Source organism: Pseudoalteromonas sp. 2CM32C, from assembly GCF_023161925.1.
In the GTDB taxonomy this organism is placed as follows: Bacteria; Pseudomonadota; Gammaproteobacteria; order Enterobacterales; family Alteromonadaceae; genus Pseudoalteromonas; species Pseudoalteromonas marina.
Genome location: NZ_JALNTI010000004.1, coordinates 230685 through 288355, shown reverse-complemented (window position 1 = coordinate 288355; position 57671 = coordinate 230685). Strand labels below are relative to the sequence as shown.

Here is a 57671-nt window from a genome sequence, read left to right as displayed (position 1 = left end):
GTGCATGCTAGGTTTAAACGACGCTGACTACCCACGTAATGTGCAGCCTATTGGGTTTGATTTAGTACCACACTCTAAAAAACAAAAAGGCGACCGATCACGAAAATTAGATGACCGTTACCTATTTTTAGAGGCGCTACTTAGCGCCCGTGAAAATCTTTACATGAGCTATATTGGCCGTTCCTGTTTTGATAACCAACCTCGTATGCCATCAACCCTAGTGAGCGAGTTATTAGAATACATAGGGCGCAGTTTTACGCTGGGTGACGACTCATCTAAAGCATTACCGGCATGTTTGATTAGCCAGCAACACTTGCAACCGTTTAATAGCCACTACTACCAAGATAATAAAAATAGTACCGTGCTTAATGATCACAGTTATAACCCAATTTGGTTGCCAAATGAGCCCATATTACCAGAGCCAGTTAGCGCACTTGATGTAAAACCACCTGAACAGTTAGAGCTTGATGTATTTATACGCAGTGTTTGCAGCGCACAAGAAAGTTTTTACAATCAAACCTTGGGTTTACGCTTGCCGCAATTTAACGAAGTAGCAAAAGATGAAGAGCCATTTAGTATTGATGCGCTGCGCCGTTACTTTTATTTAGACGAAATATTAGAAGCCACAATTAACGATACGCCAATGAGTACTGAGCAAATTTTGCAACGCGGCGAGTTACCGCAAGCGAATGTGGGAAGTTTAGTTTTACAAAGTATGCAACACCGTGTTGACGCGCTTGCAGGGCAGGTGAAAGAGCAAATAAAAGCGGGTAAAAGTGAGCCTATAGAGGTGTCGTTTAATATTCAAGGAACACAAATTCAGGGCTGGCTTAACCATATTTTTATGCAAAAACAGGTGTTTTACCGTAGCGCCAGTATTAAAGCCAAAGACATGATTAGAGGCTTTATTTATCACCTTGTGGCACAAAGTTTGGGGCATAACCTCGAAACTTTATTACTTGGGCTTGATAAACAAATTAGCTTTGCGCCTATGGGCAAAGCCGACGCTGATTTAATTTTGGCGGATTGGTTTGAATTATACAAAGCACTGCGTAAAGAGCCTGTGGCGTTTTATCCGGTAAGTGGATACGAATACATAAAAACGGGTGGCGATATGGCAAAAGCGATGAATAAATTTAGTCCGCAATACATAGGCCGAGGTGAAGGTGAAAACCCCTACATTAGATTAACGGTGCAATCACTTACAGATTGCCAAGACGAGTTTATTAGCTGGAGCGAAAAGCTACTCGCGCCGTTATATGAGCATGCCAAGGAGAGCGACCATGCAAGCGCTTAATCCACTTTCTATGCCCCTTAAAGGGCAAAGTTTAATAGAAGCCAGTGCCGGAACGGGTAAAACGTATACCATTACCGGGTTATATTTACGCTATTTACTTGGCATGCAAATACCGGGTGAGCTTAATGCTCCTTTAAGCTTAGAACAGATTTTGGTAGTAACGTTTACCGAGGCTGCTACTCAAGAAATCAAAGATCGTGTGCGTAACCGTATTATTGCAGCCAGAGATGCATTACTTGGGCAAAACCCAAACGATGAGTTAATTGAAGGCGTAATTGCCGCAGTTGATGACAAACACAGCGCCTTTGATTTACTGGACGCTGCCGCAAAATCGATGGATGAAGCCGCTATATTTACGATTCATGGCTTTTGTCAGCGAATGTTAAAGCAACATGCGTTTGAATCAGGTGTAGCATTTAATTTAGAGTTTATTTTAGACGAGCGCGACATACTGCTCGAAACAATAAAAGACTTTTGGCGTTCGTTTGTTTATCCACTGAGTGAAGACAGAACCGATGCTATTTTAGAGGTATTTGCAGCACCCGAGTCTTTATTTTCACAAGTAGCCAGTATTTTAAATAAAGCCAATGCGCACATAACACCGCAAATAAACTTAGATGATGTATGGCAAGCTCGTGATGAATACTTAACTCTCATCCCACAGTTTAAAAAAGATTGCCAAGAACACGCATTTACTGATGCTATTAAAGGCTCAGGCCTAAGTGGTGCTAAAACACCCGCTCGCAAAGCAAGCCTTGCAGCGCTTGATGCATTTTGTGCAAGCGGTGACGTGTTTTTTGAGTTTGGTACCAATAAGTATTCGTTTGAAATATGGAGTACCGAGAACTTAAGTGACACCACTAACTATAAAAAAAATCAGCCTTTGTTTACTCATCCGTTATTAAGTCAGTTTGATACCTTATCAGCGCTTAACAACACCATGAACCAAGGTTTAAAAATAGCTTTGGTACAAGAAGCTGCACGCTGGGTAAAATCAGCCATTGTTAAGCGCAAGCAAGAGCAAAGTGTGATCACCCCCGACGACTTACTCACTAATTTATACACTGCACTTAATAATGAGCAAGGTGATGTGCTTGCGCAAAAGATTGCGCAGTTATTTCCGGTTGCTATGATAGATGAGTTTCAAGACACCGATCCGATTCAGTATGGTATTTTTAGTCAAATTTATGGCCAAGCCAATACTACACTTGCCATGATAGGCGATCCTAAACAAGCCATTTACGGTTTTAGAGGCGCAGATATATTTACGTATATAGGCGCAAAAAAGGCGGTAGACGAGCCTCAACAATTTACACTGGGCACAAATTTTCGCTCAAGCAGCGATATAGTAAACAGCGTAAATAGCTTATTTAGCAAACACGACAACAGTTTTATTTATAACGATGTTATTCCGTTTAACAAAGTGAGCGCTAAGGGTAAAAAAGCAGATGAATCGTTTTTAATTGATGGTAAACCGGCTAACGCCTTTGAATTTAACGTGTTTGTAGATGAAGCCGCCGATGAAAAAAATAAACCCACCAGTAAAGGATTAGGGCAAGCACACCTAGCCACTTACTTTGCGAATAAAATAGTCACTTTGTTAGAACGCGCTAAACAGGGCACGGCGTGCATTGGCAAAAAGCCAATAAGTGCGGCAGACATATGTATTTTGGTACGTGACCGCGTTGAAGCGCAAATAATGAAAAAGGCTTTGAGCGAGGCTAAAATTGCCAGTGTATATCTATCCCGCGACAGCGTGTTTAGCCAAGAGTTAAGCCATCATTTACTTAATTTTTTAACTGCACTACATGGTCAATATGACGAGTCATTACTTCGTGGTGTGCTCGCAGGACCGTTATTTTGTTTAAGCTATAACGATGTATACGCACTTGCGGATAACGAAAACGCTTGGCAAGAGCACTTAAACTTTTTTGCTCAGCTTAGCCACATTTGGCATAAGCAAGGGGCAATGGCCATGCTTGAGCGATTACTAAGCCATAATCAGTTAAGTGCTAAATGGCAAGGTTTAGGCTACAACGTAGAGCGGTGGCTTACCGACTTTAGACACCTTGGTGAAATATTACAGCAAAAACAAATTGAGCTTGAAGGCACATTACGCCTACTGCGCTGGTTTGCGCAAAAGGTGAGTCAACAAGATGGCGAAACTGTTCAAGTACGTTTAGAAAGTGATGCCAACTTAGTTAAGATTGTGACAATGCATGCTTCAAAAGGGCTCGAATATCCATTGGTATTTATGCCGTTTGCCAGTGGTTATCGTGAAACTAAAGAAGCGCTTTATCATAAAAATGGCAAACTTATTTATGATTTAAGTAAGGATGAAGACGCACTCCAGCAAGCTGAAAAAGAGCGCTTAGCCGAAGATTTACGTTTATTATATGTAGCGCTTACGCGCGCAGTGCATTTTTGTGCGCTGGGTGTTTATAACATAGGGCAAGGGCAAAGTAGTCGGTTAGCAATTCAAAGTAGTGCGCTTGGGCATGTGCTGTTCTCAGAGCTCGAAATTTCAAGCAGCCAAATATGGCGAACACATTTAAGTGAGTTTTGCGACAAGCACACATTTATGTGTTATCAACAATTTACCTCTGAAGAATTACGCCAACAGGGAACCTTACAGTTTGCTAATACCGAGGCTGCTCAGCAAATTCTGAGTGTAAAAAATAGTAAGGCGCACATAGAACGAGATTGGCGTGCAACCAGCTTTAGTGCATTGAGTTTTAAAAAGCACAGTGATGAACTAGCCCCAGGGCGAAGCGACGAAGATCACGAGAAAGACGAGTTTGCCGTTCAACAAGACGAACTCCCTTCACCTTTTAGTTTTCCTAAAGGGGCAAAGCCAGGAAGCTGTTTACACGAAATTTTTGAACAAATTGATTTTACAAGTCCCGTTGTTCACCCCACAAACAGCGAGCAAAATTTGTCACAGGTAATTAAACGGGCCTTTGAAAAATATCACATTAGCGACACATGGCAGCCAATTGCCCAGCAGTGGGTGCTCGATGTGCTAAATTGCCCATTGAATGCTCAAACTGATTTAAGTTTAAGTAAGCTAGCGCCCAGTGACTGCTTAGTCGAAATGGAGTTTAATTTACCGCTGGCGAGTTTAAGTGCCCCCAAGCTTAACGAAGTGCTAATTAAACACTTTGGCTTTGTACAAAGTAAGCTGGATTTTTCTCATGTTAAAGGGCTTTTAAAAGGCTTTGTGGATTTAATATTTTGCTACCAAGGGAAATATTATATTTTAGATTATAAATCTAATTACTTAGGTAATACGCCTAAAGATTATGAACCCGAGCAGCTAGAGCAAGCCATGAGCAGCCATCAATACCATTTACAGTATTTAATATATACCGTAGCGCTGCATAGGCTATTAAAGCAACGCATTAGTGACTACTCAATTGAGCGTCACTTAGGGGGCGTGTATTACACCTTTTTACGTGGCATGCCAGCAGGGCAAGGTGTTTTCTTTAATCAATTAACACTAGAGCAAGTAACTATCTTAGATGGCTTATTTAGCCAAGGAGCCATGTTATGAGTGAGTTAAATCAACAGCCGGGTTTATTTGACGCGCTAGAAGACAACGTTGAACAGGCGCCTTTAGCGCATGAGCAACAGGCAGTATCTAATAGCGTGGTTACTGAAGTGCCGTTACTGGATTATTTACTGGGCGAAAATAGAATACGCGTCGTTGATGTAAAACTTGCGCAGTTACTCTCAAATACGGATGAAAGAACACATAATGAGCTTTTTTATATTGTATTGTTGTTATGTATAGCTCAACAAAGCCAGCACAGTTGCTTAACATTAAACACCATAGATTGGGCCAATCCGTTTAATTTACGTCAAAGCGACTTTAATAAAGTTGAAGGGAATATTCCCATTACGTATAGCCCATTTGTGCAAGGGTTTAACCAACAAACCGCGTTAACCTACTTACAAAATCATCAAAGCGTTGGGGATGCCAAACCACTTCAGTTATTTGACCAACGCCTTTATTTTTCGCGTTTGGCAGCTTACGAGCACATACTTGCAGATCGGCTATTAGCCATGAGTGAGCGAGCGCTTAATATTGATAGTCAAACTCTTACTACTTTATTACAGCATTATTTCCCAGAGCCACCCGTGGCCGACGTTGACTGGCAAAAAGTGGCGTGCGCCATTGCAGCAACTAAAGGGTTTAGTGTAATAACCGGTGGGCCAGGAACAGGTAAAACAACCACAGTAACTAAGTTGCTGGCTATATTGCAATCGCTTTACAAAGCAGCGCCATTAAGCATAAAGCTGGTGGCACCGACGGGTAAAGCTGCGGCAAGGCTAAGTGAGTCTATTTTAGGGGCTAAAAATCAGCTAAGTAGTATACCTAATGATATAAAAGAGCTGATCCCTGATACTGCGCAAACTATTCATCGCTTATTGGGGGTAAAACCTTTTACTAATAAATTTAGACACAGTCAAAGCAACCCTCTGCACTTAGATGTGTTAATTATTGATGAAGCAAGCATGGTGGATTTATCGCTAATGGCGAAATTAATAGAAGCTTTGCCTGCTCATGCTCGATTAATACTGCTTGGTGATAAAGACCAACTTGCCTCGGTTGATACAGGCAGCGTTATGAGCGATTTGTGCCAAGGGCTTGCACTTGGGCGCACACCAAACTACTCAAAGCAGCGGTGTGATGAACTAAATGCGCTTTGTTTTGATGATCAGCCTACATTAATATCGCAGGGAAATAGCCTATTTAAACTAGCCGATTGCATTGCCTTTTTACAACGCAGTTACCGCTTTGACGCTAAAAGTGGCATAGGGCAACTAGCATTGGCAGTTAATACAAATAATAGTGGCTTATTAAATTATGTAGAACAGGAAAGTGTTGAAGGGCGTTTTAGTGATGTTATTTTGGATTACGACTTTATAGGTAAACCAATAGAAAACCTAGTAAATCGAGCAGCCAAACATTATGCACATTATTTAAATTTAATTGCCCAAGGTGAGAGTGTAGCCAAAGTGCATGCTGCGTTTGCAGGTTATCAATTACTGGCCGCAGTAAAAGAGGGAGATTACGGCGTTAATAGTTTGAACCAACGCATCGAACGGACCCTGCAGCAACAAGGGTTAATAAACGTAAACCCAAACCAGCGCCACTATAGTGGTATGCCCATAATGGTTAGCCAAAACGATTACCAATTAAAGCTCTTTAATGGCGATATTGGTATTTTAATGAATGATGAAGCTGGGCAGCTTAAGGCTATATTTATTGACGAGCAGGGCAGCACACGTGCATTTTCACCGGCCCGTTTACCCGCCCACGACAAGGTGTTTGCAATGACAATACATAAGTCTCAAGGGTCAGAATTTAGCTATACCGCAATGGTTTTACCGCCATTACAGCAGGCAAGTGTTGGGGTTAATCGCCAGCTTGTTTATACCGGAATTACCCGTGCTAAACATACTTTTGAGTTAGTTGCCGATAAAAAGGTACTGCAGTTAGCAATGAATAAAACTGTATCGCGCTCATCTGGTTTATATGAGCGGTTACAAGTGAAATAACCTTATGAAAACCTCATTTACAATAAATCGCATTACTACAAGTTTTGGCATATTTAGAGTAAAAGGGCTGTGGTGCACTCAATACGAAAACATCGATAGCGTAGAAATAACCTCGCTACAAATAATGGGAACAGACGGTTGGGTACGTATAAGTCACCAATATGAAGAAAACGCCCAGTGCATAGAAACGTTATTACCTGCACTATTACTGCATTTAAAAGCGTAAATGGGGCTTAAACAGTGATTTTAGTAAAATAGCCCATCGTAAAGTTTGACTTATATGGAGGCTATATTAAAGTAATAAATGGTCCCAAATGTGTGTTAAGTGTTTACTTTACCATGTAAAAGTCTTGGTTTTGGTTGAACTTTAAGCAAATTATTTAACGCTAGGGCAAATTTCATTTATCACGTAGATAAATTAGCCTCTGCATTTATAAATTTCATACCTCGAGTATTAGTAAGGATATTAATGTTTTTTTCTAATAGTAAACAAAACGAAATAGCATCTTTAAAAGCAGAGCTTTACCCACTACAACAAGTATGGGAAGGCCTTAATCGTGAAATGCTAGTAATTAATATTCTTTATGACGGACGAATTTCCCACGCAAACGAGCAGCTCCTTAATATGCTGGGCTATCGAGAAAATCATATTATTAATACTCCGCTTTTAGATATTATTTCTGAACATTCCCAGCACTCAGACGAGTACAAAAGCTTACAAAAAGCGATTAAAAAAGAGGGCCATTGGGGGGGCGCGTTACAATTTATTCGCCAAGACGGTCAAGTAGAGTGGTTACGTTTAATTGTTCACCCTGTAAAAGGAGAACAAGATCAGCTTTTATATTTTTCTATTTTTTGTACTGTATTAACCAAAACAATTTCAGCATCGCGTGAGCAAAGTGACACAATCAAGGCGATTTACCGATCAATGGCGGTTATTGAATTTGATTTAGAAGGACATGCATTAAAGGCTAATCAGCAATTTTTAGATGCAATGGGCTACAAAGAAAAAGAAATATTAGGCCAACATCACCGTATTTTTTGTGAGCGCGAAGAGTCAGAATCACAAGAGTATCAGGCTTTTTGGTCAAAACTCAGGCAAGGACAGTTTATAGCGTCTCGATTTAAACGTGTTGATAAGCATGGCAACATTGTCTGGTTAGAGGCCTCTTACAATCCTATTTCTAATGATGCCGGAAAGCTCTATAAAGTAATGAAGTTTGCGACTGTCATTACGGAGCAAGTAAACCGAGAAATTGCGATTTCTCAAGCTGCCGAAATTGCCTACAGCACCTCAACACAAACAGATAAAAAAGCAGAACAAGGCGCTGAAGTAATTAAAGACACAGTGGCTGTTATGACAGAGCTTGCCATAAATATGGAGCAAGCGGCCAGCGAAATCTCTGCATTGGATCAACAATCTCAACAAATAGCGAGTATTGTTCAAAGCATTAGTAGTATTGCAGAGCAAACTAATTTACTTGCACTCAATGCAGCTATTGAGGCCGCCCGTGCTGGTGAGCAGGGCCGGGGGTTTGCCGTTGTAGCAGACGAGGTTCGTTTACTCGCATCACGTACATCTAAAGCAACAGAAGAAATTGTTGAAGTTGTACAGCGTAACCAATCGCAAACCCAAAACACGGTTGATGTAATCGAAAAAGGGAAAGAAAAAGCAGAGCAAGGCTTAGCTTTATCTAAAGAGTCGGGCAATGTGATGAGTGAAATACAAAATGGTGCTCAAGAAGTTGTAAATGCTATAGGGCAATTTACAAGCGAGCTTAAAGGTCAATAAAGTCAGTTAAAAATTTTTGCCAAGGCTAAACCACGTTTAGACTTGGCAAAATAGATTGCACTCCTCAGCTATATTTTTTACAAACCCACCATATAATTCCAAAAAAGACAATTTTTAAGTTGTTGATAAAAAATAAATTTTGTTTTGATCCAGTATAAATGATAATAAATTGTTGCATTTTTGTTCTTTGTTCCTAATACTGGTCATTGTCTGGACTGATCAGTCATACTAATTTGCTTAACTAAGTACGTTACTAAAGGCAGGTAAAATATAGTTATAACTCGCTGATAGTAGAGTCAGGTTATTTTCTCTAATGCTTAATATTGCAGATAAGTAAAAAAAGACACTAATAATGAATACCTTAACAAATAATATTTAACACACACATTAAGGAATTTTATGAACAACACACACACACACAAGTGGATAAAACCTCAGCATATAGTGGGCGCATGCCTTGCTATGCTAATGAGTTTTTCTGCTGCAAGTAAAGATCACAAAATAATATTAATTCATGGTTTGCAGGTATCTCAAATAACCAATAAATCAGGTAGCGACGTTGTAAATGATGGCGAAACATATTGGCAGTCGTATTGGAATAACAGAGCAGATGAACGAATTGATTGGCCTGCCTACGAGCGTGTTGAAGGTAAAATAGCAACAGATTGGGTTTGGCCTAAATTAAAGCAGTTATCTCGCTCAAACTTATGTGCTGATGGCTGTGTATTAGTGACACACTCTACTGGGGATTTAATTGCACGCCATATTATTGATAACCAAGCAAACTGGTTAGAAAACGCAGGGCTTACTCCACTTAATATTGTTGCTACATTTGATTTAGCCGGTGCTGGTGGCGGTAGTGAACTTGCTGATGTTGCTGTAAGCGCACTTACAGGTGCATCGTGGAATTTTGCTATAGATGCAGCACTCAGATGGTGGCTAGGAAGCGATGTTACCGAAGCGGTTGGCGTGTTACACGATTTAAAAGTAAATAATGCGCGTAAAATATCTCCATTTCCAGATGCGCGTACACCTCGTTTACGTTTTGTTGCCGACGGTAATGAATACTTAGGGATCACAGGCGCATTTTTAAAAGGTAATGATGATTCGGTTGTTGCGTCGCACTCATCATGTGGTGCAAGCTCAGCACGATCATTTGGTAGCTGTAGCAGCAGTATTGATACTGATGGTCGATTAAAATCACAAAGTGATGCGGTAAATAGTTTTATGCCTAACCATTACCCTATGATGATGAGTGACAGCTACAGCCATAATGAAATTCATAATGCTCAGCGTAAAGGTAATGTAACCATTGCTATGAATAACATTAATGTCGACGGACAAAATGTTGGCTTTAATACATTTGATCAAACAACAGGGTCGTGGTTTTGGAAAAAGAACTACCGTTATATTAAAAACTCAAACACAACGAGTGCTTCTGCATTAATTTATAATGTGATCCCATAAACGTTAAATGTGCAGCTTAATTAAGCTGCACTTTTTATAAGGATTGAGCTATTAATGATAAAAAAAATCCTAGTAGTCGTTTCGGTAATGGCTTTACTGGCTTTATTAGTTTGGCCCTCTCAAGAAGAGGCTAAAGTTGAAGTCGCTGTTGTTAAGATAAAACAGCCTTTGCCCGCTGAGAGTAAATTAAACATACACGCAACTACTGCACACTTATCCGCTAAATCACCACCAAAACAAAAAGTAACAACAGATTACAATAGCAACTTAGCAAAAGCAGCAGAGCAGGTAGCTACTCAATACGAGCGTGCGCTTAAATATCCGCCATATTCACAACCATTGTCTGAATTTGATGAAGACCGTTTAAAACCTAATCAATTTTACCCTGTTGAAAGTCCAATAGACGACAAAGGAAATGCGGTTACAGTTAGCCTTAGTAAATATAGGTTTGTGTATCCAGAAGAAATAACATTAAAAGTCAGCGCAGGTGGCCTTAAAAATGTGAATGTAGAGCTTGCCAATACAGATACAAAAGAGACTGTAACAACCTATAAAAGTAATGCACAAGATGGCGAAGCCAATGTTATTTTTAAAGCTGAGGAAGACTATCCGCGAAATTTACAAATATTTGTTGAAGCAAATGTTGATGGAAAACAAATCCCTGTAGTGGCGCAAATTCAATATATGCCACCGAGTGCGACACTTATTGGTTTTGAGTCGGCATACCCACAAAGCGAAAACATGCTTATACCCGCCAATTTAAAAGTAGTAAAAAAGGGCTTGTACCGTATTCGGGCGAACCTTTTTACTGGCGACACACCACTTGCGCACTTGGTAAGTAAAAAACGTCTAAGTGAAGGAAGCCAAACTATTGATTTAAAAGCGCACTGGTCAATTTTGCCGCAAGGTATGGCTGATATGCGTTTGAGTGGATTTGTAATTGAAAGGATGTCGCCAAGTCCTGGCGAGCGAAACAGTTTTGGTAATAGTGAAATTAGCCACTTTGATATAAATGACTTTCCTTTTGACAGTTTACAACAGCTGCCATACCAACCTAATGAGCAAGAAAAATTAAGCTTGGAGTTTTTAAAAGGATTAGCCGACGGTTAAACTAGTTTTGGGTTTGCTTTAATGCAAACCCAAAAATACAACTTAGTTAGCTTAAGTTAATTGTAACAACGCCAGCGTTTTCTTCGTCTGTATCGCTGTTGACAGGTACTTTAGGAATATCTGGCTTGTCGAGTGCAATATCGCCGCCATCAATCACTTCACCCGTTTTTAGGTTTTCAAAATCAAATAATTCAGCATCGGCTAAATGAGATGGCACAACATTTTGCATGGCTGTAAAAATACTCTCAATGCGACCCGGATGATCTTTATTCCATTGCGCTAACATGTTTTTTGTATGTTTACGCTGCAAGTTTTCTTGAGAACCACACAAGTTACACGGAATGATAGGATAGCCTTGAGTAAACGCGTATTTGCTAATGTCTGCTTCTTTACAGTAGGCAAGCGGGCGGATAACCATATGCTCGCCGTTGTCGCTCATTAATTTAGCAGGCATACTTTTTAGTTTTCCACCATAAAACATGTTTAAAAACAGTGTTTCAATCATGTCGTCACGGTGATGACCAAGAGCAATTTTAGTTGCACCAAGCTCTTTAGCTGTGCGGTATAAAATACCACGGCGTAAGCGAGAACACAGCGAGCAGGTGGTTTTACCTTCAGGAATTATGTCGGTTACAATACTGTAGGTATCTTCTTCTACAATTTTGTACTCTACATCGAGTTTATCTAGGTACTCTGGCAATACATGTTCAGGGAAACCGGGCTGTTTTTGGTCTAAATTAACAACTACAAGATCAAATTTAATGGGGGCAACACGTTTAAGGTGCTGCAGCATTTCAAGCATTGTATAGCTATCTTTACCACCAGAGAGGCAAACCATTATACGGTCACCTTCTTCAATCATGTTAAAGTCCATAACTGCTTGACCAGTTAAACGGCGTAAACGCTTTTGTAACTTATTAAAGTTATATTGAGCTTTGGCTTGAGCTGAGTTAGACACTACGCCCCCTTAGTAAACAATGCAGCAAATTACTTGCTAGAAATAAAGGGGCGTATTATATGTTATTAGCATATCGGGAGCTACAGCAAAATTTATTAATCTTTTGCCAGTGGGCTAACGTAGCCGTCTGGTTTTAGTGCTAATACATCGCAGTCTAGGCTATCTATTACATGCTCTGCAGTATTGCCAACTAGCGCAGCACTTAACCCAGTACGTCCAACAGTTCCAATAACCACTAATTCACTATTCAAACGATTTGCAATATCAGGAATTACATCTTCTGGTAAGCCTTCTTCAATAAAGCATTGCTCAGTAGTTAATGTAAATTCAGTAGCCAGTGCATTAGTTGATTCTATATGGTGTTTTTTAACTGATTCGTTGTAAAGACTTGGATTAAACTCTGGTATTTCAATAGCTATATTAATAGGGGTGGCAGGATATGCATTGACTAAGTTAAGTTTTGCATTAGCAAGCTCACATAAAAATTGCGCGTCTTTAATTATTCGTTTGTTTAACGCTATATGCTGATCATTTTCGCTCACTGCGTTAACAGCAGCTAAAATATTGCCATTTTCAGGCCATGCCATTTCTTTTACAAATAATACTGGAGTAGGGCATTTACGTACCAAATGCCAATCTGTAGGGGTAAATATCACCGATTTTAGTGCACCATGTTGATGAGTGCTTTTAATGACTAAATCGTAATTTTGATCGATAACTGTTTCAATAATGGCTTCGTAAGGGCGGTTATGCCAAACAACTAATGTTTCAATATTTAAGTTATTGTAAGGTGAAACTAAATCGTTGAGCCAGAGTTCGCGGTCTTTTAAAACGGCTTCGCGCATCGCTTCACGCTCATCGCCTGAAAGCATCGTTGTCATTTCATAAGAGAAGTCATAGACCGTCATGAATGCTGTAATTGTTGCGCCAGATTTTTTTGCCAGTTCGACTGAGCGCGCTAAACCATGTTGATCGTCTTTGGTAGGGTCAATAACCGCGAGAATGCGTTTAATTGTGTTCATGTGCTACTCCATTTATCTAACTGGTGTACTTTTAGTGTAACTCAAATACAAAACAGTTAAAGGCTTAGCACATAAATTGTTGTTCTATATCAAGGTATACCTATTTAACAATGGCTGCTGCTTTAGCGAGTGCATCATTATCTAAAATAGTAATAAACTTGCCTTCTACTTTAATTAAATCGGCTTTTTGAAAGCGACTTAATAAACGGCTAATGGTTTCTACTGTAAGGCCTAAGTAATTACCTATTTCACCACGGGTCATAGTAAACCTAAACTCTTTACGCGAAAAACCACGCTCACCAAATCGCTCAGACAAGTTATAAATAAAACTAGCTAGGCGTTCTTCTGCCGATTTTTTGTTAAGCAGTAAAAGCATTTCTTGATCGTAGGTAATTTCACTGCTCATTAAACGCATTATTTGCTGGCGTAGTTTAGGTAATTTACCTGCAAGCTCGTCAAGAGTGTCGAAGGGAATTTCGCAAATCATTGAGGTTTCTAGGGCTTGAGAAAAGCTCTGATGTGCCATTTTACTAATGGCATCAAAACCAACTAAGTCACCTGCCAAATGAAAGCCTGTAATTTGCTCATCACCTTGCTCAGACAAGGTGTATGATTTAAATGAGCCAGAGCGTACAGCATAAATCGCTTTTAATGGTGCACCCGATTCAAATAAATAGTCACCTTTGTGTAATGGTTTTTTTCGCTCAATAATTTCGTCAAGCTTATCCATTTCTTGGCCATTTAACGAAAACGGTAAACACAATTGGCTTATGCTGCAGTTATTACAGCTAATAGCACAATTACCTTTAGCGCGACTTTGAGTGAAATCCATAATTTTATCCGTTTTAGCTTTTATATACAGGGGGAAATAAACCTGAAAAGGTTAATACATCTTAACATTAATGTACTAACTTGTCGGTTGCAATAATCAATAAGTAGATACCATACCAAATTATAACACTGCCTAATACTATTCGGGTCCAAGGATGATTTATAATGCTATTGAGTTTTTGCGCAGTGATCCCTACTGTGATCATGGCAGGAAATGTACCTAGTGCAAAACATAGCATAACCATTGCGCCATCAAATGCTGTGGGGCTCGTCATTGCCCAGGTTAGCGCTGAATAAACCAAACCGCACGGAAGCCAGCCCCATAAAGCCCCGTAGCCTATGGCTTTAACTGTTGAGTCAACCGGCATTAAATATTTGTTAAGCTTAATAATATGCTGCCAAATAAGTGTTTTACCCACTTTTTCAAGCCATTGAAGTGTAGGTCCTAAGCGCATTATGTAAACGCCTACTAACAGCATAAAAATTGCTGCAATAAATGAAAGCGTTACAGAGAATGATGTGTTTTGTTTAGCAAATTGGCTACTTATACCCGCAACGAGTGAGCCTGCAAGCATGTAACTTATTGCACGCCCTATATTATAAGCAAATGAATAGGTAAGTGTTTTACGTTTGTCGCTGGCTAATTGTAACGAGCTGGCAATCCCTCCACACATTGCTATGCAGTGGCCGCTGCCAATCAAACCCATTAAAAATGCGCTAATGTATAAAGGGTCAATCATTACTTTTGTTATGCTGCTCTTTGTCATCTTCAAACAAAATACTGTGGCCTTGTTTGTTCAAATCAGAAAACTGCTCGCTTCTTACCGCCCAAAAAAATACACCAATGGCAATAAGCACAAACAATATGGCAATGGGGATCAAAATATAAATTATGCTCATAACTTTAATAGCCTTAGTGAATTACAAATCACAATAATTGAGCTGGCAGACATACCAATGACGGCCATCCATGGAGCAACTAACCCAAGTGCTGCAAGCGGTAATATTGAACCATTATATAATAAAGACAATGTTAGGTTTTGTTTAATAATACGCCGAGTCTGTTTAGCTATATTGAGTAAGTGATCAATAGACGCTAAATCGCTATTTAGCAGTACAACATCGGCGCTGTTTTTTGATATATCAGCGCCAGTTTCCATTGCAATAGACAAATGGGCACTTGCAAATACAGGGCTATCGTTTATGCCATCACCCACCATAGCGACCACCTCATTTTGAGATGAAAATGCCTCTACGGCTGTTTGTTTATCCTGTGGTGAGCAACCAGATTGCACGCTGTCTAAGTTTAATTGTTTAGCTACTTTTTTGCCCGCATCTGACGCATCGCCAGTAAGCATGTGGCAAGTTAATTGCTGCGCATGTAACGATTTAATTAAACTTTGAGCATCGTGCTTTACTTTATCTACAAAATAAAAACGTGCCACAACGTGTTTGTTTATATACAAACTGGCTTGCGCGTTTGTTTTTTTACTGTCAAACCAACCACTTTTACCTATAGCGTAGTGGGTGGTTTCATCTTGTGCACTAATCCCTAAACCTGCGTGCACTTCAATGTTATGAAGGCTATGTTTTGCTGGAGTGTAGCCGTCAAATGCACTTGCAATCGGGTGCTCAGAAAAGCGCTCCAACATTGCTACAATAGCCATTACATCATCTTTTGAGTAGCTGTTGTCGATAATATCTACTTCATCAAGGCTAAATTTACCTTGTGTGAGTGTGCCTGTTTTATCAAACGCAAATAAAGTTAGTTTTGAGAGGGTTTCAAGTACATGGGCTTGTTTAATTAAAATCCCCTTTTTGGTTAGGCTGGCAATTGCACAGGTTAGGGCTGTCGGTATTGCTAGGCTTAAAGCGCAAGGGCAGGTTGCGACTAATACTGAAATAGTAATCCAAAAAGCATGCTCGGGATCAATTTGATACCAACCAATGGCGGTCAACGAGGCAAATACCAACAAGCAAGCTACAAACCCTTGTGCTACTTTATCGGTTATTTCGACCAGTTTAGGCCGCTTTGTAAGCGCATTGTGTTGCAGACGAATAATTTGATTTAAAAGGGTGTTTTGGCCTATTTTATTTATTTTAATTTCAATAACACCATCGTGGTTTACACAGCCGGCATACACATTATGGCCTATGAACTTGTTAACCGGTTGGTGCTCGCCGGTCATCATTGATTCATCAACGGTCGTTTTACCTTTAATGAGTTCGCCGTCGGCGGGAATGGTTTCACCTGCTTTAATTAGCACAACATCATTAAGTTTAAGCTTTTTAGCCGCAATAATGAGTTCTTCACCACTATCTGTAAGCGTGCGAGCCGTTAATGGTAGTAACTTCTGAAGGTTTGCTGTGTATTCACTCGCTTTTAAACGCGCTCTAAATTCTAAATATTTACCTAATAATAATAAAAAGGTAAACATGCAAATAGATTCAAAATATACCTCACCAACTTGCATAACGGTTGCATAACAACTGGCTCCGTAGGCGCCAAAAATTGCTAGAGAAACAGGTAAATCCATATTAAGCTGTTTAGCTTTTAAGCCGTTAATTGCGTTGGTTAAGAAGGGCAGCGCACTATATAAAATAACAGGAGAAGCTAATACAAGGCTTATCCATCTAAAGTACTGTTCAAAATTACTATCCATACCTGAAAACATGCCAAAATACATGGCAAATGCAAACATCATTACTTGCATTGTCATTAGGCCTGCCACACCTAAGCGGCGAATATACGCTTTTGCAGTTTGTTGTTTTTGTTGTGCTTCGGTATCGGCCTGAAATGGATATGCTTTGTAGCCTATTTTAGCTAAGGCGGTAATAATATCACTCAGTGGAGTCGCTGTTTTGTCCCATTGGATCATTGCACGGTTAGTTGAGGTATTTACATCTACCCGTTTAACAGTGTTTAAACTCAATAATTGCTTTTCTATAAGCCACGCACATGCGGCGCAAGTAATGCCTTCAACACTCAGTAATACCTCTGAAATATTGTTGCTTGTGGCTATAAATTCATCTTGAATATCTTCGTTGTCGTAACTTTTAATAAATGCCAATTGCTCAGGAACAAGTTGCTCTACTTTACCCGCACTGACTGTGCGGTATTTGTAGTAATCAGTCATTCCTTGCTCAACAATATTTTGCGCTACGGCCTGGCAGCCAATGCAACACATTGGCTGAGGGGTATCGTCTATTGTTACTGTGGCGCTAAATCCCTTTGGCACACTTTCAAGGCAATGAAAGCAAGAATTAGACATAATAATAACTACTTATAGTTAGGCGTAACTAAAACGGTTTCAACCGTAGGTAGGGTAATGTTTTCTTTTAGTTTCCATGTTTTATCGATAGGTTCAACAAAAATGGAATAGGCACCTTCAGTGTAATTTTCAAGAAGTGCGGTGAATTCTTTGTTTGCATTCGCTGTAAGTATCGCTTCAAAGTCGTGTGCTTTGATTGTGCGGTGATAAAACGATACTTTTAAAGCCGATACATTACTGCTATCGCCTTTGGTAAATTTAAAACTCACTCGGTCGTTAGTTACGGCTAATTCACCATGTAAGTAAAGTGCTTTTGCTTTCTCGAACTTACTGAGCTCTAAATTAATTGCTTTACCTTTTTTATAGTAATCATCAACGACCATATCTGGGCCATTGCCAATTGCCGTTATTAGTAAAGTAATACAGCCAACAATAGCTGCTAGCGGGAAAAAAATTAAAAACCAAGGCCAAAAGTTTTTATACCACGGAGTAGGTTGCATAGTGACTCTAATATTAGTTTCGAAGAGGTTATTTTATAGTAATTGTACGTAAAAGACTAAAAAAAAGCCTCCAAGTGGAGGCTTTTTTGATCTGGATTAATCTATTGAATTTAATAAATTAATTTATAAACATTCTATTAACAGCGTGCTTATTTATCTTGCGATAAGTTGTAAACGTACGCAGTTAAAAGGTGGATTTTATCTTCACCTAAAATGTCTTTCCACGCTGGCATTACACCGGCACGACCGTTAAGCAGTGTTTCTTCAACGGCACGTTGAGAACCACCGTATAACCATATGTTGTCGGTTAAGTTTGGTGCGCCAAACGGTAAGTTATGAGCAACCGACCCTTTACCGTCTGCACCGTGACATGCTGCACACATTGCAAACTTAGCTGCACCAGCGGCTGCATCTTTTTGGTTTACTGTACGACCAGAAAGGCTCAACACGTGTGCTGTCATTTCTTTTATACCTTGCTCACCTAATGCTGCACCCCAAGGAGGCATAGCTGCAACACGACCAATCAGAAGAGTTTCTCTAATTTTGTCTGGTGTGCCACCGTATAACCAATCTTTATCAGTTAGGTTAGGGAAGCCAATACCACCACGCGCGTCAGACCCGTGACATTGTGCACAGTTTTGAGAGAATAAACGCTGACCAATTTCTAGTGCTAATTGACCATCTGTTTGTTCATGCTCTGTGCCATTTTCAAGAGCTAGCTGCTGCGCTGCATCACCATCAATTTTAGATTGAACCAAATCTAAAACAGGTACTTTTGCAAGTCGGTTAAAAATAGGACCAAAACGCTCTTCTGCTGCTTCGTACTCTTTATCAAGCTTTACAAAACGGCCTTCTTCTTTAGCATCCGCAACTGCTTTTTTAGATTCCGCTAAAGATGTAATACCCTGATTAGAGCTTGTCCATTTACCTAACCCTTCCCAGTTACCTAAACCTGGATAAGCCGCTAAGTAGTAAACCGCCCATATAAATGTTGCGAAGAACATGTAAGTCCACCACTTAGGTAGTGGATTGTTCAGTTCGGTAATACCGTCATACTCATGCCCACAATCTTCACCTTCTTCAACACCAGCGTAGTTTTTTAAGTTCCACACTAATAGGCCAAAGATAATAAGTAAGCATGCTAGGGTTAAAACAATAACCCAAATACTCCAAAAGCTAGTCATTTTTCAGACTCCTTTTCCTCGTTAGAGAGTGTGTTGTTATGTTTTTTTTCATCTTCAAAAATGGCATTAGCAGCGTCGTCAAAACGATTTTTGGTACGCTTGCTGTATGCCCATACAACAATCACAATAAACAATACTAAAATTACCAGAGTTAAAATGCCTCTGTATGTTCCGTAATCCATAATAATTACTTCAAGTGCGTGCCAAGCTGTTGCAAATAAGCGATAAGGGCTTGCATTTCTGTTGCACCTTTACCGTCATTCATTGCATCAACTTTGGCAACGTCAGCTATTAGTTCTTCATCGCTACCGTAACCTAAACCCGGATGTTTTGGGTTTTCTGGGTTAATAGCGAATGTATCACGGAAAATTTGTAGTTTTTTCAGAGTTAAGCTGGTATCAACTGTGTTCTCTGCTAACCAAGGGAAACCTGGCATATTAGACTCAGGAACCACATCACGTGGGTTCACTAAGTGAGCATAATGCCAATCGTCCGAGTAACGTTTACCAACACGAGCAAGGTCAGGTCCAGTACGTTTAGAACCCCATTGGAAAGGGTGATCCCATACTGACTCGCCTGCTACAGAGTAGTGGCCGTAACGTTCAACTTCGTCACGAAAAGGACGGATCATTTGTGAATGACAGTTATAACAACCTTCACGCACGTATATATCGCGACCTTCCATTTCTAATGCATTTAGAGGACGTAAGCCATCTACTGGTTTTGTTGTGTCGTCTTGGAACATAAGTGGAGTAATTTCAACTAATGCACCAAAGCTGATAGCAAAAACAGTCAGTATGGCCATAAGGCCAACGTTTTTTTCTACTATTTCGTGTTTGTTTTGTGAATTTTTATTGCTCATCATCTCACTCCGTTATGCTAATTGTGCTTGCGCGTCTAACTTCAGTGATTCTTTTTCAGCTGAAATTGTACGGAAAACGTTATAAGCCATAACTAACATACCTGTTACGATGAATACACCGCCAACAAAACGCATTATGTAGAAAGGATGTGATGCTTCTAAAGACTGAACAAAGCTATACATTAATGTACCGTCAGCATTTACTGCACGCCACATAAGACCTTGCATTACACCTGAAATCCACATTGCAACAATGTATAAAACAACACCAACAGTGTGTAACCAGAAGTGTGTGTTAACAAGCTTAATGCTGTACATACGACCTTGTGCAAATAGTGCAGGGATAAGGTGATAAATAGCACCAATAGAAATCATAGCTACCCAACCAAGTGCACCTGAGTGAACGTGGCCTACAGTCCAATCTGTGTAATGAGATAATGCGTTCACAGATTTAATTGCCATCATTGGGCCTTCAAACGTAGACATACCGTAGAAAGAGAGTGATACAACTAAGAAACGAAGTACTGGGTCAGTACGCAGTTTGTGCCACGCACCCGATAAGGTCATTATACCGTTAATCATGCCACCCCAAGATGGAACAAATAAGATAATAGACATAACCATACCTAAACTTTGCGTCCAATCTGGAAGTGCAGTGTAGTGAAGGTGATGAGGACCAGCCCAAATGTATAGAGATACAAGTGCCCAAAAGTGAACGACCGATAAACGGTAAGAGTATACAGGGCGACCTGCTTGTTTAGGTACAAAGTAGTACATCATACCTAAGAAACCAGCGGTTAATAAGAAACCTACAGCGTTATGACCGTACCACCATTGAACCATCGCATCTACTGCACCTGCGTAGATAGAGTATGATTTAGTTAACGATACAGGCACTGCCATACTGTTCACAATGTGCAATACTGCAACAGTGATGATAAAGCCAGCATAGAACCAGTTAGCAACATAGATATGCGATACTTTACGTTTAATTAAAGTACCAAAAAATACAACTGCATAAATAATCCAAACAACAGCGATTAAAATATCGATTGGCCATTCTAGTTCAGCGTATTCTTTAGAGCTTGTAATACCTAATGGTAAGGTAATTACTGCTAATACAATAACTAGCTGCCAGCCCCAAAATGAAATTGCGGCAAGTTTGTCTGAGAAAAGGCGCGTTTGACAAGTACGTTGTACGACGTAATAAGACGTCGCAAAAAGTGCACTTGTACCAAATGCGAAAATTACTGCGTTCGTGTGTAACGGACGTAGTCGAGAGTAAGTTAACCATGGTGTATCAAAGTTAAGTGCTGGCCAAGCTAATTGGGCAGCAATCAGAACCCCAATACTCATGCCAACGATGCCCCAAATCACTGTCATAATAGCGAATTGGCGTACAACTTTATAGTTATACTCAGTTTGTGATGCTACTGTTTGGCTCATTTTCTGGCTTCCGCTGCAATAAATGCGTTTAGAAATGAATTACCCACTTAAAAAGTGGGGCCTACTATTACTTCACAAGCATGTTACCTAAAACGTTCAAAGCATGAATGCTTCAGAAAACAAACTCGAGAAACCCTAATTTTTGCGAGGGAAATAATAAATTTTTTGGCCTAAAAAAGATAGGTCAATTACGTAATATTATGACATCAATCAAACTTTGTGGCTTTGTTGTCTATTTTTTGATTAGCTGAGTGCCTAAATTTGATTATTTAGTGGGCCATGCTTGTCATTTATAAGCTTGATTATTAGTATCTGCTTTTATTCGGAGCGAATTTTTATGAAAGCAACCCAATTATGTTATGTGTTTTTGCTACTTTTATTGTTGACCGCCTGTGATTTTGATAATCAAAAAGACGCAAGCATACATAAAAATTCAAACTGCGAACCTAACCAAGAATGTACCTTCCCAAATAAAGTGAAAGTGTGGCTCAGTGATCAATCTCTTTCACCTGAAACACCTTTTACAATTTTCAGCAAATTACCCAACAATACAAAAATCACACAAGCAAAACTGAAAGGGATAACTATGTACATGGGATTTATCCCGCAGCAGTTTGTACAGCAAGGAGATTTGTGGCAAAGCGAAACCATGGTTGGCATTTGCTCAGAGAACAATATGCTTTGGACCCTTGAATTAACTGTTATAAATACAATCACTTCAACCGAAGATACCCTTAACTATTACTTTTATGTTACCTACTAACGAGCTTTAATAATATTACGAATTTACCAGTTAACCGATCACGTTTTATCCCAAATTTGTTGTTTACCTAAGCTTATAAACTTTTCTTTTTGATAGGCTCGAACTTGAACCGGTAATACCAATGCGAAGCAAAGCGTAATTAATTAAATGCACCAACCCTTTAGTCATTAGTGCTAAAATTTCAAAAATACATCTAAAACTAATTTTTTAATTAGCCCTGTCAAAAGTACGTAGTCACAAAGTTAAGCTTTCGCAAATGGCGCATTTATTCCAGCCAACTGATTTGATTTATACCCATAGTTAATATCAGTACCTCACATTCTTCATATAGTGTAGACCAAGTTTCAAGCAGACATGTTCAAGCAACATAAGCGAACTTATTATTCACTATGACCCAAAAGCTTTTCTTATGAGTTAGCAACTTTCAGGTGCTTTTACCTTTTTAATAATGGGGTGTGATTAAGTTGTTAATACCTGAATTATTGCTAAACAACAGGTGTAATTACATTTGATTACAAAGTAGAGATGTTTGATTTCATCTGTACTTTAATTGTATTAAAACTATTTTAACTTATTAATTTTAAATTGTATTTTTATATTAACAATGAAACAAGTAGTAACCTTTGTACCTTTTTTAGGTTTGCCTTTTTTGTCTTTGTCAAAAACCACTCAAGCGTTAAGTTTTCGTTCAGTTAAGTGCGCTTAAGTTGCCTGCCGACTCATTCTTCTTATAACAAATGAGTTTTACCAATCTTGGTAAATTCCAACAAGTAGGATTCTTTCATGACTAAATCGACTCTTGGTCTAGCTGTAATAGCAGCCATCCCAATGTTTTCAAGTGTACATGTACTAGCAGCAGACGAAGCTGCAAATTCAATCGAAAAAATTCAGGTCACGGGTTCACGTATCAACCGTACTGATATGGAAACAGCCAGTCCAATTACCGTTATTGGCGATGACTTTATTGCAAAAAGTGGTTTCACTTCTGTTGCCGATATTCTCTCAACTCAGCCATCTGCTGCGGGTATAAGCCTTGGTGCTTCAAGTAATAATGGTTCAGGTGGTTCTGCAACTGTTAACTTACGTGGCATGGGGTCACAACGTACCCTAGTGTTATTAAATGGTCGTCGTATGGTTTCTTCTGGTACCGGTGCAGACTCTTCAGTTGATTTAAATACCATTCCTGTTGCAATGATCAAATCAATTGAAATCTTAAAAGATGGTGCATCAGCGGTGTATGGATCTGATGCAATTGCTGGTGTTGTTAACATTATCACTAAAAAAGATTTTGAAGGTACTGAGCTTAATGTTGAAGGAAGTCGCACAACTAAGGGTGATGGTAACAACTACGGTACTAGCTTATTACACGGCATGCAGGTTGCCGATGGTAACTTAGTTGTTGGTGCACAGTTTTCAAGCCGTGGCGAGGTGATCCAATCAGATCGTAGCTTTGTGCCTGCAGGGCAGTCTTCGTTTATTCCACAAGGTACGCTAGGCGGTAAAACATACGAAGGTAATGGTGAGTTTGCAGATAGAACAACGTCGTACGACTTTACTACATCGAGTTATGCACAAACACCAAACGATCTGTACAGTTTATTTACAAGCTTTGATAAAGAGCTAGACGCTGATACCACATTCAATGTTGACCTTATGTATACACGCCGTGATTCATCACAGCAATTGGCACCTCAACCAGCCAGTGTAGATTTACTTACAGCAAACCTTGATAACGAATACACCAATGCGTTTATTGTCGACGGTGAGCTTACCGATTCGCTAGAGTATCGCAGAAGAATGGTTGATGCTGGGCCGCGAATATACGAGCAAACAACAGACACATACCGTGCATCAGTGGCATTACAAGGCGTCTTAGATAACGATGCAAGCTGGGATGTAAGTGCTACTTACGGCAGAAACGACTCTAAAGATAAAGTACAAAACTCGATCAATGCAAGCCAAGTAGAGCAAAGTATTTACGCAAACCAAGCAATTTGGTTTAGTGGTGATGCACTTAGCCGTGACTTTTTAACTGCTAACGATTCTATTTACACTGAAAGCAATGAAGGTGGAAATGAGCAATTTATCCTATCTGCAGGTTATAGCGCACTAACCGATAGCGATATTGGTTACGCTATAGGTATTGAGAACCGTTTTGAAAGTGGTTTTTACACACCTGATTTAATTACACAATTGGGCCAAAGTACAGCAGCACAGCAAGATCCTACTGAAGGTGACTATTCGGTACAGTCTATCTACTTTGAAACATCGATGCCGGTATTAGAAGTCGTGACACTTGAAGGGGCTGCACGTTACGATAATTACTCTACCTTTGGTGGTGAAACAACGTGGAAACTGGGTGCTACATGGGATGTAACAGATTCATTTATGGTTCGTTCTGTACTAGCTACCGGCTTTAGAGCGCCAAATGTTGCTGAACTATTTGGTGGCAACTCGGGCTCTTACGATTACCTAGCCGATCCATGGGGCAACGAGCAAGACGCACAAATTTTGGTAAATTACACCAGTGATGCAGACTTACAAGCAGAAGAAAGCCGTTCGTTTACATTTGGTATGGTGTGGGAAGTAGTTGACGGTTTATCTACAACACTTGACTACTGGAAGTTTGACATTACAAACGCCATTACGCGTTTAGATGTACAAAACGAAATGAACAACTGTTTTGCGGGCGACACGCAGTCGTGTGATTCGGTAAATATTACCCCAGCAGGTGATTTATCAAACTTAAGCTCAGCATTAACCAATGTTGGCTCTCAAAAAACGTCAGGTATTGATTGGAACATTGGTTATACCGCCGATAACTACCGTATTAACTTAGATACAACTTACTTGGTTGAATTTGAGCAAGATGATATTGATTATACGGGGACTATTGACGGTAACATTGGTGGCTACTCTAAAATCAAATCTAACTTATCTGTAAACTACGATTTGTCTGATGCGTTTAGTGTGCTTTATAACGCACGCTTTATTCGTGGCATGAGTGGCGACTACTACGGCGAGTCGTTCAGCACAGACAATGTTATTTATCACGATATTTCAATGACGTACAACCTAAATGAGTCACTAAAAGTGACAGGTGGTATGAATAATATTTTTGATAAAGAGCCAGAAGAAGTACTTGGCGGAAATGACATGGGCACCGTACCTGAGATTTACGACGTAATTGGTTCACGAGTATTCGCAAATATTAACTATAAGTTTTAACTGCAAACAAATACGTTAACCAGTGTTTAAGTTAAATATTTAAACGAGTAAGGCTCCGTGTTTACGGGGCCTTTTTTATTGAACAAATTACTGGAGGCAAGTAAACTAAAACGAATAGAAAAAGGAGAGTTGATTGTTAAAACAAGACGAAAATTTATCTTTTGTCATTGAGCCCGAGTTAAATGCGCGTTCAGAGCAGCGTATTGATCTGTACTTTTCTATTCCTAACGAAATGGGAATAAACCCCAAAACACTGAGCGAAGAGTCTTACTTCAACAATCAGTTCAAATCTCACTTAGCTTACAACGCTAACAATATTCACTTGCCATTAGTACGAAGCCGTTTTGTAAGTAAAAACAAAGGCGAACAGCAAGACTACAGGCAAAATCTAAACTTATTTTGTTACCAAGTGCGTTTAGCGCTTGATGCTGATATTAAGGATGCGCTTAAGTTAAGCGAGGCGGAAGAGTTTTATAATCGTGCAAATGAATTATTTGAGCAAAGTGAAGGCCTATTAAAAAAGTTACGCCGTTATACACCCGATGATGAAAAGTTACTGCCGTTTTATACAAACGCAGATAACTATCTGAGTTGGCACGTTGAGCAATCATTTTTAAAATTACTAGATGAAGGCCCGCGCAGTAGCGATTTTGCTAAAGAGCGGAACGACCTTTTGCAATTTTGTAAAAGCGAAAACGTGTACAGAGCAGATAAAAACTATAACTCTGAAACCACCCTTCAAGACGCCAATCGAATCACAAATAAAATGCGTTTATTGCAACGTTTAATTGAGCATGGAGTAATACTTCAGCGCAATACTCGCTTTTTAAATAGTTACCTAAAGCGCTTAGTAAAGGGAACAGTAACAGCGGTTATTATGGCGTTTGTGATGCTGGTAATTCTTAATGCGCGTTCCAGTTTTACAGAGGTAACAGCGACTCTCATTTTGATACTGGGTGTAATTTATGGTTTGCGTGAAATTTTTAAAGAAGATATCACCCGTGTAATTTGGCGCGCAATAGTTCAAGGGCGGCCAAAATGGCGATTTACCTTTAAAAATAGTATTACCAAAGACAAAATAGCCAGCCAGTTTATTTGGCTTGAGTACACGCGTTTTAAAAAAATACCGAAAGAAGTTCAAACCATTTTTTCAAAACGTCGCCAGCAAAACAAACAGGCTGCGCAATGGCTGCACTTTGCGAGTGAAACGCGCGTGTCGGCCAAAGAGTTTTTACCTGGATACGATACGTTACAGCAAACACTGCAATTTAACCTAGCGCCATTTGCCCGTTATTTAAAACGTGGTGAAGGTAAGCTTTACCATTTAGATAGCAATAAAATATCAAAACAAGCCGTTGAGCGACGTTATCAATTAAATATGGTATTGGTGCACACTGAAGGTGATAAAACACTTTATCAGCGTTATAAAATCACCTTAAATCGCAGTAAAATAGTCAACATTGAGCTCATTTATTCTAAAAAATAAAAAAGGGGGGATAGACCACAGTCTATCCCCCCTTTTTTATACACGACTTTATTGAGTTAAGCCGTGCTTGCTGTATAAAGTCACTTTGTCTGAAACGAGTGTAATCTCTATATTTTTAGACTCGTCGCCCCAAACACAGTTAGTATGAAGTGTTTTTTCTACGCAGTTGTCAGCGCTACCTAATACAGCCTCTACTTCAGCTTTATCCATACCAATCTTAATTTTTTCGTAGTTTTCTACTGTTACTTTAGAGCATGCAGCCAGGCTTAGTGTAGCTGCAATAATTAGGAGTTTTTTCATTGTTGTATCCTATTAAGTATTAATGTTTAAATTTTCTAATTTGGACAATCATGCCCATGCGAGGGTGGTCAAAGTAATGAATTTCACCACTTATTACACGTTTAAATTGTGAAAACCGTGATGACTCTACATCACCACTTTGTAGTTTTTGGCTAATATCAAAATCTGCAGTGATAAATAAATAGTGACGCAAGTGAATTTTAAATAACCCTTCTAATTCCCATTTACTAGTTGATTCATCGGGGTCGTTAAATAAGCTAGGCTGCGGCTCTAATAAACTAACAAAGTCTGGATTTGAATAGCGCGGCACATCAAAAACGCGTGTTTTGATAAGCTCACCGGCAAATAAGTGCATGCTTGGCGCACGTGATTTACTTTTTGCTTCAAAACGCCATCCAGTATGTAAAATAGGCGTTAAGCCTTTACGGTCTAGTTGCTCAAACTGCGTTTTAAATTGTAACTGTTCTGGGGCAAGTAAGTAGGGTTGCTCCATGGTATCAAGTGCCGGTGCCACAGGTGTAACAGGCAATGTATCGTAACTTTGAACATAGTCGGTGCTTGCATCGCAAACACCCGAGCGTGGATTGTCGTTAACGAGCGAATCCGTAAATGAGCGCTTTTGAAAGCGTGTATCGCCATCAATACAGGCTTGCATGGCTTGTTCGGTATAAAGTGGCGTTAATAAATCAAGCGTGTTTTTAGCTTCAATAGCCTCGTGTTTTAAACTAAAGTCTTCTTGTAAATAGGGGGCTGGGCGCTGTTTAAATATCAGCACCTCAGCTTCAAACCAACGCTCTGCAACTGCAGTGCTGCTAAATAAGCAACATAAAACTACCAGCGATTTTTTTAGCAACATTAATGGCTAACCTTTTTTTCGAAATCTGCAATCATAGCAGTGACCATTTTTAAGCGTTCGCGGGCATTTGCCTCACTAATAGCGAAGCGCAATTTATTTGCGCCTTCCATTTTATAAATATGCGGTGCACTTTGTATCAGCCCAATAATGAAGCTAGGATTAACCTTGGTATTTTGGCTAAATTCAAAGTAGCCGCCTTTAGGGTTTGCCTCTATTTTTGTTATCCCTAAATTACTGGCTTGCATTTTGAGTTGTTGCAAACTAAATAAGTTTTTAGCTGCATCAGGTAATAAACCAAATCGGTCTATTAGTTCTACCTGTAACTCATCAATGTCGCCTAGGTTAGCACAACTAGCTACACGCTTGTACATACCTAATCGTGCATTTACGTCATGTATATAATCATCAGGCAGTAATGCAGGCAGTTTTAAGTCAACTTCGGTTTGTTTTTGTAAGAGGTTTTCAAGAGTGGGTTCTTTACCTTCACGCAGTGCATTTACTGCTTGCTCAAGCATTTCCATATACAAGCTAAAGCCAATAGTTTGCATTTGCCCAGATTGATCGTCTCCCAATAACTCACCTGCACCACGAATTTCTAAATCGTGTGTAGCAAGTGCAAAACCAGCGCCTAAATCTTCCAATGATTCAATTGCTTGTAGACGTTTGCTGGCATCTTTTGATAATGCTTTAGGGTCGCCTGTAAGCAAATAGGCATATGCCTGATGGTGGCTTCGGCCTACACGCCCACGCAATTGGTGTAATTGTGCTAAGCCTAGTTTGTCGGCTCTATCCATAATAATGGTATTTGCAGTGGGTACGTCAATACCGGTTTCGATAATGGTTGTACACACAATTACATTGTATTTTTGGTGATAAAACTGGGTCATTATTTGCTCAAGCTCTTGCTCGCGCATTTGCCCATGAGCGGTAATTACATTTGCTTCAGGCACCCATTCACTTAATTCTTGAGCCACGCGTTCAATTGTTTCAACGTTATTGTGCAAAAAGTACACTTGGCCACCACGTTTAATTTCACGCAAAATGGCTTCGCGAATAAGCTCCACATCACGTTGGCGAACAAATGTTTTTACCGCCAAGCGTTTGGCCGGTGGGGTAGCAATAATAGATAAGTCGCGCATGCCACTCATTGCCATATTGAGCGTTCGAGGAATAGGCGTTGCGGTAAGCGTTAAAATATCGACATCTGCACGTAGCGCTTTAATTTTTTCTTTTTGGCGTACCCCAAATCGATGCTCTTCATCTACGATGAGTAGCCCTAAATCGTTAAATTTAATGTCTTGCTGAATAAGTTTATGGGTACCAATAACAATATCTAGCTTGCCATTCGCCATATTTTCTAGCGTGTCTTTTTGCTCTTTGGTTGAGTTAAAACGAGAAAGCACACCCACCTCGATAGGGAAGTCAGCAAAACGGTCTTTAAAATTCTCATAGTGTTGCTGCGCAAGCAGGGTAGTGGGCACTAAAATGGCAACTTGTTTACCATCGTTAACAGCAACAAAAGCTGCCCGCATAGCGACCTCGGTTTTACCAAAGCCTACATCACCACACACTAAACGATCCATCGCTTGTTTTGATTGCATGTCGCCTAAGACAGCTTCAATTGCATTACGCTGGTCGTCGGTTTCTTCAAACGGAAAGCTTTCACTAAACTGGCGATAGGCTTGTCCGTCTAGGGTAAATTTATTGCCTGGTTTAGCTTGGCGCTGTGCGTATATATCAAGTAACTCTGCGGCTACATCACGAACTTTTTCTGCAGCACGTTTCTTTGCCTTTTCCCACGCATCAGAGCCGAGCTTATGCAGTGGTGCACTGCTTTCTTCGCCGCCTGAATAACGGCTAAGCATATGTAGTGCCGACACAGGCACATACAATTTAGACTCACCGGCGTATATTATGGTCACAAATTCTGTAATTACACCTGCTGCATCAATAGTTTGTAAACCTTGATAGCGGCCAACACCGTGGTCAAGATGCACAACAGGCTGACCTTCTTTGAGCTCAGCTAAGTTACGAATTAGGGCGTCTTGGCTTGCTTCGTACTTATGTTTACGGCGTCTGCGCTGCGAGACTTTAATACCTAGCAGCTCTTGTTCTGTAATAATTGATAATGAAGGTTTAGAGCCAAGCACAACGCTTTGCTCAAGCGGACTTACAATTAAGCCTACATCACTATCGCTTTGGGTAAATTGTTCAAAGGTATCAAACTCTTTAAACTTTAAACCGCTGGGTTTCAAAATGTTGAGTAAAGACTCACGTCGACCATCCGACTCAACGCTCAGTAATATGCGACTTTTTTTCTTCTTTTGTGCTGTAACGTAGTCTATAAATGCCGCATAGGGCTCGTGTTGTTTATGATCTATTCTTATTGCAGGTAATTCACATACGGATAAATTTTTATTACCCGCTTTTGTGCCCAGCTTGGCAAGCGATAAACGAATACGCGCAAATTGCCCTAAGTTAGAAAACAGCTCTTCAATTGGCTGATATAAGGCATTTGGTTCAAGCAGTGGGCGCAGAGGGTCCACTTTACGGTTTTCGTAACGAACATTAACATCGTGCCAAAAATTATCCGCAGCGTGTTCTAAATCGCCTAACTGCATAACGGTTGTATCATCAGGCAGGTAGTCAAAAATAGTGGCTAGGCTTTCAAAAAATAACGGCATGTAGTATTCAATACCAGCTGGCCAGTTTCCTTTACTAACTTGCATGTAAACAGAGTCTTGCTCCGAACTTGCACCAAACTTTTCACGGTAACCAATCCTGAAACGCTCAATATCTGACTCATTTGTTGGAAATTCATGCGCTGGCAGCAGTTCAATTTTATCTACTTTTTCATCAGAGCGCTGCGTTTCCACATCAAATAGACGAATGGTGTCTAATTCGTCATCAAAAAAGTCGAGTCTAAATGGATGCGGACTACCCATAGGGTATAAATCGACGATTGAGCCACGAATTGCGTACTCACCATGTTCCATAACTTGTTGCACGTTTAGGTAACCGGCTTGCTCTAAGTTTTGCCTAAAATTATGTGTGTCGAGTTTATCGCCTACTTTAAAGTTTATTGTCGAACCATAAATAAACGAGGCCGGAGCGGTTCGCAGCATAAGCGTAGACACAGGCACAATTAATACGCTTTGCTGTTCTTTTTTTAGGGTATTTAATGTAGCTAAACGCGCAGAAATAATATCTTGATGAGGAGAAAAATGATCGTAAGGCAAGGTTTCCCAATCAGGAAATACCATTACCGGATTATTAGGTAATAAATATTCTAGCTCTGTTTCAAGGCGCAGCGCGCTGGGGGTGTCGGGTGTAATAATTAATACTAAGTTCTTTTGCTGTTTAACACCTTCGGCAATAGCAATACTTAAACCACTTCCGCTTAGCTGCCCCCACTGAATTTTATCTTTTTGAGATTTTACCCAAGGCAAGGCTGCCAATTGCTCAAACGCCATTTATTACTCCATTTGATTGGCCCTTAACAAGTAAGAGCCATTCTTTTAGTTAGTCGCGGTATATTTTTGTAAGGTCGCTGTAGTGATCAATTCGGCGATCACGCAAAAACGGCCAGATACGTCTTACGTTTTCTGAGCGTTTTTGATCAACTTCTACCACTAATATTTGTTCATCGATGTTGTTAGCTTGCGCTAAAAACTCACCCTGAGGACCCGCAATAAAAGAGTTACCCCAAAATTGAATGCCGCTGCTATGTCCGCTTGGGTCGCTCTCGTGGCCAACACGATTACAGCTAATCACCGGTACTCCATTTGCGACCGCATGGGCACGTTGACTAATAACCCATGCATCTTTTTGACGTGTTTGTTCATTTTGGTCGTCATTGGGATCCCAGCCAATAGCGGTTGGGTAAATTAATAGCTCAGCACCAGCCATAGCCATTAAACGCGCGGCTTCTGGAAACCACTGATCCCAGCATACCAACACACCTAATTTACCTACCGATGTTTGAATAGGCTCAAAGCCCAAGTCGCCTGGGGTAAAGTAAAACTTTTCGTAAAAACCAGGGTCATCAGGTATGTGCATTTTGCGATATTTACCTGCAATACTACCGTCTTTTTCAAGCACCACTGCAGTATTATGGTACAAGCCTGTTGCACGCTTCTCAAACAGTGACGCCACAATCACAATATTGAGCTCTTTAGCGAGTTCACCTAAGGTGTTACTGCTTGGCCCAGGTATGGTTTCTGCCAGGTCAAAGACATCAACGTCTTCGGTTTGGCAAAAATAAAGGCTACGATGAAGCTCTTGTAAAACAACAAGCTGAGCCCCTTTTTGAGCAGCTTCACGAATGGCTTTTATTGATTTAGCCATGTTTTCATCGGCGTTATGGTTGTTGCTTTGTTGCACTAAAGCAACGGTTAATTTTGCAGGGCTTGTCATTGTGCTGCTCCAGCTAAAAATCCACGCGGTAATTGCATTGTAATACAGTGAAGGCTACCAAATTGCTCAATTATAGGCTGGCAATTCACGCCAATAATAGTGTGCTGCGGATACGCTATTTGAACCTGTGCTAATGCACAGTCGTCGTTTACATCGTTGTATGTAGGCACAAGCACTGCATTGTTAATAATTAAGTAATTGGCATAGGTTGCAGGTAAGCGTGAATTTCCATCGTCATACGCTGCCTTAGGCCACGGTAGTTCAACTAAAGTATATGGGGTGTTACCTGCTTTTTTAAAGCTTTTCAGTTGGTTTTCCATTGCTTTTAGTGCGGTGAAATGCTCGTCATTTTCATCATCACATTGTACATATACAAGCGTATTGTTTGGTGCAAATCGTACTAGGGTATCAATGTGGCTGTCGGTATCGTCGCCAGCTAAATAACCGTGATCGACCCATAAAAAATCGGTGGCACCTAAATACGTTTTTAATAAGGTTTCTATGTCTTGGCTCGATAAGTCAGGGTTACGGTTTTTGTTAAGCAAACATTCGCTCGTTGTTAGCAATACGCCGTGCTCGTTTATTTCAATACCGCCACCTTCAAGCACCATATCTAGGGCTTGGTAATCATTGTTTGCATGGCTTAGCTGTTCAACAACCGCTTTATTAATTTGGTTGTCGAGTGCGCTTTCAAATTTGTTGCCCCAACCATTAAATGTAAAATCATAGACCTTTAATTTGGTCTCATCATTAATATTTGCACATGTTAGTGGGCCATGATCGCGCGCCCAGGTGTCATTAGTGGGTGTTACAACAAAATGAACACGCTCTAAATTAATATTTGCTTGGTTAAGTAGTGCAGTGATATGTGCTTTTAAGGCTTCGTCGTGAGCAACAACAACTAAAAATTGGTAGTGTGTTATATGCTTTGCAAGCTCAACATAGACTGGCTCAACACGGGCTAGATTATCGGCCCAATCGGTATGTTTATGTGGCCAAGTTAGCATTACAGCGTCTTGCTCAGCCCATTCAGGTAAAAGTCTAAAGTTCATGGCATTTTTATACAAATAGAGATACTGCTAGTTTAGCAGTTGTGCTACTTCCAAGTCACTTGAAAAATAGGTTTGCTTTGCCATATAAACTGTATTGTAAAACCAATTATTCAGAGCTTGAATCGTCTAATGGTTGCTCTAGTTCTTGGCGTTTTTTTAGTTGGCGCGTTTGCGCATGTAAACTTGCTCTTACTATTAATTCTTGATCAGTGTTTCTGATAGATGTAAAAAGCACTGTGTATTGGTAGTGGTCGTTATCTTGTTTTTCTATGGCAACCACTTCAGTGTAGCAGTAAACAGCTGATGCCTCATGATGCAAAAAAAGTTTTGTCCTAAACGATTGGCCAATAGAATACACATCTGACGACGTAAACTTAATACCTCCGCCGCCATAGCTATCGCAGTGTATTGCATTTTCTTGCGCTTGTTCTGAGGCCAAAATATGGCTCATAATTAAATCTATTTTTCGCGATTGTGCCTGCAAAAATGCAGCAAGCTCTTGGGCTACATCGCCTAAGTTTCGAAGTGGACGTAACGAGCTTTGTTCAAGCTCACTCACTTCATTAGCTAATCTAAAAAGAGGCGGGATATCATCGTCAAGTGCTAGCTGAGATTTAGGTACTTGTTCATTAGATACAGCAAACAAATTAACCCTAATGCTCTCGTTTATTTGAAAATACTCTTCAAACTCGCTTAATCTTTGACTATTCATAATTATCTCCACAACGTGTTATTTTAAATAGTAGCGTTGTGAGGGGTAAATTGCTAGCAGTTAAAAGGGCTAAATACATTGTTTACACGCGGTTTTTAGCAATAAAAAAGCGGTCAATCTCTTCCTGAGAATGGCCGCTTGGGTATTGATTTTATAATTTGCGCTCGTTATTTAAGTAGAGCGGCTAATTCATGTAAATCTTTCACAACGTGATCAGGTTTTTTCGCAAGCGGGTATAACGCTTTCCCTGGGCGTGCAATAAAAGTTGTTTGTAAGCCCGCTTGTTTAGCGCCCGCTACATCCCAACCATGTGCAGCAATCATCATAGCCTCGTTCGGTGCGACGTTTAGCTTTTTAAGTACCCATTCGTAGGCACGTAAATCAGGTTTATATATTTTTATATCTTCAATGCTGTAACGCGCGTCAAAATATGACAATAAACCTGCGTTTTCAAATTGAGTTTTAACGCCTTTATTTGACGAATTAGTTAAGCTTACTAACTTATAGCCCTGCGCTTTTAGTTTTGCCAGTCCGTCTTTCACATCGCTATGTGGAGGTAATGATAATAGCGGTGTAACAATGGCCGTTTTAGCTTGCTCGTTGGTAATTTTAATATTGTTATTATTTGCCACCATAGCAAGCGAAGCCACACCAATTTGGCCAAAATCGTGATAATCACCGGTCACTGTATCTACTAACGAATTATGTAACATGGTTGAAAACCAAAGAGGCAGTAAATCTTCTCTGCCACCCAACGCTTTACCAATCGAGGCGCGCATACTTGTTAGGTCAAGCAGGGTCTCGTTTACATCAAAAATAAGTACTTTTGGTTTTTCTTTACTTTCTTCAGCGTTCACTGAGCTACTCAGTAAGCTTGCGCCAAGGGCAAGTGTAAGACTTATTAGCTTTAATGATTTTAATAAAGGCATTATTTATTTTCTCCATCAAGTGCGGTCATTACATCACTTGGCTCAGCGCGAAGTGTGTAGTCTTCGTTTAAAAATGCATAAGTGATTACACCTTCTTGGTTAATCACGTAAGTGGCAGGTAGGGGAAGTTGGTATGTTTTATCGCCGTAAGTGTGTTCAAAATCAATACCAAACCCGGTGTATAATTCTTGAATACGTTTATCGAGTGTAAATAATAAGCCAAATTGCTGTGCAACTTTATTACCAACATCTGAGAGCACATCAAACTCAAGCTCATTTTTTTGGGCAGTCGTTAAGGTTTGATCTGGTAGCTGAGGAGAAATTGCCACCAATTGGGCGCTCTTAGTTTTAAACTGAGGTAAAAAATCGTTCAGTGCTTTTAATTCTAAATTACAATAAGGGCACCATGCGCCTCGGTAAAAACTAACAACGACAGGGCCTTTATTTAATAAATCGGCCAATTCTATATTTTTGCCTAGGTGGTTTGCCAAAATAAAGTTTTCTATTTTATCGCCAACCTGTAAGGCTTTATTTCGTATGTGTTGAGCAATTAATTCTTCGTTTGTTGTATTCATTAATGCTAAAACGTCTGCGGGCAAATTAGCTTCTTTTTGAACATTAAATGCATCTATTTGTGCTTTTAAACTCATGGCTTAGTCTCATCAATTATTAAACTTGGTCAAAAGTATATGGTTTTAAATATTTAAATAAACATTGCAAAACTGAAAGCTTCATTCGAAAATATTAAACATTGAAAAGACATTGTGGGTTTTTATGTACAGCTTAAGTGATCTAGAAACGTTTATTGCTGTGGTTGAAAATAAAGGGGTGCTGGCAGCCGCTCGTGAACAGCGTTTATCACCTGCAACAGTCAGTCATCGCTTAAGTAAATTAGAGCGAGAGCTCGCTACAGTGCTTGTGTTTAGAGATAGCAGAAGAGTGCGCTTATCACCCGCGGGAGAAGTATTTTATACCCGCATAGGTGCAATAATTGAAGCATTACGTGATGCAGAGCACAGTATTGGCGCACGTAGTTCATCGGTAAGTGGGTTATTAAGAGTAACCATGCCACCTTGGGTTTTCTCTAAATATGTAATGCCTAGGCTTAATGAATTTGAGCATGCTTTTCCAGATCTAAAACTAGACTTTTTAATAACCGATCAGTTTGTAAACGTAGTTGATGATGCGCAAGATGTCGCTATTCGTGTAGGGCAATTAAATGATTCAGGATTGCTTTCTCGTAAAATAGTCAATAACAGTCGTGTATTATGTGCTGCGCCTAGTTATATAAAAAAGCATTCAATGCCAACAACCATCTCTGAGTTAGAAAAACATTTTTGGGTCTGTCTGCCATGGCAACGCCAATTAAAGCTTTATGATGCCCAACAAAAAATTCACACGTTTAATGCACAAACGCGCTTTACCATTTCAAATTCAGACAACATGACCCAAGCTGCCATTGCGGGTCACGGTATTGCTATAAAGTCTAGGCTTGCAATAAACGATGAGCTAAAAAATGGCACATTAGTAGAAGTGATGCCTAACATACTTGCACAAAGCGATGCCCCTGTATGGTTTTTACGGCCACAAAATAGCTTAACAACTCGAAAAACAGATGTGTTTTTTGACTTTATGAAATCGTTATTCGCACGTACTGATTAATCGCAGATAAACGCGTTTAATTAAAACCATAAACAAAAAACCTGTAAGCTCTGCAATAAACGCAATGATTATTGCGGTGATAATTGCTGCGGTAATTGAGTCTGTTTTTAAAATTATTTGCCCTTCAAAACGTTGCCATACTTGCTGTTTTATAGTGTGAAGCTCGCTACGTAGCGTAAACAGATAAGGCGAGTTTGAAAATTCATCAACAGCCCTCGCCAAAGTTTGCTGACGCTGGCTGAGAGTTTGAATATGATTGGCACCTTCTCCCACAATTTCATCGCCTAAATTTTCATAGTGCTTTATTAACTTAGCAAGGTCGTTATTAAAGTATTTTTTTGCGTCTTTTTGAAAAGGCGCTATTGCATTATTTGCCTCCACTAATTGTGCGTTCAATGCTTGGCCAAAATCACTCACAAACGCGGGTATTTGTACGCCTAAAAGTAGCCCGCAAGCAAAAAAACTCAGTCGGATATAGTCTAAAATTTTACCCATTAATTCTCCTAATAAAAAAATATGACATTTATACAACTAAAAATTTACATTTAACTAGTTTTTTATATTCAAAACTCGTAATCTTACGCTAACAATAATAACAACAGGTGTTTACTAAAGATGACCAAAAAGAATAAATTTGCGTCAACATTTGTTGATATTTCAAGCCAACTTAAACGCTTTGTTTCACGCATAGTACAGCCCGATGATGTAGAGGACATTGTGCAAGAAACATTTATTAAAAGCTACGAGGCTGATTTAAAACAAGATATTCAATATACCCGTAGTTACATGTTAAAAACCGCTAAACATTTAGCATTAAACCATGTTGCTAAGTGGGACAACAAATTTAATGATTCGCTAGACGACGATAGTGAATTACCTGTGTTGCTAAAGTCAATGCAGCTCGAAGATGAATACACGTCAAAAGAACGTTTTTTACTGTTTTGTAAAGCAACAGAGCAGTTAAGCCCATCAACCCGTAAATGTTTTATACTTAAAAAAGTATATGGCATGAGCCAAAAAGAGATCGCAAGCGAGATGCAGCTTAGTCAGAGTACTGTTGAAAAACACATTGCTAAAGGGTTATTAAAAACCATGCTTTACATGCGCGAACACGATCAAAGCCAAGTGGCAAAAACTAAGCACGACAACTTTCTTCATCCGTTAACAGTAAAGAGGGTTGCAAAATGAGCAATGTTCATCAATTTACTTCAAAAGATTTTATATTAGAAACAGCTTGTAATTGGATCAGCGCCATTGACCGTGGCTTATCAAAAGATGAAAAAGAGCAGTTTACATTGTGGATGATGCAGAGCAACGCTCACCAAGATGCGCTTTACGAGCTAGCCCACTTATGGGATGAAATATCTGTTTTAAACGAGCTCAGTAATTTATTCCCTCATCGTAATAGTAAGCAACCCAAGAAAAGATGGCTGGTTTCAACGTCTATTGCAGCCAGTTTATTTACAGCTCTTATGGTGTGTAGTTATCTATTAATTAACTTAGAAAATGGTTACAGCCAACAATTAGCAAAAGTTAATTACACTAAAATTTATAAAACTAAAGTTGGCGAGCAAGCAACTTACGCATTACCCGACGGCACCATTGTGCAATTAAACACCAATAGTTTATTAGAAGTTGCCTACAGCAAAGGCCGCAGACAGCTATTGCTCAACAGAGGAGAAGGGCGTTTTAACGTTGCTAAAGATGCATCTCGTCCATTTAGTGTAATGGCTGGCAATAAGAGTTTTACAGCATTGGGTACTGTGTTTAATGTTCAGCGTAATACATCTTCAGATTTAGAACTGGTGGTAACCGAAGGCAAAGTAATGATCACCGATCCAAGTGTGGCGGTGGATGCCAGTGACTTTAAAGCCTACCAGTCAGCTGACAAAAACGCAGATAAAATTCGCCAAATTAACGCCAATATAGTTACATCTGGCGAAAAAGCCGTTATAGAAAAAAGCATCACCAAACCAATTACCCAGCTTTCTATTGATGATGTTGAACGTGACTTAGCATGGCAAAATGGCATGCTTGTTTTTAATGGTGAGCCGCTTAGCGATGCCTTAAACGAAGTGAGCCGGTATACTTCTACACGTTTTAAATTATCGTCTAAAGAACTTGCGTCTATTAAAGTAGCGGGTGTTTTCAAAGCAGGTGATGTGGCTGGGTTGCTAGAAAGTTTACACACTAACTTTTCTATTAACCATGAACGCCAAGGTAAACACACAGTTACGCTTACGCAAAATACAAAATCATAAGAAGCAGCTATGCAAATCAGACATATGTTAGATAAAGTTGCATCTTTAAATCCTGCACGTAAAAAAAAGATTAAAAAAAAGAAACAAAACCATAGAGGATTTTTGTTTGCCAGCTGTTTATATACAGTGCGCAGTAACCAATTGCATTTATTGAGTGGTTTATGTGTGTTTGCACCAGCTATGTTTAGCCTAAGCGTGCAAGCCGCAAGTCAAACTACCGGGCAAATGGTGCAATTTGATATAAAAGCGCAGCGAGCAGACAAAGCCTTAATTGAATTTGCTAAACAAACCAAGCAAACCGTGGTGTTTTCATACGAGTTAGCTAAAGAGTATGAAGCAAATTCAGTCTATGGATTTTATACCCAACTAGATGCGCTGGAGGCATTATTGGTGGGGACTGAGCTCGATGCGGTTGTTGATCAAAATGGATTACTGAGTATAAAACTCAAACAAATCAACAGGAATGATAACAACATGATGAAGCTTTCAGCAGTCAGTGCAGCAGTATTACCGGCATTACTGGCGGTAAATTCTCAAGGTGTAAATGCAGCAGAAGACGTTGCTCAAGACAAAATCGAAAAAATTGCAATTGTCGGTAGCCGTGTAGCAGGGCGTTCGGTTGAAGATTTACCCGTTCCGGTCGATATTTTAAGTGCTGAAGCACTTGAAAATACAGGACAAACTGAAGTGGGTCGTATGCTACAAGCAATTGCGCCTTCATTTAACTTTTCAAGTTCATCTATTAGCGACGGTACCGATGCATTAAGACCTGCAACGTTACGTGGTTTAGGTCCCGATCAAACATTGGTGTTGATCAACGGTAAACGTCGTCATCAAGCTAGTATTATCCATATTAATACATCGGTTGGTCGTGGTACTGCCGGTACCGATATGAATGCTATACCGGCATCTGCTATTAAGCGTATTGAAGTACTTCGCGACGGTGCGGCTGCTCAATATGGGTCTGATGCAATTGCTGGTGTTATCAACATTGTATTAAAAGATGGTAGTGAAGGTGGCAAAGCAGCTATTAATTATGGTGAATACTCTGAAGGTGACGGCGAAACAGTTAACGTTGACTTCAACAAAGGCTTTGCACTGGGTGACAATGGTTACTTAAACACAACGATTAACTACCGTGACCGTGCGCCAACTAATCGTGCAGGCTTGCATGGTTCATGTCAGTTTTACGGCTGTGAAGAACTAAGCGATGGTACATTGTTAGCCGGCGATCCGCGTGAATTAACAGCTGATCGTAACACATTTAGAATCGGTGACGCTGATTCACAACAGTTTGGCTTAACGGTAAATACTGGCTACGAGTTAGGCGATGGCGAATTATATGGTTTTATTACGTATTCAACACGTGATAACGAATCAGCCGCATTTTTCCGTCATAATGCTAATGCGGGTGGTAATCCAGTATTGCAAGATGGCGACGCAACAATCCCACTTGGTTTCTTACCAAAAATAAACACCACCATTGATGATATTTCTTATAACTTTGGTTACAAAACAGAGTTTGATAACGATTCAAGCCTTGATTTATCGTACACGTACGGTGAAAACAGCATCGACTACACAACAAGCGATACAATTAATGCGTCATACGCTAACTTTTTGCGTTACGAACAAGGTTTAAGTGCTGCTGATATTCGTACTACTATCCCGCGCGAAGCATACGCATACGGTATGGAACTATCGCTGCAAACAATTAATTTAGATTTTACTAAAAACTTTGATGACTACTCACTTGCGATGGGTGCAGAGATGCGTACCGATGAGTATCGTATTTTAGCCGGTAATGAGTATGCATATCGTGATTACGATACAAATAACGGCGTAAGTATTTACAGTGGTTTAAGCGGCGGTGTTGGCAGCGAAAATGCTTCTGGTGGCACGCAAGGCTTTGGTGGTTCGTCACCTGCATCTTCAGTAGATGAGTCACGCGATGTAATTTCGTTTTACTTAGACGCTGAAGCATATGTTATTGAAGACGTTATTTTATCTGGCGCACTTCGTTACGATAACTACAAAGGCTTTGGTGATACGGTTAACTTTAAGTTAGCAGGTAACTGGGCAATTACAGACGATATTTCATTACGTGGCGCATTAAGCTCAGGTTTTAGAGCGCCATCTATGCAACAGCTTTACTTTAACAACATCAGCACACAGTTTGTTGTAGGGCCAAATGGTACATTGGTAGCCGAAGAAGTGGGCACGTTTAGAAACGATTCAACACTGGCGCAAAGTTTAGGTATTCCAAAACTTAAAGAAGAAAAGTCTCAAAACCGTAGCTTAGGTATTGTATATAACGTTACAGACAGCATTAACGTAACAGTAGATTACTACTCAATCGATATTGATGACCGAATTGTTATTAGTAACCGTTTAGGTAAAGGGCTGTCTACTAGTTTAGACGCAGCGCTTGTTAGCTCTGGTGCAGGTGCTGGTCAGTTTTTCTTGAACGGCGCAGACACTGAAACCAGCGGTATAGATTTTGTTGCAACATATAACACTGAAGGGTTTGGCGGCACACTTGATTTTACCCTTGCTGCAAACTTTACAGAAACTGAAGTTGTTTCGTTATTCACACCTTCTGGCTCAGGTCTTGAAACTGTGCCGGTAGAAAGTGTGTTTTCAGATCAAGAAATTTCGATTATTGAAGAGTGGCAACCAGAAGATCGTATTAACCTAAGCGCGCTTTACCAAAACGAAGATTGGACCGTTAATCTGTCGCTTAATCGCTTTGGTGAATACACAGTTGAAGACGGTGGTCGTCAAACTTACGGTGCCGAAATATTAACAGACGTAAAAGTTAATTACTTCATTAACGAAAACCTATCTGTGAATGTAGGCGCTAATAATTTGTTTGATGTATACCCAGACAAAAATGAAATTGGCAACTCTCGTACAGGCACAATTGTAGATGCTAACGGCAATACCGTTGTAAGTAGTAACGGTGTGTTTGAATACTCTCGTCGTTCAGCACCTTTTGGCTTTAACGGCGCGTACTACTATGTAGGCGCAGAGTACCGTTTTTAATAAATAACTCTCCCTTTCGTTATTTAACTCAAAGGGCCGCAAGGCCCTTTTTTTGGGTTTATATTTAAGGCTAATTAGCTAACAGGTTTTAGTCAGAAACCAAGCTAATAGCGTAGTTGTCGTACTTTTTAATGCTGTTCATCACAGTCATCAGTGTGTTGTGCTTGCTGTTTTCATCTGCTTTTATAAGCACAGAGCTTATTTTATATTTAGCTGCAAACATGGCTAAGTTGTTCGACACTTGCTCCAAGTCAATTAACCTCCCTGAAAAGTAAACGCCGTTATTTGCATCAATACTGAAAACCGCATTTTTACTTTGTTTTTCAATACTTGGTTTGTCTAATGGGCGATTTAATTCAATGGCGACGGGTTTAACAAATGAGGTAGTAACAATAAAAAATATGAGCAGTATGAACACAATATCAAGCATTGGGGTCATGTCTACGTCGGCGTTATTTTGCAGTTTAGCTGTTTTATTTTTCATATTGGACCTTACTATTTTAATTAAAGCTGCGGCGCCACAGCGAGGTTTTTAGGATCCTATTAACAAAACTAGCACAGCTGAAAAATAATACAGTTAAATAAATATTCTAATAACATTAAATATTTGTATGAATTATGTTCTAACATGTAACTTAAACAGGTTAAATGATTTTAAAGCAATAAAAAACCCAGCCTATCGCTGGGTTTGTATGGGGAATAATTTACTGAATAGCTAAAATACAATTCAGGTTATTTAGCTTTTTTGCATACGGCTCATTTCAGCATGACAGCTTTGCATTGTAAGAAGTGTTGCAGCAAGCGCGGCTTCACAATCTGCGGGTTGTGGCTTATCCATCGCTTCTTTAATTTCTGCTAGTGTTTTGTCTTCAACTTCTTCCAGCTCGCTTACATACGTGCTGTCGTTGTTTGAGCCAAATGTAGTAAGAAGTGCGGTGTATGCTCTGCGCGCTTCTACAGCAAATGAAGAGCCTTCCTCTCGCTCACCTTGCTCGTTAATAGCATAGGGTTGCAGGCGTTCAACGCTGACTCTGCGTGCGTCAATCATGCGCTGGAATAATGCTCCGATAGCAGGGTCTTTTATATTTTCTTGTGCTTTTTGGTAAAAATCGATACCGCTGTTCATTACTTGAATGATGTCTGAAATATGATTAGCGTCTGTTCCTTGAAGGGTGTTCATAATGACCTCTTTAATGTTATGAATGAAACTTATCATAACTAAAGCAAGGGCCATTCCATTTTAAAAAGGTAATTTAAGTTGCTGATATTTATATTTATATTTTGCTTATTAAAAATGGCTAGGCGAAAATACAATATTACGCCTAGCAAATCTTACAAATAACCGTGTAATAAGTTTATTTTAGCTCATCAGCGACTTCAGCTACTTTTTGGCGAAGCCAAATATGGCTTGCATCCCTGTGTAGCAGTGGGCTCCAGATCATATCTAACTCAAAAGGAGGAATAGGAAATGGTGGCTCTAAAATTTTAAGGCCGGCATCGTCTAAATAAATATTTGCGGCCTTTGATGGCAAAGTGGCCACTAAATTTTGCTCTTTTGCCAAGTGAATGGCTACATGGTAATTACGTGTAAATGTGGCAATATTTCGGTGTTTCCCAAAGTGAGCAAGTGCTTCATCAACCCAACCTAGCTTTTGCACATCTTTAGGGTCCATACCAACACCCACACCAAACCCCGTTTTACTCACCCATATATGGCGCGCTTTAAGATAGCTATCAAGGCTGAAGTTTTCAATAATTGGGTTGTCTGCTTTTACAAGGCAGCAAAAGCTGTCTTTCCATATACGTTTGTGGTGAAACGATTGTGGCAGATTTTCAAAGCGGTTGATTGCCATATCTACTTTACCATTTTCAACATCATGAAAGGTCACGTCACTTGGCGTAAGTATATCTAACGTTGTATCTGGGGCTTCTTCGTGCAGTTTGCTCAGTAGTTTTGGTGCAAGTGTGCTTGCTGCATAGTCACTGGCCATTATCCTAAATACACGTTTACTTTGGCTGGCTTCAAACTCTCTATTTGGTGCGAGTGTTTCTTCAAGTGTCATAAGTATGCCACGAATGACTGGCTGTAACTCTATGGCACGCTCTGTTGGTACCATACCATCGCTGGTTCGAACTAAAATAGGATCATTAAAAAGGTTTCGAAGGCGCTTTAGGCCGTTACTCATGGCCGGTTGAGTAATGCTAAGTTGATTTGCTGCGCGTGTAACGTTGCACTCTCGAAGTAGCGTATCGAGGTATACAAGTAAATTTAAATCTATTTTGCTTATATTCATGTGTGTGTCCTTGCGCTTACCAGTGATGGATAAAACGCTGTGCTGTCGGGTACGGGTAAATATGATTTATTAGGCCATTTTTTATATTTTGTTGGGCCTGCTTCCAAAAGTTAACATCAATCAGTTCAGGGTGTGTGCTTATTAAAAACTGTTTGTATGTTGGATTGGGTGTTACAAATGTGCAAAGTTGCTCCGGAAAAACGTCTTGCGGGGCAACAGAGTAAGTTTGTTCATCCATTAAGTAATCATCGTAACTTTTCGCTTTAGGTAAAGCTCTAAAGTTCATGTCTGTTAAATATTGTACTTCGTCGTAATCATAAAAAATAATGCGCTTATGTTTACTTACGCCAAAGTTTTTCAATAGCATATCACCAGGAAAAATATTAACCGCTATCATTTCTTTTAATGCTTGGCCGTATTCCTCTATTGCATCTGCAGCGCTTTCGTCGTCAGCATTTTCCAAAAATAAGTTTAGTGGCGTCATACGGCGCTCAATATACAAATGTTTTATGATCAGCCAATCACCTTCAATGACCATCGACGAGCCAATCGTTTTGTGCAGTTGCTCAAGTAAATTACTATCAAAGCGCGCCAAAGGGAATACGACGTTTGAATATTCTATTGTATCGGCCATTCTCCCAACTCGGTCATGGCTTTTTACGAGTTGATACCTTTTCAAAACTGTATCGCGGCCAAATGGTTTACTCTCACCAAATTTGTCTTTAATGACTTTAAATACATAACCAAAAGAAGGCAGGGTAAACACCATCATCACCATACCTGGAGTACCAGGTGCAATGGTAAACTCGTCATTCGAATGCGTTAAATGATTTAAAAATTCTCGATAAAACTCGGTTTTTCCCTGCTTGTGAAAGCCTATAGCGTTATAGAGTTCAGCCATAGTTTTATTGGGCATAAGCTCATTTAAAAAGCGTACCAGCGCAGAAGGTGCATGGGTTTCAACCATAAAGTAAGCGCGGGCAAAACCAAAAATAACACGCATCTGTGATGATTTAGTGAGTAGGGCATCTAAATATAAGCCTTTATCTTCGTGATGAAGAACAGCAATTATAAACGGCTGAACACCACTTTCAGACACAACCCGTCCCACTATGTAAGCAGCTTTATTGCGATAAAACGCGGTATGTAAAATATCAAAGCGCATTTTCCAGGGTTGATGATGAGTGTCAGGGGCTTGCTTATAAAATGCTTTTACTAGCAGACGAATATCGCGTTCTAAATCAACAAAAGGTGCTTTAAAGTCAAAGTGGTTAATAATGCGTTTAATTGTGGGTTTAAGACCATCAACAACCGGAAAGTAACTTCGGTATTCTGATTCAACAGGAACCGATGGCGCATCTTTTAGGGTGGCTTGTACAAATATAAAATCGTTATGAAAATAGCGTCTGTGGTAAAGCCTGCAAAACACCGAATTATAAAATGTTTCAGCAAGTTCAGCCTGAGGGTGAAAGCACAAGAACTCTTGGTATAGCTTTTTAACCTCAAGCCAAAGGGTTTCGTCAAGTTCGTACGAAGGATGGTCTTGCTTTAAGGTATGTATTGTTTCGTTAACACGCTCATCGTAATAACTAATACGTAAACGGCTAATATCATTAATTGCTTGCCAGTCTTGTTTGGCAAAGGCGAGGGGCGCTTGAGCGGTTATTTTTTGAAAAAGCTGATAGTGCTTTTTAAAGCCAGTTAAAATTAATTCAGCAATACTACGTGGCTGCATTAGCACTCCTTAATTGACACTAGAGTTTATACTCTATTTTGTTAAGGGTATGTTATTTTAAGTTTAAAACCAAGCTAAATTAATTAGGGCTAAATTAATCGATAAACTAAAAGTACAAATTGTAAGTTAAGTAATATGTTTCTAATTACTTTTTTTGTAACGTTCGATTTTTTTCTCAAGTTTTTTAATTCGTTTGGTGATTGTAGATACTTCTTTTTTATATTCTTTATTTATTAGCTTCAGTTTTTTTGTAATGTCTTTTGCAATTCGCTTTTTATCGTCGTCAGCCAGAATATGATTTAGGCGTTCCTTTTGCTTGTATTCATTACGTTGTTTGTTTCTGTCGAGAATAGCAAGCTTATGGTTATTACTACGTAGCTCTGCCTCTAAGCCTTTTAAAAGTTGTTCTCGTTCAAGTGCGTTTAATTGTTTTGAATAACCAACATCAGGCCCTGACTCTGTCACATTAGCGGTAGTCACTTTATAAGCTGTTGCTTGGTTATCACAGGGGAACTGAGAAAAGGTTGTGCCTTTTTCGGTCACGCATTTGTAGTAGGTAGTTGCGTTGCTATGTGTACTCAATAAAAGAGTACCAAGCACAATAAAAAGGTAAGTAGGTTTAGTCATAATAGCCATCCATGAACGTATGTTTTTTAAGCAATTAACGTGTTATAAAACTATAACCTAGCTTGGCATTATCGCAAGCTAGGTTAACATCATGACTATTCAGAGAAGGTTTTTAGCTTTTTAATACTTTGTACTAAAAATGGGATATCTAAGCGTTGTTCAATAGAAAACCCCTCAGCGGCAGAAATATTTTTAAAGTTACCATCTGAGTCTATTAAAGTGATTCGATCTTTTTTATATGCAATTACAACACCTTGGCTGTAGTTAACACCCATGTCGTCTTTCTTCTTGTATAAATTTACACCGAGCATTGTTTGCTTAGCAAGGGCGCTACAATTTAAGTATTTGCCAACGCTTGTTGTAATTAAATCGCTAGGTTGGATAAGCCCATTTACTTCAGCAATGTTTTTATCAGAAGTATATAAGGTTGATGTAGTGACTACTTCAGCGTTATCGCTTGCTAAACTAAAGGCAAAAATATGCGAATTGTTACGTGGCGCTTGCTCGGCAGCACCATTAATAACTCTAATGGTATTATTGGTATGAGCTTGATCATTAATAAAGCTAAGGCTATCAATACCCATAACTTCAATACTACGTCGCTGGCTTTGCCATGCAGGCAGTATTTGTTCTTGTAAAATAGCGGCTTTGTAAAATGAAGGTAAACCATACACTAAACCAAACAGCGTATCGTCATGGTTAGTAGGCTGTAAAAACAGTTCTGTTTTATGAAGCTCTTTGTGGTTATTTGCAAACTCAACTAGTTGTGCATCAGTTTCAAATACAAATATGTCTACATTAGCCTGAGTAAAGTCATCACACTTTACCAGTGGAGCCGGTGGCTGATAATTAATATTTTGGTTATTAATTTTTACGCTATGAGCTTGGTTATAAGTTTCTATATCTAGTAAATCGTTTTTAGCCAATAAGCTTTTCGCAGTGGTTGGGTATGAAAGCGGCAACACATTGTCTTGCTTGGTAATATCAAATTTTAAGTTAGCGTCTGCCCAAATATGAATGCTGTGGCTAAAAGCAAAACAGACCACTAAAAACGAAATTGCATAGCGTGCAAATTTAAACTGTTTTAAGCGTGCTAAATGGTGCCAAGTATAATTGCTTACCACTAATTGAAAACCTAAAATCAATAGTACAATACCGCCCGCAAGAAACGTAGTAAGCGCTGGAGAAGTGGTTAAGCGGTTCCAAAGTAAGGAAATAATTTCAGGCAGGGCTGAAGGGTTTAAATGATAACCCAAGTTAACATATACATAGGCGTCTAACGTTAATAAAGACGCGCCACAGGTTGCAATAACAGCGGCCATGCCACGAATATGGCGTGGGTAAGGAAACACTAAACTTAAAGGAAATACCGTCAGCACAAACGCCAAAAAGGCAATAAAGCTAGTATGGCTAAGCCATGTTACTAGCATGTATGTAATGCCCATAAAGCTTGTTGGTGGCGAGTCAGCAAATAAATAGCTTAAGCTAATTAGTAGCGCTAAACCTATGTTGGCGAAGGTAAACCAATGCCCCCAACTTAGCAACTGACTTGCTTTTGATGAAAACTGATTGTGCTGCGATAAATTCATGCGTTTATTTAACCGACTGTGAAAGTGCTTTTGCAAAGTTCTCAGTTACAGCTTGTCTTTTCCCTGTTGGTACATGCTCTTTTAGGATATGCGTGATAGAATTTCCTAAACACATAAGACTTAAATCAACCGGTGCTTTGTGTTGAGTTAGCACATCAATAAGCTGGTCGACGATTTGTTCTACTTCTTCATTAGAGTATTTTGATAAGATTGGCATCAGTTGGTTCAATAAAATAGTTATATTCCCGTATTTTAACACTTGAGGCGTGAAAAACAAAGATGACAACAGACGTTAAAAAATTAGTCGTTCATTATGTAGACAAAAAAGATGACGATACGCAAATTCACCTTCGCAACGACGAAATGATCATTAATGATAAAGTGGCTGTTTTTATCGAACAATTACACCATGCATTCACGGGCAAGCCAGGTAAAGGTTACTGTGCGTTTAGTGGTGAGAAAAACAGTATTGTTGCGTCATCTATGCAAAGTTACCGAAATAACGAGCTGGGCTTTTGGCATTTAACTGAGCAAGCATCTACCGTATTAAAAGAAGAGCTAGATAAATACGCATTTAACGAAACAGGCTATTTGGTATTTTGTCATTACCAGTACGTGGCTACGGATTACATGTTAATTGCCATGATTAATATTAAAGAGCATTACTCAATGACCTCTGAGCTTGATTTAGCAGCATCGCGTCATCTTGATATTTCTCGTATGCAGTTAGCAGCGCGTATAGACTTAACTGCTTGGGATACACAGCCTGAGGATAATCGTTATATTTCGTTTATCAAAGGCAGAGCAGGGCGAAAAGTTGCTGACTTTTTCTTAGACTTTTTAGGCTGTGAAGAAGGTGTTGATCCTAAACAACAAAGCCAAGTTATGCTAAATGCAGTAGAAGATTACCTATCTGAGCAGCAGTTTGATAAATCAGAAAAAGACGATTTGCGTAAGCAGGTTTTTGATTACTGTAACGATTGTGTAACGACCGGTGAAGAAGCAAGCGTAACTGAACTATCAGCGGCTATTTCAAAAGGCGATGACAGTCCGTTTGACAGCTTTTGCAAGGACCAAAGTTACGATTTAGAAGAAACGTTCCCAGTCGATAAAAAAACCGTGACCAGTATGGTTAAATTTTCAGGATTAGGCGGCGGTGTGAGTGTAAGCTTTGAGCGCAAGCATTTAGGTGAGCGTGTAACCTACAACGAAGCAACAGATACGTTAGTAATTAAAGGTATTCCACCAAACCTTAAAGATCAACTGCAACGCTTTATGGAAAGTGAAGGCGAATAAGCCAAGCATTCCCACAATAAAGAGATTTAAAGCGTGATATTTATATCGCGCTTTTTTATTGCCTGTTACGCCAATAGTTAATTTAAAGCTAGCGAGCAGACCTTTTAAACCTGCTATGCCACTGTTTAGTAGTTACTTGTAAACGTTGAGCTTGCTCACGTTAGAAGCGCAGCTTCTTGTTACTTATAATTTAAAAATTACCGCCGAGGTATTTTGCTAAACCTTAAAGATCTTATTTGCACAAAGAGAAGAGAATGAGGAGCAAATGAGCAGAAAAACAAATTTAAGCCGTATTTTCACTTCTCTAAAAGCGCAGCGTCTCTTAACCTCTTTGTGAATATTTGTTTTCAAAATAAAAACCCGTTGCTTAAAAGCCAGTAAGCAGTCCGTTTAAAGGCGCTATGCTTAAGTGTAAGTTGATTTTGTAAACGTCGAGCTTGCTCACTTGTGAAGCGTAGCTTCAAGCCTTAAAGATCTTAATTGCACAAAGAGAAGAGAATGAGGAGCAAATGAGTAGACAAACAAATTTAAGCCGTATTTTCACTTCTCTAAAAGCGCAGCGTCTCTTAATCTCTTTGTGAATATGTGTTTTTCAGAATAATAATCTGGTGTTCAAAAGCCAGCGAGTACTCCGTTTAAACGTGCTATGTAACTGTTTAATATTTACTTGTAGACGTAGAGCTTGCTCACGTTAGAAGCGCAGCTTCTTGTTACTGTATTTTGTTCTAAGTGAAAGCATTACTGATTTAAAACAAAAAAGCCCCGCTATTTAAAATAGCGGGGCTTTTAAATTAAGCGTTATTTACTAATCAGCGCTTAACGTTTTTGTCATTGCAGAACTTGCACGACCAGCAGGTTTAATTGAACCTGGGCGTAAACCACTATCAGGGATAAGTTCACGTTTATCGTGAGCCATAGCCACTGGTACATGTTTTACTTCACTATCTGCTGCTGGAGCAGGTTGTGCCATTGGCGCACTTGCGTGTCCTTTAGTGATCACTGTTTTAGAATTTAAAGTTGCCTCAGCCGCTTTTTCAACTACTGGTGCTTCTTTAACTTCCACAGGCGTCTCTGTAGTTTCAACCGGTACCACTTCAGCTTCTAAAGCTGGTTCTTCAGCTTTAACTGGCTCTTCAGCTTTAACTGGTTCTTCAGTTTGTACTGGTTCTTCAGCTTGCACTGGTTCTTCAGTTTGCACTGGTTCTTCAGTTTGTACTGGTTCTTCAGTTTGCACTGGCTCTTCAGCTTTAACTGGTTCTTCAGCTTTTACTGGTTCTTCAGCTTTCACTGGCTCTTCAGCTTTAACTGGTTCTTCAGTCTGAACTGGTTCTTCAGCTTTTACTTGCTCTTGAGCAACTTCAACTTTAGCTAAATCTTCAACAGCAACTGCTTGTTCAACCTGTTCAGAAGCGTCAACAGCCGTTTCTTCCGATTTTGCCTTAAGTTCTGCTTCGTACTCTGCAGCAGCTTGGTCAGCAACCGGTACAAAAGCAGGGGCTTCATCAGATTTAGCTTCAGCACTTTCACCTTCAGGACGGCGACGACGCTGACCTGATGCACGAAGATGGCGAGGAGAACGACGCGAACGTGTACGCGTTTGCTCTTCTTCAGTTGCTACAGTTTCATCTTTCGACTCAACAGTCTGTACTTTTTCTTCTTTTACAGGTGCTGGCTTTTCAGCGGCTACTGGCTTTTCTTGAACTTCAGGCTTTGCTTGAACCTGCGGCTTTTCTTCTACTGCAGCTGTTTCAACAGGAGTTTGTTCAGTTGCTTGTAGTTGCTCAGCATTTTCGTCTTGAATACGTACTTTCTTACGAACGTTACGACGTTGACGACGAACCTTAGGCTTATGCTCTTTAGGTGCTTCTGCAGCATTCGTATCAGCATTTGCTTTTGCAGGCGCATCTGCCGCTTTAGTTTGATCTTTATCTGCTTTGTGCTCAGGGCGCTTACGAGAGTTAGAATTACGACGACGCTTGTTGCGGTTTTCGTTCTTCTCTTGGTTCTCGTTTGCTACCGGTGAATTAGTTTTTGTTTCTACTTCATCAGTATTGCGTTCTGTGCGTTGTTTAGAGCGTGGGTTATTACGACGACGTTGATTGTTATTACGACGGCGGTTATCGTTTCCACGACGTTTATTATTACGTGCTTCTTCTTGCTGCTTTTCAACGGCTTCTTTTTTCTGCTCAGGTGTTTCGCTAGCAAAAATAGATTTAAACCAGTTAGCAAGTGCAGTAAATAATCCCGCTTCTTCTTTAGCGGCTACCGCTGCAGGTTTAGCTGCTAGAGCCGGCGCTGCTTGTGGAGCAGGGCTTGAAGGCATAACAACACCTTTTAGCATAGGCTCTTCACGAACAGGTGCTGCAGGCGATTTTGACATTTCAAACGCTTCTGGTTCAGGCGCAACAACTTGCTCGTAACTTACTGTTTCAAGTGTTTCGTCTTTACGTAAGCGCATTACTTCGTAGTGTGGTGTTTCCATGTGTTGATTAGGAATAATCACTACATCACACTTGTGATGCTTTTCAATACGGTGAACACTACGGCGTTGTTCGTTTAACAAGTAGGCGGCAACAGCAACAGGTACTTGTGCATTTACTTGAGAAGTGTTGTCTTTAATTGCTTCTTCTTCAATTAAGCGAAGGATAGACAGAGCAATAGACTCGTTAGAACGAACCGTACCTTGGCCACTACAACGAGGACACACACCTTGGCTTGCTTCACCTAATGAAGGGCGTAGGCGCTGACGCGACATTTCAAGTAAACCAAAGCGAGAAATTTTACCAATTTGTACACGAGCACGATCTGGGCGCGCAGCGTCTTTTAAGCGGTTTTCTACTTCACGCTGGTGACGTGGCGGTGTCATATCGATGAAATCTATAACAATCAAACCACCTAAGTCGCGTAAACGTAATTGGCGTGCAATTTCGTCAGCTGCTTCAAGGTTAGTATTAAGTGCTGTTTCTTCAATATCGCCGCCTTTTGTAGCTTTAGACGAGTTGATATCGATAGACGTAAGTGCCTCAGTAGGGTCAATAACAATTGAACCGCCTGATGGTAAACGCACTTCACGTTGGAACGCAGACTCAATTTGGCTTTCAATTTGGTAATGCGTAAATAACGGTGTGTCGCCTTGGTAAAGCTTAACGCGGCTCATAAAGTCAGGACGAAAACGCTCAATGTGCGCTTTAGCTTCTTCAAAAACACGTGGCTTATCAATTAAAATTTCGCCAATATCACGACGTAAATAATCACGAATCGCACGGAAAATTACGTTGCTTTCTTGGTGAATTAAAAACGGCGCTTTAGCACTGTCGGCAGCTTGTCTAATAGCTTCCCAGTGAACTAATAACGCTTTCAAATCGTAATTTAATTCTTCAAACGATTTACCAACACCCGCAGTACGCACAATTAAGCCCATACCTTTAGGTAGTTCTAAACGGCTGAGTGCTTCTTTAAGTTCGGTACGCTCATCACCTTCAATACGGCGAGAAATACCGCCAGCACGAGGGTTATTAGGCATAAGTACCAAGTAACTACCAGCAACACTAATAAAAGTTGTTAACGCTGCGCCTTTTTGGCCACGTTCTTCTTTATCAACTTGAATTATTACTTCTTGACCTTCTTTGATCACGTCACGAATATTCGGACGACCATTAAAGGTGTAACCAGCAGGGAAGTAAGTGCGGGCAATTTCTTTTAAAGGAAGGAAACCATGACGATCAGCACCGTAATCAACAAATGCTGCTTCTAAAGATGGTTCAATGCGTGTGATTTTGCCTTTATAAATATTGGCTTTTTTCTGTTCGTGACCTGGGCTTTCTATATCTAAATCATATAGGCGCTGGCCATCAACCAGTGCTACGCGCATTTCTTCTTGCTGCGTTGCATTGATTAGCATACGTTTCATATTGTTACTCTATTAAATTATGTCGCTGACATGACGATGTTTTCTCGCCTGTTCAGTTGTTCCTATTTTTAGAATGTGCAGCCTCACGACTGGGTCTTTAACGGAACGGCTCTGTATTTTCGTAAGCAGTATTTTTTAAATGCTGGCAAACAATAGCGTACTAAACGCTATTAAATTCTTAATGGTGTTAAAACTGTCGGCTTTTCAGCTACGTCTACAAGTTTTACCCAGAAGTCGGCCTGTCATATCAATCTTATTAAATGTCATTCATATTAGGCGCGTAGGGCTCATTAAGTGGGTGAGCAATACAGTGTGATGTATCGCTAAATCCTGGTTTAAGAGCAAAATTCGCTGCCGATGTTAATGAATACTTATTTATTAGATTTTTTTAGTTCTAAATAAGCTGCTTTACGGTACTACAATAATTGAGCAGTTGCTGAACGGCGCTTTTTACGCCGTCACTATCAGACAAATTATCTGTTCATTGCTTTTTCAATCGCATTAAAAACCACTTCATGTTCAAACTTAACCTGCAATATATTACGCGCATTGCTGTTAGTTGACCGCACGTGTTTACTAGGTATGTATAAAAGCTTTGGAAAACTTAACTCGGATCTGTATGATCGGCTACCCAGAATGTGCATCACGAATGTTTTAATGTGTTAAGTTAAAAAGCACCGTTGTTATTTGCAAATACTAAATATTTGCGCTGCTGATTATCCCACTATTATAACAGTGTTAGCAACTAAATTATTTTACTTAAATCAGTGATTAGGCAATGTCAGAAAAAACCGGCTTACAAGTATCTTTTGTCACAATCAACGAAGACCATTTAGGTCAGCGAATTGATAACTTTCTTATTACCCATTTAAAAGGGGTGCCTAAAAGCGCAATCTACAAAATTCTTCGTAAAGGCGAGGTGCGTGTAAATAAAAAGCGTATTAAGCCAGTATATAAATTACAGTTAGACGACATCATTCGTATCCCACCTATAAAAGTGGCAGAGCGCGAAGAGTTTGTGCCTTCAAAACTAGATAAAGTAACGCGCCTTGAAGACGATATTTTATTTGAAGACAAATACCTCATTGTTATAAATAAACCATCAGGCATGGCTGTTCATGGCGGCAGTGGTTTAAGTTATGGCTTAATAGAAGCGCTGCGCGTACTTCGCCCAGAAGAGCGCAACCTTGAGCTAGTACACAGGCTTGACCGCGATACATCGGGGTGTCTACTAATTTCAAAACGCCGCTCAGTTTTAACATCGTTACACGAGCAACTTCGTGAAAAAACCATGGAAAAAAACTATTGGGCGTTAGTTGATGGCCAGTGGGATGGTAAAACTAAAAACGTAACCGAAGGCCTGCGCAAAAACACGCTTAAATCGGGCGAGCGCGTTGTTCGCGTAGACAATGTTGAAGGCAAGCCGTCGCATACTCGTTTTAAAGTACTAGAGCGTTTTAACGAATGTTCACTTGTACAAGCGTCGCCGGTGACAGGGCGAACACACCAAATTCGTGTACACACCCAATGCAAAGGGCATCCAATTGCATGCGACGATAAATACGGTGACCAAGCGTTTGACGCAGGAATGCGCAAAGTAGGTTTAAATCGCTTATTTTTACACGCGCACGATTTAAGTTTTTATCACCCTAAAAACGAAACCACTATGCGTGTAGAAGCACCCCTTGATAAAGCCCTTAGCAGTTGCTTATTAAAGTTACGCGCAGCTAAAGAGTCTTAATGTATGGCCAGTAATCAATACAAATTAGTTATTTTTGATTGGGACGGCACCATCATGGACTCAATTGGCAAAATAGTTAACTGTATTAAATGCAGTGCACAATCTTTAAATATTGCACCGCCAAGCGACACCGCAATAAAAAATATTATTGGGCTGTCGCTTGAAAAGGCAATGGAGGTACTATTCCCCAGTCACCCAACAAAGCAAACCGCACTAATTAATGCATACAAGGCACATTATAAAGTTGACCCAACACCTACACCTGTATTTGATGATGTAGCAAACGTCCTCAATGCCCTTAAACAAAACGGGGCAGTACTTGCTATTGCAACAGGTAAAGGAAGAGACGGCTTAGAACGATTATTAGATCAAAGCCAGCTGAGGCATTTTTTTAGTGCCACCCGCACAAGTGACGACGCACAGTCTAAACCCTCACCCGATATGCTTTATCAATTATTAGCGGAGCTTGGCGTAAGTGCCAACGAAGCTGTAATGATAGGTGATACACAAATTGATATGGCAATGGGTAGGGCAGCAAACATGGACCGAATAGGCGTTACTATGGGTGTACACAATGCACAGCAATTAAGTGAGTATGACCCAATTGCAACAGTCGATAGCTACCAACAGTTGCAACAGGTATTAATAGGCTAACACTTAAAGCAAGCGTTATTTGGTTTGAAGGCTCAACACATCAACATTAAACTCAGCTAATAATTGGCTGAGTTTAATGAGTGGCAATCCAATTAAACTATTGGGATCGTCACCGCTTAGTTTTTCAAATAAACAAATGCCGAGTCCTTCACTTTTAAAGCTACCAGCACAATTATAAGGCTGTTCTGCATCGCAGTAAGCGCTAATTTGTGCTGTAGTGAGTGTTTTAAAAGTCACATTAAATGGTTCAACAAGGCTTTTACTTTGCCCACTTTGAATATCAAAAACACATAATCCGGTTAAAAAAGTAACTGTTTGGCCACTAAACAGGCTCAATTGCTTTACGGCGTTTTCTTTAGTGTGCGGCTTACCTAAAATTTGGTCATTAAACACAGCCACTTGATCAGAACCAATAACTAAACCTTCGTTAAAATGTTTAGTAGCTTCAGTAGCTTTAAGTTCACTTAAACGCTTAACTAACTCATTGGGTGTTTCGTTTTCAAGTGCTGATTCGTCAACATCGGGTGAAAAGGCTTTAAACGGTAAATTAAATTTTTGTAATAAAGACTGCCTAAAAGGCGAGCTTGAGGCTAAAATAAGCGAGTGCTTCATGAATGGTTTTCCTAAGATAAATCAGATTGAGTTAGGATAAATCAGATCCGTGAGTAAAACACGTGAAAAACCTAGTAAAAATGGTTTTTTACTTTGACTAACAAACTAACTATCTATATGATGCAGCCCCTATGCAAAAGGTAAAAATTCCCTTCACTCTTCATCCTGGGAAAGCAGCGCAACACCGTTTATCATACGATGGTATTGTACCGCTTGAAAAACTGACTCGTTTACGAGGTGTTGTACAGGAAGAAGTAGGTGAAATAGCGGTAAAAATTCAGTGCAAAAACGATGAGCAAGGTTTAGTTGTGATTAGCGGCAATTTGTCCACACACGTTACTGTAACTTGTCAACGTTGTAATGATGATTTAGGGTTGGATTTGGATCAAGACTTTATGTATTCGCCAATTGGTTTGGATGCTGAGTCGGATGATCTTCCAGAAGACTACGATGAAGTAGCGCTTGATGAAAACGGTGAAATTAACGTGTTTGAGTTAATCGAAGACGAATTAATTTTAGCGGTGCCATTAGTGCCTACACACAACGAAGCTTCGTGCAATTACTCGTCAAAGCCTGCCAGCTTTGGTGTGTTAAAAGCGGAAGATGATAAACCAAATCCATTTGATATTTTGAAACAACTTAAGAAAGATTCTTAGGAGAAGACTAATGGCTGTACAAAAAAGCAAAAAGTCTCGTGCAAGACGCGGCATGCGCCGTTCACACGATGCGATCAACGGTCCAACTTTAACAGTTGACCAAACTTCAGGTGAGACTCATCGTCGTCACCATGTAACTGCTGACGGTTACTACAAAGGCGTTCAAGTAATTTCTAACTAAGAGATTGCTTTGATGCTGAATAATCTAACCATAGCGTTAGATATGATGGGGGGCGATTACGGCCCCCGTTCATCTATTCCTGCTGCTGTTAGTGCAGTAAACGCTCACGCCAACCTTACACTTATACTGTGTGGTAACGAGCAAGTTATATCTAAAGAACTCGAATCCCTCGATTCTTTATCTCACCCAAGACTCATAATTCGTCATTGCAGTGAAATAGTCACTAATGCCTGCGAACCTGCTGTTGCTGTTCGTTCAAAAAAAGATTCTTCAATGCGCGTTGCCCTTGATTTAGTTAAATCAGGCGAGGCTCAAGCATGCGTAAGTTCAGGTAATACTGGCGCGTTATTTTTTATGGCG

General features: G+C 39.9%; 49 protein-coding genes (2 of these 49 cut by a window edge). 20 read left to right on the top strand and 29 right to left on the bottom strand.

From position 1 onward, the window contains the following. From recC to MTF67_RS10570, 7 genes are all read left to right on the top strand, one after another. Positions 1–1297 carry the final stretch of an exodeoxyribonuclease V subunit gamma gene (gene recC / locus MTF67_RS10605; protein ID WP_248519500.1) on the top strand. 2000 nt of this gene lie to the left of the window's left edge, so only the last 1297 of its 3297 coding nucleotides appear in the window; its start codon lies off the left edge, out of view; its stop codon occupies positions 1295–1297. Beyond that, positions 1284–4850, top strand: coding sequence for an exodeoxyribonuclease V subunit beta (recB, locus tag MTF67_RS10600; protein ID WP_248519499.1), 3567 nt, complete (start codon positions 1284–1286; stop codon positions 4848–4850). The genes recC and recB overlap by 14 nt, the downstream gene beginning before the upstream one ends. Beyond that, positions 4847–6862 carry an exodeoxyribonuclease V subunit alpha gene (gene recD / locus MTF67_RS10595; RefSeq protein WP_248519498.1) on the top strand — a complete coding sequence of 672 codons (2016 nt, stop codon included), beginning with the start codon at positions 4847–4849 and terminating at the stop codon, positions 6860–6862. Before recB ends, recD begins: the two co-directional genes overlap by 4 nt. Before the next feature lie 4 nt (positions 6863–6866). Continuing rightward, positions 6867–7088 carry a hypothetical protein gene (locus MTF67_RS10590; protein ID WP_039037902.1) on the top strand — a complete coding sequence of 74 codons (222 nt, stop codon included), beginning with the start codon at positions 6867–6869 and terminating at the stop codon, positions 7086–7088. A gap of 243 nt (positions 7089–7331) precedes the next feature. Continuing rightward, positions 7332–8654, top strand: coding sequence for a methyl-accepting chemotaxis protein (locus MTF67_RS18480; protein ID WP_039037901.1), 1323 nt, complete (start codon positions 7332–7334; stop codon positions 8652–8654). Between the two features lie 399 nt (positions 8655–9053). Further along, positions 9054–10121 carry a hypothetical protein gene (locus tag MTF67_RS10575; RefSeq protein WP_248519497.1) on the top strand — a complete coding sequence of 356 codons (1068 nt, stop codon included), beginning with the start codon at positions 9054–9056 and terminating at the stop codon, positions 10119–10121. A 54-nt stretch (positions 10122–10175) separates the two neighbouring features. After that, entirely contained in the window at positions 10176–11231 is a 1056-nt protein-coding gene (locus MTF67_RS10570) for a hypothetical protein (protein ID WP_248519496.1), read from the top strand. Between the two features lie 46 nt (positions 11232–11277). Here MTF67_RS10570 and ttcA read toward each other — a convergent pair whose 3' ends face one another. The 11 genes from ttcA to ccoN form a co-directional block, all read right to left on the bottom strand. Further along, entirely contained in the window at positions 11278–12189 is a 912-nt protein-coding gene (ttcA, locus tag MTF67_RS10565) for a tRNA 2-thiocytidine(32) synthetase TtcA (protein WP_008126427.1), read from the bottom strand. A gap of 95 nt (positions 12190–12284) precedes the next feature. Next, entirely contained in the window at positions 12285–13211 is a 927-nt protein-coding gene (gene uspE / locus MTF67_RS10560; protein WP_039037900.1) for a universal stress protein UspE, read from the bottom strand. A 100-nt stretch (positions 13212–13311) separates the two neighbouring features. After that, a complete protein-coding gene (locus MTF67_RS10555; protein WP_006794303.1) occupies positions 13312–14043 on the bottom strand; it encodes an FNR family transcription factor in 732 nt (243 codons plus the stop codon). 67 nt (positions 14044–14110) lie between these two features. Then, on the bottom strand, positions 14111–14782 hold the full coding sequence (locus tag MTF67_RS10550) for a sulfite exporter TauE/SafE family protein (protein ID WP_248519495.1): 672 nt from the start codon (positions 14780–14782) through the stop codon (positions 14111–14113). Then, on the bottom strand, positions 14775–14942 hold the full coding sequence (gene ccoS / locus MTF67_RS10545) for a cbb3-type cytochrome oxidase assembly protein CcoS (RefSeq protein ID WP_006794301.1): 168 nt from the start codon (positions 14940–14942) through the stop codon (positions 14775–14777). The genes MTF67_RS10550 and ccoS overlap by 8 nt, the downstream gene beginning before the upstream one ends. Beyond that, positions 14939–17314 (bottom strand): heavy metal translocating P-type ATPase, encoded by a 2376-nt coding sequence (locus tag MTF67_RS10540; RefSeq protein ID WP_248519494.1) that lies wholly within the window; start codon positions 17312–17314, stop codon positions 14939–14941. The genes ccoS and MTF67_RS10540 overlap by 4 nt, the downstream gene beginning before the upstream one ends. 8 nt (positions 17315–17322) lie before the next feature. Further along, on the bottom strand, positions 17323–17814 hold the full coding sequence (locus MTF67_RS10535) for a FixH family protein (protein ID WP_248519493.1): 492 nt from the start codon (positions 17812–17814) through the stop codon (positions 17323–17325). Between the two features lie 149 nt (positions 17815–17963). Continuing rightward, the gene (gene ccoP, locus MTF67_RS10530; RefSeq protein ID WP_248519492.1) at positions 17964–18998 is read right to left on the bottom strand and encodes a cytochrome-c oxidase, cbb3-type subunit III; all 1035 of its coding nucleotides are present in this window, start codon (positions 18996–18998) and stop codon (positions 17964–17966) included. Next, the gene (locus tag MTF67_RS10525; RefSeq protein WP_006794297.1) at positions 18995–19180 is read right to left on the bottom strand and encodes a CcoQ/FixQ family Cbb3-type cytochrome c oxidase assembly chaperone; all 186 of its coding nucleotides are present in this window, start codon (positions 19178–19180) and stop codon (positions 18995–18997) included. The genes ccoP and MTF67_RS10525 overlap by 4 nt, the downstream gene beginning before the upstream one ends. A 5-nt stretch (positions 19181–19185) precedes the next feature. Beyond that, the gene (gene ccoO, locus MTF67_RS10520; protein WP_006794296.1) at positions 19186–19860 is read right to left on the bottom strand and encodes a cytochrome-c oxidase, cbb3-type subunit II; all 675 of its coding nucleotides are present in this window, start codon (positions 19858–19860) and stop codon (positions 19186–19188) included. Positions 19861–19872: 12 nt separating this feature from the next. Continuing rightward, positions 19873–21306: a cytochrome-c oxidase, cbb3-type subunit I gene (gene ccoN, locus MTF67_RS10515; protein ID WP_006794295.1), complete on the bottom strand. Its 1434-nt coding sequence runs from the start codon at positions 21304–21306 to the stop codon at positions 19873–19875. 337 nt (positions 21307–21643) lie between these two features. On the opposite strand from ccoN, the gene MTF67_RS10510 reads away from it, so the two are divergent. The 3 genes from MTF67_RS10510 to MTF67_RS10500 all read left to right on the top strand — a co-directional run bounded on the left by MTF67_RS10510 (position 21644) and on the right by MTF67_RS10500 (position 26783). Continuing rightward, entirely contained in the window at positions 21644–22069 is a 426-nt protein-coding gene (locus tag MTF67_RS10510; protein WP_248519491.1) for a hypothetical protein, read from the top strand. A 783-nt stretch (positions 22070–22852) separates the two neighbouring features. After that, positions 22853–25297 (top strand): TonB-dependent receptor, encoded by a 2445-nt coding sequence (locus MTF67_RS10505; RefSeq protein ID WP_248519490.1) that lies wholly within the window; start codon positions 22853–22855, stop codon positions 25295–25297. Between the two features lie 133 nt (positions 25298–25430). Further along, on the top strand, positions 25431–26783 hold the full coding sequence (locus MTF67_RS10500; RefSeq protein ID WP_008126399.1) for a hypothetical protein: 1353 nt from the start codon (positions 25431–25433) through the stop codon (positions 26781–26783). 48 nt (positions 26784–26831) lie between these two features. Here MTF67_RS10500 and MTF67_RS10495 read toward each other — a convergent pair whose 3' ends face one another. From MTF67_RS10495 to MTF67_RS10460, 8 genes are all read right to left on the bottom strand, one after another. Beyond that, positions 26832–27083, bottom strand: coding sequence for a hypothetical protein (locus tag MTF67_RS10495; RefSeq protein ID WP_008126398.1), 252 nt, complete (start codon positions 27081–27083; stop codon positions 26832–26834). Between the two features lie 19 nt (positions 27084–27102). Beyond that, positions 27103–27939 (bottom strand): peptidoglycan binding protein CsiV, encoded by an 837-nt coding sequence (locus MTF67_RS10490; protein WP_248519489.1) that lies wholly within the window; start codon positions 27937–27939, stop codon positions 27103–27105. Beyond that, the gene (gene mfd / locus MTF67_RS10485) at positions 27939–31412 is read right to left on the bottom strand and encodes a transcription-repair coupling factor (RefSeq protein WP_248519488.1); all 3474 of its coding nucleotides are present in this window, start codon (positions 31410–31412) and stop codon (positions 27939–27941) included. Before mfd ends, MTF67_RS10490 begins: the two co-directional genes overlap by 1 nt. Before the next feature lie 49 nt (positions 31413–31461). Further along, positions 31462–32355, bottom strand: coding sequence for a carbon-nitrogen hydrolase (locus MTF67_RS10480; protein WP_203986798.1), 894 nt, complete (start codon positions 32353–32355; stop codon positions 31462–31464). Next, positions 32352–33407 (bottom strand): agmatine deiminase family protein, encoded by a 1056-nt coding sequence (locus tag MTF67_RS10475; protein WP_248519487.1) that lies wholly within the window; start codon positions 33405–33407, stop codon positions 32352–32354. Before MTF67_RS10475 ends, MTF67_RS10480 begins: the two co-directional genes overlap by 4 nt. Before the next feature lie 106 nt (positions 33408–33513). Further along, positions 33514–34119 carry a PilZ domain-containing protein gene (locus MTF67_RS10470; protein ID WP_006794671.1) on the bottom strand — a complete coding sequence of 202 codons (606 nt, stop codon included), beginning with the start codon at positions 34117–34119 and terminating at the stop codon, positions 33514–33516. A gap of 167 nt (positions 34120–34286) precedes the next feature. Continuing rightward, positions 34287–35048, bottom strand: a complete 762-nt coding sequence (locus tag MTF67_RS10465) for a haloacid dehalogenase type II (protein ID WP_008126386.1) — start codon at positions 35046–35048, stop codon at positions 34287–34289. Beyond that, positions 35048–35698, bottom strand: coding sequence for a peroxiredoxin-like family protein (locus MTF67_RS10460; RefSeq protein WP_248519486.1), 651 nt, complete (start codon positions 35696–35698; stop codon positions 35048–35050). Before MTF67_RS10460 ends, MTF67_RS10465 begins: the two co-directional genes overlap by 1 nt. A gap of 124 nt (positions 35699–35822) precedes the next feature. On the opposite strand from MTF67_RS10460, the gene MTF67_RS10455 reads away from it, so the two are divergent. After that, a complete protein-coding gene (locus tag MTF67_RS10455; protein WP_248519485.1) occupies positions 35823–36710 on the top strand; it encodes a LysR family transcriptional regulator in 888 nt (295 codons plus the stop codon). Here the strand turns inward: MTF67_RS10455 and MTF67_RS10450 are convergent. After that, on the bottom strand, positions 36690–37205 hold the full coding sequence (locus MTF67_RS10450) for a DUF2937 family protein (RefSeq protein WP_248519484.1): 516 nt from the start codon (positions 37203–37205) through the stop codon (positions 36690–36692). The two genes, MTF67_RS10455 and MTF67_RS10450, sit on opposite strands and share 21 nt — an antisense overlap. Positions 37206–37325: 120 nt before the next feature. On the opposite strand from MTF67_RS10450, the gene MTF67_RS10445 reads away from it, so the two are divergent. From MTF67_RS10445 to MTF67_RS10435, 3 genes are read left to right on the top strand one after another with little or no spacing between them, the layout of a single operon-like run. Then, a complete protein-coding gene (locus tag MTF67_RS10445; protein ID WP_248519483.1) occupies positions 37326–37898 on the top strand; it encodes an RNA polymerase sigma factor in 573 nt (190 codons plus the stop codon). Continuing rightward, positions 37895–38971, top strand: a complete 1077-nt coding sequence (locus tag MTF67_RS10440; protein ID WP_248519482.1) for a FecR domain-containing protein — start codon at positions 37895–37897, stop codon at positions 38969–38971. Before MTF67_RS10445 ends, MTF67_RS10440 begins: the two co-directional genes overlap by 4 nt. Positions 38972–38980: 9 nt before the next feature. Then, positions 38981–42016 carry a TonB-dependent receptor gene (locus MTF67_RS10435; protein ID WP_203986811.1) on the top strand — a complete coding sequence of 1012 codons (3036 nt, stop codon included), beginning with the start codon at positions 38981–38983 and terminating at the stop codon, positions 42014–42016. 88 nt (positions 42017–42104) lie between these two features. Here MTF67_RS10435 and MTF67_RS10430 read toward each other — a convergent pair whose 3' ends face one another. The 7 genes from MTF67_RS10430 to MTF67_RS10400 form a co-directional block, all read right to left on the bottom strand. Beyond that, positions 42105–42500 carry a biopolymer transporter ExbD gene (locus MTF67_RS10430; protein WP_248519481.1) on the bottom strand — a complete coding sequence of 132 codons (396 nt, stop codon included), beginning with the start codon at positions 42498–42500 and terminating at the stop codon, positions 42105–42107. A gap of 252 nt (positions 42501–42752) precedes the next feature. Then, a complete protein-coding gene (locus MTF67_RS10425; RefSeq protein ID WP_008126367.1) occupies positions 42753–43196 on the bottom strand; it encodes a PA2169 family four-helix-bundle protein in 444 nt (147 codons plus the stop codon). A 175-nt stretch (positions 43197–43371) separates the two neighbouring features. Then, positions 43372–44310 (bottom strand): LysR family transcriptional regulator, encoded by a 939-nt coding sequence (locus tag MTF67_RS10420; protein ID WP_006794660.1) that lies wholly within the window; start codon positions 44308–44310, stop codon positions 43372–43374. 16 nt (positions 44311–44326) lie between these two features. Further along, on the bottom strand, positions 44327–46045 hold the full coding sequence (aceK, locus tag MTF67_RS10415) for a bifunctional isocitrate dehydrogenase kinase/phosphatase (protein WP_058429091.1): 1719 nt from the start codon (positions 46043–46045) through the stop codon (positions 44327–44329). Between the two features lie 141 nt (positions 46046–46186). Beyond that, the gene (locus MTF67_RS10410) at positions 46187–46672 is read right to left on the bottom strand and encodes a DUF4124 domain-containing protein (protein WP_248519480.1); all 486 of its coding nucleotides are present in this window, start codon (positions 46670–46672) and stop codon (positions 46187–46189) included. Positions 46673–46767: 95 nt separating this feature from the next. Beyond that, complete coding sequence (locus MTF67_RS10405) at positions 46768–48261, bottom strand: DUF3413 domain-containing protein (RefSeq protein ID WP_248519479.1); 1494 nt, start codon at positions 48259–48261, stop codon at positions 46768–46770. 4 nt (positions 48262–48265) lie between these two features. Then, positions 48266–48478 (bottom strand): DUF1414 domain-containing protein, encoded by a 213-nt coding sequence (locus tag MTF67_RS10400; RefSeq protein ID WP_006794656.1) that lies wholly within the window; start codon positions 48476–48478, stop codon positions 48266–48268. 62 nt (positions 48479–48540) lie between these two features. Between MTF67_RS10400 and yejK the strand changes: the two genes are divergently transcribed. Then, the gene (yejK, locus tag MTF67_RS10395) at positions 48541–49557 is read left to right on the top strand and encodes a nucleoid-associated protein YejK (RefSeq protein ID WP_006794655.1); all 1017 of its coding nucleotides are present in this window, start codon (positions 48541–48543) and stop codon (positions 49555–49557) included. An 805-nt stretch (positions 49558–50362) separates the two neighbouring features. On the opposite strand, the gene rne is transcribed toward yejK, so the two are convergent. Next, entirely contained in the window at positions 50363–53467 is a 3105-nt protein-coding gene (rne, locus tag MTF67_RS10390) for a ribonuclease E (protein WP_248519478.1), read from the bottom strand. Between the two features lie 778 nt (positions 53468–54245). Here rne and rluC point away from each other — a divergent pair. Further along, positions 54246–55208, top strand: coding sequence for a 23S rRNA pseudouridine(955/2504/2580) synthase RluC (gene rluC / locus MTF67_RS10385; protein WP_039037885.1), 963 nt, complete (start codon positions 54246–54248; stop codon positions 55206–55208). 3 nt (positions 55209–55211) lie between these two features. Beyond that, a complete protein-coding gene (locus MTF67_RS10380; RefSeq protein ID WP_248519477.1) occupies positions 55212–55862 on the top strand; it encodes an HAD-IA family hydrolase in 651 nt (216 codons plus the stop codon). Positions 55863–55877: 15 nt separating this feature from the next. On the opposite strand, the gene MTF67_RS10375 is transcribed toward MTF67_RS10380, so the two are convergent. Then, positions 55878–56474 (bottom strand): Maf family protein, encoded by a 597-nt coding sequence (locus MTF67_RS10375; RefSeq protein WP_248519476.1) that lies wholly within the window; start codon positions 56472–56474, stop codon positions 55878–55880. A gap of 131 nt (positions 56475–56605) precedes the next feature. Here MTF67_RS10375 and yceD point away from each other — a divergent pair, with 131 nt between their 5' ends. The 3 genes in view from yceD to plsX are tightly spaced (at most 12 nt apart) and all read left to right on the top strand, a layout consistent with a single transcriptional unit that may run on beyond the window. After that, complete coding sequence (gene yceD / locus MTF67_RS10370) at positions 56606–57130, top strand: 23S rRNA accumulation protein YceD (RefSeq protein ID WP_008126337.1); 525 nt, start codon at positions 56606–56608, stop codon at positions 57128–57130. Positions 57131–57140: 10 nt separating this feature from the next. Next, entirely contained in the window at positions 57141–57311 is a 171-nt protein-coding gene (gene rpmF / locus MTF67_RS10365) for a 50S ribosomal protein L32 (RefSeq protein WP_004587686.1), read from the top strand. A gap of 12 nt (positions 57312–57323) precedes the next feature. After that, positions 57324–57671, top strand: partial view of a phosphate acyltransferase PlsX gene (plsX, locus tag MTF67_RS10360; RefSeq protein WP_010557311.1) — the 5' portion only. Its footprint extends 693 nt past the window's final position; 348 of the gene's 1041 nt are visible here — the first part of the coding sequence; the start codon lies at positions 57324–57326; the stop codon falls past the right edge of the window.

What these genes read in the sequence shown, in the direction of transcription:
- recB (WP_248519499.1), top strand. Translation starts at nt 1,284, where the DNA reads ATGCAAGCGCTTAATCCACTTTCTATGCCCCTTAAAGGGCAAAGTTTA.
- recD (WP_248519498.1), top strand. Translation starts at nt 4,847, where the DNA reads ATGAGTGAGTTAAATCAACAGCCGGGTTTATTTGACGCGCTAGAAGAC.
- MTF67_RS10590 (WP_039037902.1), top strand. Translation starts at nt 6,867, where the DNA reads ATGAAAACCTCATTTACAATAAATCGCATTACTACAAGTTTTGGCATA.
- MTF67_RS18480 (WP_039037901.1), top strand. Translation starts at nt 7,332, where the DNA reads ATGTTTTTTTCTAATAGTAAACAAAACGAAATAGCATCTTTAAAAGCA.
- MTF67_RS10575 (WP_248519497.1), top strand. Translation starts at nt 9,054, where the DNA reads ATGAACAACACACACACACACAAGTGGATAAAACCTCAGCATATAGTG.
- MTF67_RS10570 (WP_248519496.1), top strand. Translation starts at nt 10,176, where the DNA reads ATGATAAAAAAAATCCTAGTAGTCGTTTCGGTAATGGCTTTACTGGCT.
- uspE (WP_039037900.1), bottom strand. Translation starts at nt 13,211, where the DNA reads ATGAACACAATTAAACGCATTCTCGCGGTTATTGACCCTACCAAAGAC.
- MTF67_RS10555 (WP_006794303.1), bottom strand. Translation starts at nt 14,043, where the DNA reads ATGGATTTCACTCAAAGTCGCGCTAAAGGTAATTGTGCTATTAGCTGT.
- MTF67_RS10550 (WP_248519495.1), bottom strand. Translation starts at nt 14,782, where the DNA reads ATGATTGACCCTTTATACATTAGCGCATTTTTAATGGGTTTGATTGGC.
- ccoS (WP_006794301.1), bottom strand. Translation starts at nt 14,942, where the DNA reads ATGAGCATAATTTATATTTTGATCCCCATTGCCATATTGTTTGTGCTT.
- MTF67_RS10540 (WP_248519494.1), bottom strand. Translation starts at nt 17,314, where the DNA reads ATGTCTAATTCTTGCTTTCATTGCCTTGAAAGTGTGCCAAAGGGATTT.
- MTF67_RS10535 (WP_248519493.1), bottom strand. Translation starts at nt 17,814, where the DNA reads ATGCAACCTACTCCGTGGTATAAAAACTTTTGGCCTTGGTTTTTAATT.
- ccoP (WP_248519492.1), bottom strand. Translation starts at nt 18,998, where the DNA reads ATGACTAGCTTTTGGAGTATTTGGGTTATTGTTTTAACCCTAGCATGC.
- MTF67_RS10525 (WP_006794297.1), bottom strand. Translation starts at nt 19,180, where the DNA reads ATGGATTACGGAACATACAGAGGCATTTTAACTCTGGTAATTTTAGTA.
- ccoO (WP_006794296.1), bottom strand. Translation starts at nt 19,860, where the DNA reads ATGAGCAATAAAAATTCACAAAACAAACACGAAATAGTAGAAAAAAAC.
- ccoN (WP_006794295.1), bottom strand. Translation starts at nt 21,306, where the DNA reads ATGAGCCAAACAGTAGCATCACAAACTGAGTATAACTATAAAGTTGTA.
- MTF67_RS10510 (WP_248519491.1), top strand. Translation starts at nt 21,644, where the DNA reads ATGAAAGCAACCCAATTATGTTATGTGTTTTTGCTACTTTTATTGTTG.
- MTF67_RS10505 (WP_248519490.1), top strand. Translation starts at nt 22,853, where the DNA reads ATGACTAAATCGACTCTTGGTCTAGCTGTAATAGCAGCCATCCCAATG.
- MTF67_RS10495 (WP_008126398.1), bottom strand. Translation starts at nt 27,083, where the DNA reads ATGAAAAAACTCCTAATTATTGCAGCTACACTAAGCCTGGCTGCATGC.
- MTF67_RS10490 (WP_248519489.1), bottom strand. Translation starts at nt 27,939, where the DNA reads ATGTTGCTAAAAAAATCGCTGGTAGTTTTATGTTGCTTATTTAGCAGC.
- mfd (WP_248519488.1), bottom strand. Translation starts at nt 31,412, where the DNA reads ATGGCGTTTGAGCAATTGGCAGCCTTGCCTTGGGTAAAATCTCAAAAA.
- MTF67_RS10480 (WP_203986798.1), bottom strand. Translation starts at nt 32,355, where the DNA reads ATGACAAGCCCTGCAAAATTAACCGTTGCTTTAGTGCAACAAAGCAAC.
- MTF67_RS10475 (WP_248519487.1), bottom strand. Translation starts at nt 33,407, where the DNA reads ATGAACTTTAGACTTTTACCTGAATGGGCTGAGCAAGACGCTGTAATG.
- MTF67_RS10470 (WP_006794671.1), bottom strand. Translation starts at nt 34,119, where the DNA reads ATGAATAGTCAAAGATTAAGCGAGTTTGAAGAGTATTTTCAAATAAAC.
- MTF67_RS10465 (WP_008126386.1), bottom strand. Translation starts at nt 35,048, where the DNA reads ATGCCTTTATTAAAATCATTAAAGCTAATAAGTCTTACACTTGCCCTT.
- MTF67_RS10460 (WP_248519486.1), bottom strand. Translation starts at nt 35,698, where the DNA reads ATGAGTTTAAAAGCACAAATAGATGCATTTAATGTTCAAAAAGAAGCT.
- MTF67_RS10455 (WP_248519485.1), top strand. Translation starts at nt 35,823, where the DNA reads ATGTACAGCTTAAGTGATCTAGAAACGTTTATTGCTGTGGTTGAAAAT.
- MTF67_RS10450 (WP_248519484.1), bottom strand. Translation starts at nt 37,205, where the DNA reads ATGGGTAAAATTTTAGACTATATCCGACTGAGTTTTTTTGCTTGCGGG.
- MTF67_RS10445 (WP_248519483.1), top strand. Translation starts at nt 37,326, where the DNA reads ATGACCAAAAAGAATAAATTTGCGTCAACATTTGTTGATATTTCAAGC.
- MTF67_RS10440 (WP_248519482.1), top strand. Translation starts at nt 37,895, where the DNA reads ATGAGCAATGTTCATCAATTTACTTCAAAAGATTTTATATTAGAAACA.
- MTF67_RS10435 (WP_203986811.1), top strand. Translation starts at nt 38,981, where the DNA reads ATGCAAATCAGACATATGTTAGATAAAGTTGCATCTTTAAATCCTGCA.
- MTF67_RS10430 (WP_248519481.1), bottom strand. Translation starts at nt 42,500, where the DNA reads ATGAAAAATAAAACAGCTAAACTGCAAAATAACGCCGACGTAGACATG.
- MTF67_RS10425 (WP_008126367.1), bottom strand. Translation starts at nt 43,196, where the DNA reads ATGAACACCCTTCAAGGAACAGACGCTAATCATATTTCAGACATCATT.
- MTF67_RS10420 (WP_006794660.1), bottom strand. Translation starts at nt 44,310, where the DNA reads ATGAATATAAGCAAAATAGATTTAAATTTACTTGTATACCTCGATACG.
- aceK (WP_058429091.1), bottom strand. Translation starts at nt 46,045, where the DNA reads ATGCAGCCACGTAGTATTGCTGAATTAATTTTAACTGGCTTTAAAAAG.
- MTF67_RS10410 (WP_248519480.1), bottom strand. Translation starts at nt 46,672, where the DNA reads ATGACTAAACCTACTTACCTTTTTATTGTGCTTGGTACTCTTTTATTG.
- MTF67_RS10405 (WP_248519479.1), bottom strand. Translation starts at nt 48,261, where the DNA reads ATGAATTTATCGCAGCACAATCAGTTTTCATCAAAAGCAAGTCAGTTG.
- MTF67_RS10400 (WP_006794656.1), bottom strand. Translation starts at nt 48,478, where the DNA reads ATGCCAATCTTATCAAAATACTCTAATGAAGAAGTAGAACAAATCGTC.
- yejK (WP_006794655.1), top strand. Translation starts at nt 48,541, where the DNA reads ATGACAACAGACGTTAAAAAATTAGTCGTTCATTATGTAGACAAAAAA.
- rne (WP_248519478.1), bottom strand. Translation starts at nt 53,467, where the DNA reads ATGAAACGTATGCTAATCAATGCAACGCAGCAAGAAGAAATGCGCGTA.
- rluC (WP_039037885.1), top strand. Translation starts at nt 54,246, where the DNA reads ATGTCAGAAAAAACCGGCTTACAAGTATCTTTTGTCACAATCAACGAA.
- MTF67_RS10380 (WP_248519477.1), top strand. Translation starts at nt 55,212, where the DNA reads ATGGCCAGTAATCAATACAAATTAGTTATTTTTGATTGGGACGGCACC.
- MTF67_RS10375 (WP_248519476.1), bottom strand. Translation starts at nt 56,474, where the DNA reads ATGAAGCACTCGCTTATTTTAGCCTCAAGCTCGCCTTTTAGGCAGTCT.
- yceD (WP_008126337.1), top strand. Translation starts at nt 56,606, where the DNA reads ATGCAAAAGGTAAAAATTCCCTTCACTCTTCATCCTGGGAAAGCAGCG.
- rpmF (WP_004587686.1), top strand. Translation starts at nt 57,141, where the DNA reads ATGGCTGTACAAAAAAGCAAAAAGTCTCGTGCAAGACGCGGCATGCGC.